Raw genomic sequence first — 56,556 nt, forward strand, 5'->3', positions numbered from 1 at the left:
CCCAGTGATCAACCGTTTTGCCTGACGACCATAGCGGTCTGGAACCACCTGATCCCATCCCGAACTCAGAAGTGAAACAGACCAGCGCCGATGGTAGTGTGGCGTTGCCCATGTGAGAGTAGGTCATCGTCAGGCTCCTAATATAAACAAGCCCCGACAGCAATAGCTGCCGGGGCTTTTTTGTTTTGGATCGAGGCCCTGCTGTGCACTACAACGGCCCCCATGTGACAAGGCGTGCCACGCACGCCGCAGGCCTGAGCAATGTAGGTCATCGTCAGGCTCCTAATACAAAACCCCAGTACCGCAAGGTGCTGGGGTTTTTTATTAGCTGCGAGACAGTGGTGGCCGAAGGCACGGAGTCAGCCAAGGCACTTTTAGATAGAGCTTCTTGAGCAGTCGCATGCCCTCATCGTGATCTGCGCTGTCTCTTCGCCCCAGAGTTTCGGGTAGGCCCGGGAAACCCGGGGACACAAAGCGTTACGCGCCATTTGCTATCGTATACTATATAGTTTGGGAGGAGTCTTGATTAAGATTCTGGCCACTTTTTATCCTGAAGGGCATGCTGTCAATGCCATGCAGTCCGAAGAAAGGTCCTGGCGGTATCGACTGTGAAGCAGGCGGTATTAGTGCCGGCCTGTCAGAGAAAACTCTCAGGCTGCTGCTCGAGGCCATGGAAATTACCGCAGACGGGATTGGCATCTTTGACCCGGACGACCGTCTCATCTTCTCCAACAGCGCCAACGCCGCATTATTTGGCTTAACGCCGCAGCAGGCCCAGGGTAAAACCTTTGAAGAGCTGGTGCGCCACTGCTATCGAGAGCATGTCGGGATAAATATTGAAACTGACGACATTGAACAGTGGCTGGCCATGGCCCACCAAAAGCGCCGTCGCCATCGCTACCGTTCCTTTCAAACAGATATGTTGGATGGACGCTGGGTGCAGCTTACCGAGCAGCTTACCGAAGGCGGCGAGATGTTCACTTTCTTTACAGATATCACCGAGCAGAAACGTATAGAGCGCAAGTTGGAGAGACTCACAGCCAAGCTGAGCACGCAGGCCAATACCGATGATCTCACCGGCATTAATAACCGCCGCAACTTTCTGCGCCTTGCCCAGCAGGAAGTGAGCCGCTGTCGCCGCGCAGGCAGGGACTGTGCCCTGTTGGTGATCGATGTGGACTTTTTCAAGCTGGTAAATGATGAGTATGGTCATCAGGTCGGCGATTGTGTGCTGTGTAACATCACTGCGGCTCTCAGCAAGGAATTGCGGGAATACGACGTATTGGGCCGGTTGGGTGGGGAGGAATTTGCGGCCCTGATTCCGGAAAATGGTACAGTGCAGGCGCTTGAGGTGGCCGAGCGGTTGCGAAAAGCCGTGGTTTCCATCGATCATGGTGAAGTTTGCGACGGGCTCCGGCCGACAATCTCGGTAGGGCTTGCGGTCAGCGAGGGCGCCGGGATCGCCTTGGACTGGTTGATTTCCCGGGCGGACCAGGCCCTCTACCGGGCCAAGAATGCCGGGCGTAACTGCTGCGTCCTCTGGAGCGATGCAGGCAACTGACCTGAACAGAGTGATATACTCCCGTTAATTCCTATTCTTTGGTGTTCCTGACAGAGGGGCTTATGTCTGCAACTGAGCATTTGGTTATCTTCGATACAACGCTCCGTGATGGTGAGCAAAGCCCCGGCGCCACCATGAACAAGGCGGAGAAGCTCCGTATTGCCAAAGCGCTGGAAAGGCTTCGCGTTGACGTTATAGAGGCGGGTTTTGCCATTGCCAGTCAGGGTGATTTCGAGGCGGTGAAATCAATCGCCGAGTCGATAAAAGACTCAACGGTCTGTAGCCTTGCCCGGGCGCTTGATAATGACATCGACCGTGCCGCCGAGGCGATCAGACCGGCCGAGCGTGGCCGTATTCATACCTTCATTGCCACCTCTCCAATCCACATGAAGCACAAGCTCCAGATGCAGCCAGACGATGTTGTCGGGCAGGCTGTGCGGGCAGTAAAGAGAGCCCGTAGCCACGTGGACGATGTGGAGTTTTCCTGCGAAGACGCCGGCCGTTCCGAGCTTGATTTTCTGTGTCGTATCATTGAGGCGGCGATAGACGCCGGAGCCCGCACCATTAACATCCCGGATACCGTGGGCTATGCGATTCCCGAACAGTTTGGCGAAACCATTCGTCAGCTCCTGAATCGCATTCCCAATGCCGATAAGGCGATTTTCTCGGTGCATTGTCACAACGATCTCGGCCTTGCCGTGGCCAACTCGCTGGCCGCTGTTTCCCAGGGAGCTCGCCAGGTAGAATGCACCATAAATGGTTTGGGTGAGCGTGCCGGTAACGCTGCTTTGGAAGAGGTTGTGATGGCCGTTCGTACCCGTCAGGATCTGTTCCATATCGATACCCGAATCGAGGCACAACATATTGTCCCGGCTTCGCGCCTGGTCTCGACCATCACCGGTTTCCCCGTTCAGCCCAACAAGGCCATTGTCGGCGCCAATGCCTTTGCCCATGAGTCCGGCATTCATCAGGATGGTGTTCTCAAGCATCGTGAGACCTATGAAATCATGCGTGCCCAGGATGTGGGCTGGCACACCAACAGTCTGGTATTGGGTAAGCATTCCGGCCGAAATGCCTTCCGCACGCGGTTACTTGAGCTGGGTATCCAGTTCGAAACCGAGACAGAGCTGAATGAGGCGTTCACGCGGTTCAAGGCTCTGGCGGACCTGAAACACGAGATTTTCGATGAAGATCTGCAGGCGATCGCCAGTGATACCCGCCAGAAGGAGGAAGATGGCCGTTACGGTCTGGTCTGTATGCAGGTCTGTTCGGAAACCGGCGTGGTTCCCAAGGCAAATCTCACACTGACGATGGATGGCAAAGAGCACAAGGTGGAAGCCGAAGGCAGCGGCCCTGTAGATGCCACGTTCAAGGCCATTGAGTCCCTGGTGGACTCCGGATGCAACCTCCAGCTTTATTCCGTCAACAATATCACCAGTGGTACCGACGCCCAGGGCGAGGTAACGGTGCGTCTTGAGCGGGGCGGTCGGATCGTTAACGGCGTTGGGGCCGATACCGATATCATCATCGCTTCTGCAAAGGCCTACATTGAAGCCCTTAATCTGATCAGCAAAGGCGGCATTCGGCAACATCCACAGGTAGCGGATGTCTGAAGTTTTACAACTGCTTGGAAACCACAGGCGAGCTCAATGATTAGGTCAGAAGCAGAGCGCCAGTTCTATCTGGGAGCGGCAGGCATCCGTGTATGGTATGCCCGCCAGCCACTGCCTGGTGCGGCGCCGAGTCCGGAATTTGAATTCCCGGAAGAGGCAGCTGTTGCGGAGGTTCCGCTGGAAATTTCCGAGCCTGCCTCTCGCCCGTGCGGGGTTTCCGGAAAAACGGCCCGGTCAGTGCCGTCGGTCAGGAACCGCAATCAGGGTGCCGCACGAATTGCCGATCTGCAGGCGTTGATGGAGGGCGGTACCGGGGCTTTGGAGAAGCCTGCGTCTGAGTCTCCGGAACAGGAATCTCCGGTGGGTGCGGACCAGAATTCGCCGCAACCAGAGCCTGCAGGTGAGGTTGTCGCAGGAGTTCCGGAGAACCCGGTCAGAAATATAAGCCTGATGCTCCTGGCCGGCGATAATGTTGCCCTCATAGCAGCCATATCGGCCGAAGCCAGTACCCGGCTCCAGGAAACCCTGGCGCTGAACATTCTCAAGAGTCTGGGCGAACAGGGGGGGCGGGTTTTGGGCCACGTGCGCTGGCCCGTGTTCAATAATCTTCTGGTTCCCGGAAATTCTACCGGTGACCTTGTTGAGGTGATGCGCAATGTCCTGTCCGGGCTGGATCACCAGAAAGTTGTTGTGCTGGGAACCGAGGCCGAGACCGGAAAAGATTGGCTGGCAGAAGCCCTGGGGCGCGATATAACGGTTAATTTCCAGCACTCTCTCGCTGAACTTGCCGGCGATCCCGCTATGAAGCGTTCGCTCTGGCATCAGCTCAAGGCTATGGCAGGCCGCTGATGCCCTGTCCGGAGCCTTACCAGTGCGTGATGGAGGCAGACCTTCTGTTTCGGCCGCTGGTGCCAGAGGACATCACCGCGGTATTGGATATTGAGCTGCAGGGTTATTCTTATCCGTGGAGCGAAGCGGTATTCCTCGACTGTTTCAAGGACAGTTATCGCTTCTGGGCAGCCTGTCAGGGCGAATCGCTTGTGGGATACGCGGTTGTCACCTACGTGGTCGGCGAGGCGCACCTCCTGAATATTTGCATGCACCCCCGAGTTCGTGGCAAGGGAGTCGGCCGACAGCTTCTGAGGCATGTGCTCGCTGCCGCGTCCCATGAAGGCATGTCACAGCTTTTACTGGAAGTGCGAGCCAGCAACAAAGCTGCCATAGCGCTCTATGAAGATGAGGGTTTCAGGGAAATAGGGCGTCGCCCCGGGTACTACCCTTCAGCCAATGGCCGGGAGGATGCCCGGGTGATGGTTCTTGGCCTCGGCCAGTGACCGGCATTGCTTGTGTTCGCGTAACAGCTGGTTAGGCCCTATAATAGCGGCCTTTTCCAGAACATCAGATTCAGGTTGCTCTCCGACTATGTCTAACCTTTCCCAGGAAGTGGCCAAGCGCCGCACCTTCGCGATTATCTCGCACCCGGACGCCGGTAAAACCACCATTACCGAGAAGGTCCTGTTATTCGGCCAGGCGATTCAGAAGGCCGGTACCGTCAAAGGAAAGAAGTCCGGCCAGCATGCCAAGTCGGACTGGATGGAAATGGAGAAAGAGCGTGGTATTTCCGTGACCACATCGGTCATGCAGTTTCCCTATGGTGGCAAGCTGGTGAACCTGCTGGATACGCCGGGTCATGAGGATTTTTCCGAAGATACGTATCGTACCCTGACGGCGGTCGATTCCTGCCTGATGGTGATCGACAGTGCCAAGGGCGTTGAGGAACGGACCATCAAGCTGATGGAAGTCACGCGTTTGCGTGACACCCCCATTATTACCTTCATGAACAAGCTGGACCGGGATACCCGGGATCCGGTGGAGTTGATGGACGAAGTTGAGGATATTCTGAAAATTGCCTGCGCGCCAATTACCTGGCCGATCGGAATGGGCAAGAGCTTCAAGGGCGTTTACCACCTGCTCCGGGATGAGGTGATTCTTTATCAATCCGGTCAGGGCCACACCATTCAGGAAAAACGGGTTATCGCAGGGCTGGATAACCCGGAGCTGGAACAGGCGGTTGGGGCATACGCCGAAGACTTGCGGGATGAAATCGAGCTGGTCAAGGGCGCTTCCCATCAATTTGATCAGGAAGCCTTTCTCGCAGGTGAGCTGACACCGGTATTCTTTGGTACCGCTTTGGGCAACTTCGGCGTCGACCACATGCTGGACGGTTTGGTGGAGTGGGCGCCGGAGCCGCAGCCCCGGGAAACCGACCAGAGGCTGGTGCAGCCGGCCGAAGACGGGTTTTCGGGATTTGTGTTCAAGATCCAGGCAAACATGGATCCCCAGCACCGAGACCGTGTGGCGTTCCTCCGCATCGTATCCGGTAACTACAGTCAGGGTATGAAGGCCCGTCATGTGCGCATCGGCAAAGAGGTGCGTTTTTCCGACGCACTGACTTTTATGGCCGGTGATCGGGAACACGCCGAAGAGGCCTTTGCGGGCGACATTATTGGCCTGCACAATCACGGCACCATTCAGCTGGGTGATACGTTCACCGCCGGCGAAGACATGAAATTTACCGGGATTCCGAATTTCGCTCCGGAACTGTTCCGCCGTATCCGACTCAAGGATCCGCTCAAGGCCAAGCAGCTCCAGAAGGGCCTGATACAGCTGTCCGAGGAGGGCGCCGTTCAGGTCTTCAGGCCGCTCCGTAACAACGATCTTATTGTGGGTGCGGTAGGTGTGTTGCAGTTTGATGTGGTGGTCAGTCGTCTGAAAAGCGAATACAAGGTCGAGGCCGTCTATGAGCCGATTAATGTGGCCACTGCCCGCTGGGTGACCTGCAATGACGAGCGAAAACTCGATGAGTTCCAGCGCAAGAACAACGACAACCTGGCGCTCGATGGCAGCGACCGGCTGGCCTATATTGCCCCGACCATGGTAAACCTGAATCTGGCCCAAGAACGGTACCCCGACATACAGTTCCACAAGACCCGGGAGCACTGAAGGCGCCTGGGCGGAGGTGACTTTGCAACTGATCGACGCCCACTGCCATTTCGATTTTCCACAGTTTGACGGCCGTCGCGAGACGGAGCTTGAGCGGGCTCGCTCCCGCGGTGTCAGTCGTTTGGTCATACCTGGTGTGCGCCGACCGGACTGGGGCAGGGTTCGGCGAACAGCGCTGGCCCATGAGGGTCTGTTTTACTGTCTGGGGATTCACCCGTGGTTTGTGGATGAGCATTCCGGGCAAGACCTCGTTGCGCTTGAGCAGTTGCTGGCGAGTAAGCCCGAGCGTTGTGTCGCAATCGGCGAGTGCGGGCTGGACCGGCTCAGGGGAAGCCTTGAGGCTCAATGGCCCTGGTTTGAGGCTCAGGTGAGTCTGGCGTCCGAACTGAATATGCCGCTGGTTATTCACTCGGTTAAAACCCATGATGAGGTGCACGGCCTGCTCAATCGCAGGCAGTGGAGTGGTCGGGCCTTGATTCACGGTTTTTCCGGAAGCTTTCAGCAGGCGGAAAAGCTGGTCGATCTGGGCTGTTTCATAGGGGTTGGCGGAGTGATTACCCATCCCCGGGCGCGCAAGACCCGCGATGCCATTGCAAGGCTGCCAACTGAATCCCTGGTGCTCGAGACAGACGCACCGGATATGGCACCTGAAGGCGTCCGGCCGGGGCGGAATTCTCCGGTCTATCTGCCGCAAATTCTGGACATTCTGGCAGAAATCCGGGGGGTGGAACCGGAAGCGCTGGCGCTGGCGCTAAAGGGTAATGTGTCGAGATTATACGGGTGGCCCGCTGCCGGTATAGGGGAATAACGAAACAGCGCGAGACAGGGTTGGATTTCCCGGGTGGTTCGAGTATACTTCGCGCCCTGGCTTTTCAAGGCGATGTCACTATCTCAGCCCCGAATAGTGTCACTGCCGACCAACTAACAGGTATAGAGACCCCTCCGGATGCAAAGCATTTACCGGTGGTGGTTTTTAACGTTTCTTATATAGCGTTCAAGGCGGAATCAATGAAGACTCTGAGTGCGAAACCAGAAACAGTAAAGCGTGACTGGTACGTTGTAGACGCAGCCGGCAAGACGCTGGGTCGTCTGTCAACCGAAATCGCCCGTCGTCTGCGGGGCAAGCATAAGCCTGAGTACACCCCCCATGTAGACACTGGCGATTACATTGTTGTGATCAATGCGGGCCAGGTGCGGGTGACTGGCAACAAGGCATTTGACAAGATGTACTATAGTCACACCGGCTTTCCGGGTGGAATCAAGTCCATCAACTTCGAGAAGCTGGTCGACAAGGCGCCCGAGCAAATTATTCAGAAGTCTGTCAAAGGCATGCTTCCGAAGGGTCCGCTCGGCCGCGCCATGTTCAAGAAGCTGAAAATCTATGCCGGCGCTGAGCATCCTCACGCAGCCCAGCAGCCCAAAGAACTCGACATTTAACGGAAGGCGGATATGTCTGTAGCACAAAATTACGGTACTGGTCGCCGCAAGACATCCACGGCTCGAGTCTTTATCAAGCCGGGAAGCGGTAATATTTCCATCAATGGTCGCTCTATCGAAGATTTCTTCGGTCGTGAGACTCTGCGCATGATCGTTCGTCAGCCGCTTGTGGTTGCTGAATCTACCGATCGTTTCGATCTCAACATCACCGTTAAGGGTGGTGGTATCAGTGGCCAGGCTGGCGCGATTCGCCACGGCCTAACCCGGGCACTGATGGATTATGATGAAACTCTGCGCCCAGCTCTGCGCAAAGCGGGTTATGTTACCCGTGACGCCCGTGAAGTTGAGCGTAAGAAAGTGGGTCTGCGCAAGGCGCGTAAGCGTCCTCAGTACTCCAAGCGTTAATATTGCTGGAGCAGATCCTGAAAAACCCGGCCCCTTCGGTCGGGTTTTTTTATGTTCGGATGATTTGCCAGCAAATTGATCTGGAGCAGGGATAAGGCGCCAGTCGTGGCTTTCCGACTTGTAAGCCCCTGGTAATTTCATTACCATTTGTTCGCTTATATTTTTGGGTTGTGAAGTCCTTTTAGATGCACATTGCCGGCGGAATTGCCGGCTGTGACATCGCCTGATGGGAGAAAACCATAATGAGTAATGGCGACGTAAGCCAAGGCCGGCGCCGGTTTCTGATCGGTGCTACGTCTGTGGTGGGTGGTGTCGGCGTCGTCGGTGCGGCCGTTCCTTTCGTGGCATCCTGGAATCCCAGTGCCAAAGCGGAAGCAGCAGGTGCACCGGTAACCGTCAATGTCAATAAGGTTGAACCGGGTCAGCAGATTACCGTCGAGTGGCGGGGTAAGCCGGTCTGGGTTATCCGCCGAACAGAGGAAATGCTTACAAATATCAAAAAGCAGACCGACCGGCTGCGGGATCCGAATTCGGAAGAGCCCCAGCAGCCTGAGTATATCACGGATGGCACTTTCCGCTCCCTGAAGCCGGAAATTGCCGTGATGGTTGCTATCTGCACTCATCTCGGTTGTGTTCCAGCGTATCGTCCGGAAATCGCGCCGGCCGATCTGGGCGAGAAATGGCTGGGTGGCCTGTTCTGCCCCTGCCACGGGTCCCGCTACGACATGGCGGGCCGGGTTTACCTGTCGCAGCCTGCCCCCCTTAACCTCGAGATTCCGCCTTATCGCTTCGACGATGACGCGACCGTCACGATTGGTCTTGATCCGGAGGCAGCGTAATGCAAAAGCTGATTAGTTGGGTAGACGAGCGTCTGCCAATTGTTGACGCCTGGAACAAACACCTTGCCAAGTATTACGCGCCGAAAAACTTTAATGCGTGGTACTTCTTTGGTTCCCTGGCCATGTTGGTGCTGGTCAACCAGTTGGTTACCGGTATCTGGCTGACCATGAGCTACAACCCGACCTCGGAAGGTGCGTTCGCCTCCGTCGAGTACATCATGCGGGATGTTGAGTGGGGGTGGCTGCTTCGCTATCTGCACTCCACCGGTGCGTCCGCGTTCTTCATTGTGGTGTATCTCCACATGTTCCGGGGCCTGATGTATGGCTCATACCAAAAGCCCCGTGAATTGATCTGGCTGTTTGGCATGCTGATCTATTTGGCGCTGATGGCTGAGGCTTTCATGGGTTATCTGCTGCCCTGGGGGCAGATGTCCTACTGGGGCGCTCAGGTTATCGTTAACCTGTTCGGCGCGATTCCGGTGATCGGTGACGACCTGTCCCTGTGGGTTCGCGGAGATTACCTGATTTCCGGCATAACGCTTAACCGCTTCTTTGCACTGCACGTGGTTGCCTTGCCGATCGTACTGCTGGCTCTTGTGGTGCTGCATATACTGGCGCTGCACGAAGTCGGATCGAATAACCCCGACGGTATCGAAATCAAGAAGAACAAGGACGAGAACGGCATTCCTAAAGACGGCATTCCGTTTCACCCTTACTATTCGGTCCATGACCTGCTCGGCGTGGCGGTCTTCTTCTTCATCTTCTTTGTCGTAGTCTTCTATTTTCCGGAAGTGGGTGGCCTGTTCCTGGAGAAGCCAAACTTTGAGCCCGCCAATCCGCTCAAGACTCCTGCGCATATCGCTCCTGTGTGGTACTTCACGCCGTTCTACGCCATGCTGCGTGCGGTCACCATGGAGTTGTTCGGTTTGCCGGCGAAGTTCTGGGGTGTGGTTGTGATGGGTGGCGCCATTGCGATTCTGTTTGTCCTGCCGTGGCTTGACAGGAGCCCGGTTCGCTCCATCCGTTACAAGGGCTGGCTGAGCAAGATTGCGCTTGCGGCTTTTGCAGTGAGCTTCGTTGTGCTCGGCTACCTTGGGCTGGTGCCGGCGACCGAGGGGCGCACGATGGTCGCCCAGATTCTGACGGCGGTATACTTCCTCTATTTCATTCTGATGCCGTTCTACACGCGCATTGAGAAAACCAAGCCAGTTCCAGAGAGGGTGACAGGATAATGAGAAAGCTGATCTTTGGTCTTTTCATCGCATTCCTGCCGGCCTTGGGGCTGGCAGCCGGAGGTGCTGCGTCTCTCGACGCGTTTGAGTCAGATCACTCTGATAAGGCGTCTCTGCAGCGTGGTGTAGCTACATTCACCAACTACTGCATGGGGTGTCATTCCATGGAATACGCCCGCTACAAGCGAGTGGCCGACGATCTGGAGATCCCGGCTGAGCTTTATGAGGCGAATCTGATCTTCACTGGCGCCAAAATCGGTGAGCTGATGAAAAACTCCATGAACAAGGACATGGCCGCCGACTGGTTTGGTGCGCCGCCGCCTGACCTGACCCTGGAAACCCGTCTGCGTGGTGAAGCCTGGGTCTATTCCTACCTGCGTGGTTTCTATAAGGACGAGACGCGTCCGTTCGGCGTAAATAATGTCGTGTTCCCCTTGGTGGGTATGCCACATGCGCTGGTTGGGCTTCAGGGGCTTTGCGCTGTAGAGCCGCACATCGGTGTTGAGGCCAGTGTCGAGCCGCTTAGTGGCAGCATCAATAACGCCGATGTCTGTCCTGAGTACGCGATTGAGGGCAGCATGACAGGCGCCGAGTTTGACCAGGCCATGTACGACCTGACCAACTTCATGTCCTACATGGCCGATCCGGTCAAGCTGGAGCGTGAGCGCCTGGGGATTTTTGTCCTGATCTTTGTCGCCATCTTCTTTGTGTTCGCTTACCTGCTCAATCGTGAGTACTGGAAGGACGTACACTGAGAAATAGGGTATAATCCCGTCCCCTGAGTTCCAGCGGGCAATAACCGGCCCGCTGGATTTTTGCGTTTTTTCAGGATCATTTCGGTTTGTTTACTCGTGAGGTAGTTCTATGGGCGTTGTGACCAAGCGGTCATCAATGACGTTTTTCTCGGATCCGGCCAGTCATTACAGTCACAGGGTGCGTATTGTTCTGGCAGAGAAGGGTGTTACCGTTGATATCGTTAATGTGGACCCGGACAATCCGCCGGCCGAACTGGCCGATCTGAACCCATACAACGCCCTGCCGACGCTGGTGGATCGTGATCTGGTGCTTTATGAGCCCAATATCATGATGGAGTACCTCGACGAGCGTTTTCCTCACCCGCCGTTATTGCCGGTTTATCCGGTCGCCCGAGCCAACAGCCGGCTGATGATCCATCGTATCCAGAAAGACTGGTGTGGTCTGGTTGACCGGATTCTGGCCCAGCCAAACGCCAAAGCTTCCGAGACGGCGCGTAAAGAGCTGCGGGAAAGCCTGCTGGCAACGGCACCGCTGTTCGGTGAAATGCCTTTCTTTCTGTCCGAAGAGTTCACTATTGTGGATTGCTGCATTGCGCCGATTCTATGGCGTCTCCCGACACTAGGTATCGACCTCGACGAAAAACAGGCCAAGCCGCTGCAGAAATACATGGACAGCATTTTCAGCCGGGAGGGTTTCAAAGCAAGCCTGTCTGATCTGGAAGAAGACATTCGCAGCTGATTTGGAAACGTTCCGCTGGCCGGAGCAGGAGAGTGGCAGTGGCTGAGAGCAAAAACACCATGACGTCCAGCCGTCCGTACCTGGTACGTGCTTTCAATGAGTGGATTCTGGACAATGACTGTACGCCCTACATTGTGGTGGATGCAGGCATTCAGGGTGTGCAGGTGCCGACCGAGCATGTGGCAAACGGGCAGATTGTTCTGAATATAAGCCCGGGCGCCGTTCGTGGCCTGGTCATCGGTAATGGTGCGCTGGAGTTCAGTGCCCGCTTCGGCGGTGTGCCCATGCAGGTGTTCATACCTCTGCAGGCGGTTATGGCGGTCTACGCGAAGGAGAATGGTGAAGGCATGGTGTTCGGCAGTGAGCCGGGCTCACCGGATCCTGATGGCACTACCCGCGAGCGCGACGGAGACCAGTCTCCTTCCGGGCAGGAGGATCGGCCCTCAGGAAGGCCGACGCTCAAGGTCGTTAAGTAGCCGTTTTTCCCGTTCCAGAAAGCCAGCGCAAGCTGGCTTTTTTATCCTCCGAAAAGCTTGCCGTCGATCAGCCCGCACAGCGCATTAATGATTAACAGTAGCAGGGGTGTTGCCTCGGTTGGGCTCAGGTTGTTGAGCGCGATCTCGTGGTCTTCGGGATGCATGAGGGAGGTAATGTCGGACTTCTCCCTGGCGCTGAGAACAACAACGCTCATTTCCCGGTCGTGGGCGGCCTGGATGGCCTGAATGAGGTTGGCTTTGTGGCCATCGTCAACGATCACAAAAAGCAGGTCTCCGGGCTTGCCGATTGCTCTGACCTGCCGCGAGAAGGTGTCGTTGAACCGGTTGTCCCGACAGATAGCTGAGTAGGTAGTAGCGTCTGCCCCGAGGTTGATGGCCGGTAGCGCGGGCCTGTCCTGTTCAAATCTGTTCAGGAGTGAGGTGCAGAAGTACTGGGCCAGTATATTGGCGTTACCATTGGCGCAGGTGATGATTTTTCCGTCCTGGAGCAGGGTGGCTACGAAGGCGTCTGCAACATCCTCAATGGCGGGGCCTGCGGTGCTTGCCGCCTGAGCCGTGTGCTCCATGTGGCTTGCGAACCACTGATTGATCTGGTGTTCCGTATCGGTCATCGTCAGTATCACCATCCTGCCAGAATTGCATTCCTGATCCATTGTACCCGGTATTTTTTGACGGTACCCGGGCTGATCGCAACCACGTCAATTCGTGAGACGCTATTCCAGAGCCCATGCCTGTGCAGATAAAACGAAACCGCCTTTATCAGTCGCTTCTGTTTTGGGTAATTGATGGAGCTTGCGGGGTCGACGAGGCTGCCGGGCCCCCGGTACCGGACTTCAAAGAAGACCAGCGTTTCGCCATCCCGGCCGATCAGATCTATCTCACCGCCGCGATTATAAACGTTACGTTCAACAATCCGGACACCGCGACTGGCAAGGTAGCGAGCCGCAACGCCTTCGAAGTGATTTCCCTGGGCTTTTGTGCCATCCATGGCGATTGAATTGTTCCTTAATTCTGTCTGGTGACCGGCATTGCCACATTTCGGGAAGAGGTGTCGGAGACTCCGGGCGTGAGCTTCGGCAGAAGTTCCGGCGTTCCGTTCCGGAATTGTGCCCATAGCTGTTCCCGGTGGATGCTGCCGTACGGTGTCATGGTCAGGACGCCGGTCTGCCCCGCAATCGAGGCGCTGTCGACCTGCCTGAGCAGTGGTAGCCGTTTGCTAAGGTGCCAGGCGTCTGCGCCCATGGCAAACAGTCGGCCTTGCTGGCCTCGGGTGCCTGACATGATCTCCGTGGCCCCTGCGCGAAGTTCGCTATCGTCCCCGAGAACCCAGGGAATATCGGTGAAAATAACCCCGTTCAGGTCACGGTCCCGGGAAGGCGATGGGGTGCCTTCGTAGATGATGGAGGGCGAATAAACGGGCAGGTCGCCCCCGAAATAGAAGGCAAACAGCGGCTTGAACTGGCGCGCGACCGTGGCCTCTGCCACCATGACGATGGCGTCCGCATCCTGACGACGGCGGGGCTCGAATTCAACGTTTATACCAATGGTGCGTTCGACCTGGATGGCCCGGTCACGGGATACGGTAATGCCAAGCAGGTCGGCTGTCACGGCCCTGAGATTGTCTTCCCTGAAGAAGCGTTCGATATCCAGGGCAACACCATCAGAGGCGGCGATCCGCTGCAGGAGCGCTTGTTCCACGCGGTCGCCCCACTCGCCTTGGGGAATAAGTACCAACACCTGACGCAGCCCTTCGGCCAACAGTCTGTCGGCTATCTGGCGCGCTTCATCTTCGGCTGACAGGCCAAACTGGTAGAGGCCGTCCGGTGCCTGGGTGCCGGATGGCAGGTAATTCAGTCCCAGAGCCGGTATCGGAAGAGTGTTCATGGAACCAAGTCCGGCGAGGGCCTCTTTCTCAAGAGGGCCGACCACCAGATCAATGTCCTGTTCTGAAAGCTCGCGATACAGTTCGCTGAACGGTGTTGCGGAGGTGTCAAAGATCCGGATATCGGTTTTACTGCGATTAGCGGAGTCGTCCAGGTAGTAGGCGGCAAGAAAACCGTCCCGAATCGCTTTCCCTGCTGTTGCCAGCGGGCCTTTAAGGGGCAGCGCCAGAGCGATTTTCTCGGGTCGGCTGTCGGCAAGTGTCGCGATCAGCCGCAGGTCGGACGGCAGCACCTGCGCGGCGGGATGGCCCGGCCAGTTGTTCTGCCAGCCGCGTATGATCCGACCCTGTTCATCGATGCCGATATCGGGTGCTCGTACAATCCTTGCCAGCTCCAGCCAGCCTTGGGCCTCATAGCCGATTGCATCCGCTGAGGCGGAATCCAGCTGGCCATCAGGTACTTGCTCCAGAAATGACCAGACCCGGTCATGAATTTGCTGTGCATCGGCAGTATTGTCGGTCTGGGCCAGCAATATGAGGGTCATGGCCGCGGACAACGGGTTTTCTGCAAGTGCGAAGGTGTCGGCTTGCAGATTTGCTGCCCGCGCCATCAGGTCTGCCGGGTAGTCGATGAAATCCGAAGGTGACATCCCACTGGCAAGTTCTTTTGCCCAGGATTTATCGGCAAGCGCCGTTGCGCTTGCCATGGACAGGAGCAGTTTCTGGTTTTCAAGTGCCGGTGCAGCTTGCGCCAGCCGCTCACTTTGGAGTAGCGTTCGGGCTGCCGCGTGGTCGCCCTGATCCTGGAACCGGCTGGCAATTCTGAGCAGGTAGGCCTGGGCCGTCTCGAGGTTGTCTTCCCTGCTGGCCATTTCAAGGGCCTGATCGGCAGTTTGCGCAATGTGCGAATCAAGATTGACGCTGGCACAACCGGCGGAAAAAAGGGCGGCGGCAAGAACGCTGGCCAGGGCTCGTTTATGGATGCGGGTCTCTATCATGGCAAGCTCGATATACTCCGGATTATTGGGCTTGTGGCGCCAGACTAACGGTGGCAAGTTTAACAGCTCCGGGCTGAATTCACATGACGTAACTGTCACGGTCCGGGGGTTCCCATCAATGAGGCAGGCACTTTGAAAAATGTGGTCAGTGATTTCCCCTCTGGGGTGAGCCGGGAAGGTGCTTCAGGCGGAACGCTTTTTATTGTTGCTACGCCGATTGGTAATCTGGACGATATGTCTCCGCGCGCAACCAGGGTCCTGGCCGGTGTTGATGTGGTAGCCGCTGAGGATACAAGGCACAGTGGCCGGCTGCTGAATCATCTGGGCATTCAGAAGCGGCTGGTTGCGCTGCACGATCACAACGAAAAAGACCGTGCTGCCAGCTTGCTGGCGGAACTTGAAGCGGGGCGGGATGTGGCCCTGATTTCCGATGCCGGCACTCCGCTGATCTCCGATCCGGGCTATGTTCTGGTCCGTGAGGCCAGAGCCGCCGGATTCGTGGTCAGTCCCATTCCGGGTGCCTGTGCTCTGGTGACCGCGTTGAGTGCCGCCGGGTTGCCCACAGACCGGTTCCTGTTTGTGGGATTTCTTCCCGCAAAGCGTTCCGGCCGCCGCGCGAGTCTTGAGTCTCTCTCCAGTGAAGTTGCGACCCTCGTCTTTTACGAATCGCCCCACCGGATCCTCGAATCCGTGCGGGATATCGCCGAGGTTCTGGGGCCTGACCGGGAGATGGTGCTGGGCCGGGAAATCACCAAGACTTTCGAGACCTTCTATTCAGGCGCGGTGCACGAGGTTCTGGCCGAGCTGGAGCAGGACCCCCATGGCACCCGTGGTGAGTTTGTGGTGATGATCCGTGGTGCCGAACCTCGCGCTGACGATAGCGATGCGGCGACTCTGGATGTTGATCGGGTGCTGAAGGTGCTGCTGGCGGAATTGCCGGTAAAGAAGGTGGCGAAGATGGCCGCCGAATTGACCGGGCTTTCAAGGAACGAGCTTTATCGGCGGGCGCTGGCGCTGAAAGATGGTTGAGTGCCCGTGGCAGTTTCTCTTGCAAGGCTGTAGGCGCAGGAGTATTGTCACGGCCGAGCTCGCCAGACAGTCGCCGCCGGTTTCACCGGGGGAGGAAAGTCCGGGCTCCACAGGGCAAGGTGCCAGGTAACGCCTGGGCGGCGCGAGCCGACGGAAAGTGCAACAGAAAGCAGACCGCCTAAGCGCCTTCGGGCGACGGTAAGGGTGAAACGGTGCGGTAAGAGCGCACCGCGTGGCTGGCAACAGTCCACGGCGATGGTAAACCCCACCTGGAGCAAGACCAAATAGGAATCCAATGGCGTGGCCCGCGCTGGATTCGGGTAGGTTGCTTGAGGCCTGTGGTGACGCAGGCCCTAGATGAATGACTGTCCAAGACAGAACCCGGCTTATCGGCGAGCTCACTTTTTTATTCCCTTCATGTGAAGTCTGTCATTCTCAACAGATGTCTTTTATAGCCAAAAAATCTTAAACCTCACTTGTCTTCTTTAGATCTTTTTGCAGGTGTTTGATTTTACTTCTTTTCTTTTTCGTAATCTCACCATTTCATTGAATCCGGCTCTGTAACCTCTTGTCATAAAAGGAACTTTCCCGCGTGTGGCGCTGTTTGCGGCGCTTGCATTGTGTATTGCGTGTTTCTATAGTGTGCGGAAGTGGGAAAAAGTGGTTTCTAGTGGTTTTTTGTGGATTTCAGGCACCCAGAGACAGTGTGAATGAGTAATTTTCTCGGCAGTCATGCCATCAATATGGATGCGAAGGGTCGCCTGGCGATCCCTGCCAAGGTGCGCGAACAGCTCGCGCAGGCCTGTGGTGGGCGCATTGTATTGACGGCGAATGCCGACGAAGAGCGGTGTCTGCTGGTCTATCCCGAGCCCGAATGGGAAGTTCTGAGGCCCAAGATTGAGGCCCTTCCCAATATGAATAAGGCGGCCCGCCGACTGCAGCGTCTGATCCTGGGTAACGCGGCGCCCATGGAGCTGGACTCAGCCGGGCGCATCCTGATTCCCCCGACCCTGAGAAGCTACGCCCATCTGGAGAAAAAGCTGATGCTGATCGGGCAGGGCAAAAAGTTCGAGTTGTGGAGCGAAGAGCGCTGGTTTGCCTGGCTGGATGAGTCCTCCGATGACGATGACATGCCGCCCGAGATGGAGGCGCTGTCGCTATGACCTCCGATCGCAGGCAGGAAGCCGGAGCGTCTTATTCGCATCGCTCGGTGCTCCTGGATTCGGCGGTCGACTATCTGGTCAACGACCCCGACGGATACTACGTGGATGGCACCTTTGGGCGGGGTGGCCACAGCCGTCTGATTCTTGGGCGTCTGGGTGAGGCGGGCCAGCTGCTGGGTATTGATAAGGACCCCGAAGCAATCAGGGCGGCCCGGGGACTCGAAGCGAAGGACGGCCGCTTCCACTGTTTTCACGGCTCTTTTGCCGAGCTGGACACAGCCGTCACCGGGCAGGGCTGGAAATCGGTGAACGGTGTGTTGCTGGATCTTGGTGTCTCGTCACCCCAGCTTGATGACGCGTCCCGTGGTTTCAGTTTCATGCGCGATGGCCCATTGGATATGCGGATGGATACCGGGCAATCACCGACTGCCGCGCAATGGCTGGCAACGGCAGAAGAAGCTGAAATCGCAGACGTGATCTGGCGGTATGGGGAGGAACGCTTCTCCCGCCGTATTGCCCGGCTCCTGGTTCAGCGTCGGCAGGAAGTGCCTGTTGAGACGACTCGCCAACTGGCGGAACTGGTCAGCGAGGCGGTGCCCAAAAAAGAGAAGCACAAGCACCCGGCCACGCGGACCTTCCAGGCGATCCGGATTTTTATCAACCGGGAGCTGGAAGATCTCGAAATTGGCCTCCGGGCGGCGGTCGATCGGCTGGCAACGGGTGGCCGGCTGGTGGTCATCAGCTTTCATTCGCTGGAAGACCGGCTGGTTAAACGATTTATGCGGGACCTGGCCCGCGGGCCCCAGATGCCCAAAGGTGTACCGGTGACCGCAGACCAGGAAGCGTCGGACTTCCGACTTGTTGGCAAGGCCAATAAGGCCGGTGCTGACGAAGTAAGCGACAATGTACGCGCCCGCAGCGCAGTCATGCGGGTGCTGGAACGCACTGATATCAGAAAAAACTCGCAGGGGAGCGTGTAGTCATGGGCGCGGTAGCCATTGAAGAGCCGGTTAAAACGGCAAAGTTGAACAAGCAGAAAGTCCGGGATGGCGTGGCAACGGCTGTTCGTATTTCACGGCAGGTTTTTGATGCCACACGGCAGGGCAAGGTCCTGGTGTCTCTTGCTCTGGTGGTGGTGCTGGTTGCTTCCTCCATTGGTGTTGTCGTGAGCGCTCATGAGAACCGTGGGCTTTTCAATACCTTGTCGCAGCTTCAGGCGGAGCGGGATCGGTACCAAAGTGAATGGAGTCAGCTTCTGCTTGAACAAAGCGCCCTGAGCGCTCATGGCCGGGTGGAGAATCTGGCGGCAGAGCGTTTCAATATGGTGGTGCCGGGGCGTCAGGACATTGTACTGGTACCTCTGATGTCTCCGGTTGCCAGTCAGTAACCAACGATAACAACATTCAGGGTGATCGACGTGTCCGATCAGGGGAAGCAGACAACATGGGGGCAGCGTTTGGCGTCCGGGCTGGCAGCCTGGCGCTTTGGCTCCGTGCTGGGCGTCTTTCTCCTGGTTGTCGGGGTGCTGGGCTGGCGTCTGGTCGACCTGCATGTGGTCGACAACGAATTTCTGCGCAAGCAGGGGGATGTCCGGACCATGCGGGTTGAGGCCATCGACGCCCACCGAGGTGTTGTTACCGATCGATATGGTGAACCTCTGGCGGTCAGTACGCCGGTGCAGACCATCTGGGCCAACCCCTCCGAGACCGATCCCGCTGAGCCGCGTCTGACCAATCTTGCCCGGCTGCTCGACATCAGTGAAGCCTCCCTGCGTGAGCGGCTGAAGGAGTATTCCGGTCGTGAGTTCATCTACCTGCGCCGCAAGGTTCAGCCTGATCTCGCCAGACAGGCCCTGGCTCTGGATATTCAGGGTGTTTATGCGCGCCAGGAATACCGTCGTTACTACCCCGCAGGCGAAGTGACGGCTCACGTGGTCGGTTTTACGAATATCGACGAGCGTGGCCAGGAGGGTATCGAGCTGGCCTACAATCAATGGTTGTCCGGCGAATCCGGCCGCAAGCGGGTTCTCAAGGATAACCGGGGCAGGATTATCAAGGACCTGACGCTGATCAGGGACGCCCGCCCCGGTCGTGATCTCGCGCTCAGTATTGATCTGCGTCTTCAGTACCTGGCTTACCGTGAGCTAAAAGCCGTGGTAACCGCCCACAATGCCCGCGGCGGCACACTGGTCATGCTGGATGTCGATTCCGGTGAGGTTCTGGCAATGGTGAACCAGGGGTCTTACAACCCCAACGACCGCAGCCAGCTGGCAGCGGAAAACCTCAGAAACAAGGCCATCACTGATCTGTTTGAGCCCGGTTCAACCATGAAGCCGATCACCATGGCGGCAGCGCTGGAATCTGGTAAATATTCAGTCAATAGCACCATTGATACCAACCCGGGTTACCGGCGTTTTGGCCGTTTTACCATCCGCGATCATCGCAACTATGGCCTGCTGGGTGTGACTGACATTATTGTCAAATCCAGCAATGTGGGAATCAGCAAGATCGCTACCGATCTCGGCGGTGATGTTATCCGGGATCTGTATGCGCGAATGGGGCTCGGCCAGCCAACCGGGATCGGCTTTCCCGGGGAAGCCGTCGGTGTGCTGCCAGCGCCATCGAAGTGGCGGCCGGTGGAAGAGGCGACCCTGTCCTATGGTTACGGTATGAGCGTGAATGCTCTTCAGCTGGCACAGGCCTATATGGTGATTGCCAATGGTGGTGTGCATTACCCCCTGAGCCTTGTGAAGCGCGATGAAGAGCCCGAAGGCTATCGGGTGTTGTCCGAGCAGGTCAGTTATGAGGTCCGCAATATGCTCCGGCAGGTGGTTTCCCGTGGTACGGGAAAGCGGGCCCAGCCGGGATTCTATTCTGCCGGGGGCAAGACCGGAACGGTTCACCTGGTTGGCGATCAGGGCTATGAAGACAGTCAGTACAAAGCCATCTTTGCAGGTATCGCACCTATTGATAATCCGAGACTGGTTACGGTTGTGGCCGTTGATGCGCCGCAGTCCGGTGAATATTACGGCGGGGAAGTGGCAGCGCCGGTGTTCGCCAGGGTGATGAGTGACGCACTGCGACTACTGAATGTGAAGCCTGAACTGGACGTTGGGGAGGCAAAAACTGTTTCTCCAGCGCCCGGGGAGCGAGGGTAAGCCTATGTGCATCACATCTCTCAGCACTTTGTTGCAAGGAGTCATGGTGGTTCCGTCGGTCTTCGACGTAACTATCCATGGTCTGAAGACCGACAGCCGGGAGGTGGCCTCCGGCGACGCGTTTATTGCGCTGTCGGGGACCAGTACGCCCGCTGATTTTTATGTCGATGCGGCGATTAAAGCGGGTGCTACGGCTATCCTTCTGGAATCCGATCGGGCCGCCGAATGCTCGGAACGACATGGGGCCCTGGTGGTCCCGGTGGTCGGTCTTCGTGGTTTGGTCGGGAGGATTGCCGATCGGTTTTTCGAACATCCGTCGCAACGCCTGCGCCTGATTGGTGTCACCGGAACCAACGGCAAGACGTCGGTTTGCCAGTACGTTGCCCAGCTCCTTAAAGAGACGGGAACACCCTGCGGTGTCCTCGGCACCCTCGGTTATGGCATGCCCGGTGCACTGCATCCGGCGACCCATACCACGCCAGACGCGGTTCAGGTGAACCGGGTTCTGTCACGGATCCTGAAACAGAACGGTCGCGCAGCTGTCATGGAAGTCTCCTCCCATGCCCTGGACCAGGGGCGAATCGACAACCTCACCATGACCTGCGCCGTGTTTACCAACCTGACCCGGGATCATCTGGATTACCACGGGTCGATGGCGGCATACGGCGAGGCGAAGGCCTGCTTGTTTGAGCGTGAGGAGTTGCACTTCTCTGTCATCAACTTTGACGACCCTTTCGGCCGGCAGCTATTTGATCAGCTGGCGGGCAAATGTGATCGCGTCCGCTACAGTCTGCACGAAGCCCAGACAGAACTCTGGTTGCGCGAATTCCGGCCAACCGATGAGGGCTTTGAGGCGGAAGTGGATGGTGAGTGGGGCCGGTTTGCTATTTCCGTTCCCCTGATGGGCAGTTTCAATGCCAGTAATGTGCTGGCGGCCATGGCCACAGTCCTGACCCTCGGCGTTCCGGTCGAGCGGGTGCAGCAGGCCACTGCCCGCCTGACACCGCCGCCGGGAAGGCTTGAAAGGTTTGGTGGTGCCAGCGGCGTCAGGGTGGTGGTTGACTACGCCCACACACCGGATGCCCTTGCCAATGCCCTTGCGGCGCTGCGCCCCCATGTTGCCGGAGACCTGATTTGTGTGTTCGGATGCGGCGGCGACCGCGATGCTGGCAAGCGTCCGGAAATGGCGCGGGAGGCTGAAAAGCTGGCGGACCGCGTTGTGGTGACCGATGACAATCCGCGCAGCGAAGACCCCGCTGTCATTGTCCGCGACATTGTTGCCGGGTTTACGGATACGGAGAAGGTTGCGGTCATTCATGACAGGGCTGAGGCAATCCAGACGGCTATCCGCACGGCAACCCCGGATGACCTGGTGCTTATCGCCGGAAAAGGCCATGAGGCCTATCAGGAAATCGCCGGCCAGAAGTACCCCTTCAGCGATGCCGAGCACGTTCGTCACATCTTGAAGCTGAACGGGGGTGTGGCATGATGCGCGCCTTTTCACTGGCCGAGGCCCGAAGCTGGCTGGGTGCCGAGTGCGAGTCTGATGATCTGTCGTCAGTGGTGTTTGGTGGAGTCTCAACCGATACCCGCACTCTTGAACAGGGGCAGCTGTTCGTTGCTCTCCGGGGCGAGAATTTTGATGGCCACCGTTTTTTGCGGCAGGCCCGCGAGCAAGGAGCCGCTGCTCTGGTTGTCGATGTGCCGGACAGCACCGTGTCGTTACCCCAGCTCGTGGTAGCCGACACGCTCATGGCCCTGGCGCAGTTGGCGGCCGGGAATCGCGGAGAGAGTGAAGCCAGAATCCTCGCCATCACCGGCAGCAGTGGCAAGACGACCGTCAAGGAAATGTGTGCCGCGATTCTGTCGCAGATGGGACCAACACTGTCGACCCGGGGCAACCTGAACAACCACATCGGTGTGCCGCTGACGCTGTTCGGTCTCTCGCCGGAGCACCGTTTTGGCGTTATTGAGCTGGGAGCCAGTGGGCTGGGCGAAATCGCCCATACGGTTGCATTGGCAAAGCCCGGGGTTGCCATTCTGACCAACGCGGGTCAGGCCCATTTAGAGGGCTTTGGCAGCTACGACAATATTGTGCTGGCCAAAGGCGAAATTATCGATGGGGTTGATGCCGAGGGCCTGGTGGTGCTGAACCGGGATGATCCGGCCTTCAGCCAATGGCAGCAACGTGCGGGTGGTCGCCGGGTTGTCGGTGTCAGCCGGCTGGATGCGGCAGCGGACTACCACGCCGTGATTGAGAGTCATGACGACGGCACCAGAGCCATTCAGGTGCACGGCCCGGACAACTGGCGCTGCCGGGTTTCGCTGGCGCTTGAGGGTGATCACAACATCACCAACATGTTGCTGGCCATTGCCGCAACCCGGGAGCTGGGTGCCGACGACCGGGCCATTATCAGTGGGCTGGGGCAGGTTGCGCCGGTTAAGGGGCGGCTACAGGTGTTGAACCTGTCGCCGGAACTGACGTTGATTGATGACAGTTACAACGCCAACCCGGCTTCGATGAAAGCTGCTTTGGGTGTTCTGGGTCAGCGGGCAGGGCAGAAGATTGCAGTCCTGGGCGCGATGGCAGAGCTTGGCCCGGACGCACGGGCGCTACACCAGGACGTGGGAGAGTGCGCCAGGGAGCATGGCATTGACCGAATGATCACTGTGGGGCCTGGCTGTGAGGGGTACGCCGATGGGTTTGGTGAGGGCACAGAGCCGTGTCTGACCCATGACCAGGCAGTCGAATCTGTTGTCAGGGCAAAAAACACACCGTTGACAGTGTTGGTCAAGGGTTCTCGTAGTTCCGCCATGGATCGCGTGGTGGAGGGAATTAAAGAAAAGGTGAATAACTCATGCTGCTCTGGCTGACAGAGGTCCTGTCACAATATTTTTCGGCACTGACGGTGTTTCAGTACCTGACCCTGCGCGGAATTCTGGGAACACTCACGGCCCTGCTCATTTCACTGATCATCGGCCCGGTTATGATCCGTAAGCTGAGCCAGTACCAGATTGGCCAGGCGGTGCGGGACGACGGCCCGCAAACCCATCTCAGCAAGGCCGGTACGCCCACCATGGGTGGTGCGCTGATTCTGGTCGCCATCGGTGTCAGCACCCTGCTTTGGGCGGATCTGGGAAATCGTTATGTCTGGGTCACCATTCTGGTGACTCTTCTGTTTGGTGCCATCGGCTGGGTCGACGACTATCGCAAAGTGGTCGAGCGAAACCCGCGCGGCTTGCCGGCCCGCTGGAAGTACTTCTGGCAGTCGTTGATCGGTGCCACTGCGGCGATTGTGCTCTATTTCAGTTCTGCCTTGCCCCAGGAAACCTCCCTGTATGTGCCGTTCGTCAAGCAGGTTTCCCTGACCCTCGGGCCGGTGCTCTTCATCCTGTTGAGCTACTTCGTCATTGTCGGTAGCAGCAACGCTGTCAACCTTACAGACGGGCTGGATGGCCTTGCCATCATGCCCACGGTCATGGTGGCCGGCGCGCTTGGCATTTTTGCGTACCTGTCCGGCCATGCCCAGTTCGCCAATTATCTTCTGATTCCGCACCTGCCCGGAACCGGTGAACTCATTGTGTTCTGTGGTTCCCTGGTGGGCGCTGGCCTGGGATTTCTGTGGTTCAACACCTACCCGGCCCAGGTCTTCATGGGGGATGTTGGCGCGCTCGCCCTCGGTGCGGCTCTCGGGGTGGTTGCGGTTATTGTCCGGCAGGAAATTGTGCTCTTCATTATGGGTGGTGTCTTCGTTATGGAGACAATCTCAGTGATCCTGCAGGTTGCCTCGTTCCGTCTGACCGGGCGCAGAATCTTCCGCATGGCCCCCCTGCATCATCACTTTGAATTGAAAGGCTGGCCAGAGCCCCGGGTTATTGTCCGGTTCTGGGTCATCACAGTCGTTCTGGTCCTGATTGGCATTGCCAGTCTGAAACTGAGATAGGAAAACGCTGCTGCTATGAGTGTCATTGTTTCGGATCGCCGCACACTGGTCGTAGGGCTCGGTAAAACCGGGCTCTCCTGCGTGCGCTATCTGTCTGAACAAGGGCGGGACATAGCGGTTGCAGACACCCGCACGGCGCCTCCCGGTCTGGATGAGCTCAGAGCAGGCTGGCCGGATACTCCGGTGCATCTCGGGCCTTTCGACCGCGACCTGTTTGCAGGTTTCAACGAATTGGTGGTGAGCCCGGGCATCAGTATTGCGGAGCCAGCGATCGCGGGTGCTGCGAAGCAGGGCGCACGCATCCGGGGCGACATTGACCTGTTCGCCGAGGCGGCGGATGCCCCCATCGTTGCAATCACCGGCTCCAACGGCAAAACCACGGTGACCACCCTGTTGGGTGAAATGGCCAGAGCGGCCGGTCGCAAGGTGGCCGTGGGGGGCAATATCGGTACTCCGGCCCTGAACCTGTTAAACCAGGGCGCAGACCTGTACGTGCTCGAGTTGTCCAGTTTCCAGCTGGAGACCACGGAAGAGCTGAACGCCCTTGCGGCCACGGTACTGAACGTCAGTGACGATCACATGGACCGCTACCCGGACAGGATGGCCTATTTCCAGGCCAAACAGCGGATTTACCGGGGCTGCAGGAATGCCATTGTCAATCTGGACGATGCCCTCAGTACACCGATGGCGCGGGACAACCTCAGGTTCCTGTGTTTTGGTTTTCACAGGGTAAACCCGGAAACCTTTAGTACCCGGGATGACGACCAGGGCACCTGGATTACTTTTGGTTTCGACAACCTGATCCTCGCCAGTGAACTCAGGCTGCTCGGGCGCCACAATATCAGCAATGTCATGGCGGCCCTGGCACTGGGACACGCTACGGGACTGCCGATGGACGTGATGCTGAAGGTGGCCCGGGAGTTTCCGGGCCTGCCGCACAGGTGCGAATTTGTTCGCCGGTTTAACAGCGTGGATTTCATAAACGATTCCAAGGGCACGAATGTCGGTGCAACGGTGGCGGCCATCGAGAGCCTGGCTCCAGAGAATGGCAAGGTTGTGCTGATTGCCGGCGGTGATGGAAAGGGCGCCGATTTCACCGCGCTGGAGGCACCCATTGCCCTGCACTGCCGGGCGGTGGTGCTGATCGGTCGCGATGCCCCGGCCATTGCTGATGTTCTTGGCAGTGGTGTTCCGGTTTATCAGTCGGAGAGTCTGGCAGACGCGGTCTCCAGGTCTGCGGAACTGGCGTACCCGGGGGACCGGGTGTTGCTGTCCCCGGCCTGTGCCAGCTTTGATATGTTCCGCGATTACCTGGACCGTGGTGATCAGTTCCGTTCACTGGTGGAGGGCCTGTGATGAACGCAGATCTTTCATTGCCAGACCGGAACCAGTGGCTTGGAGAAATCCAGCCGCTGGCCATGCTGGTGATCAGTTCCGTGGCGCTGATGGTCGTAGGGGTTGTGATGATTTCGTCAGCATCCATGGATATGGCCGCTGAAACCCTGGGTAACAGCTATCACTACGTGATTCGCCAACTGATGTTTGCCGGCCTTGGTTTTCTTGCGGCACTGGTGGCCGTCAATGTGCCTGTGGCCTGGTGGGAACGCAGTGGCTGGTTGCTTCTGGGTATCGGTCTTCTGGTGCTCGTTCTGGTCCTTACACCCCTCGGACGAACCGTGAACGGCTCGACCCGATGGATTCCTTTTGGCCTGTTTAATGTCCAGGTATCGGAAGTGGCCAAGCTATGCCTGATAGCGTACCTGGCCGGCTACGTTGTCCGGCGCCGTGAGGAGTTGCTCAATACCTGGGCCGGCTTCCTGAAACCCTTGGTGGTTCTGGGGCTCGCATCGGTTCTTCTGGTTATTCAGCCAGACTTTGGTGCCACGGTGGTGCTGGTCACGGCCGCGGCGGGAATGATCTTCCTGAGCGGTGTGCGGCTGAGTCGGTTTGTGCCGTTGATCGGCACGTTGGTGGTGTTGGGTGCCATTCTCATCGTCACCCAGCCGTACCGCCTGAAGCGGGTCGTCAGTTATCTCGACCCCTGGAAAGACCAGTTCGACAGCGGCTACCAGCTGACCCAGTCGCTGATTGCCTTTGGTCGTGGAGACTGGGGCGGTGTCGGCCTGGGCAATTCCATCCAGAAGCTGTTTTACCTGCCAGAGGCTCATACCGATTTCATCTTCGCGATTATTGCCGAGGAGTTCGGGCTCCTGGGTTCGCTGCTTGTGCTCAGTCTGTTCACACTGCTGGTGATTACCGGCTTCGTGATCGCCCGCCGGGCCGAGAATGCGGGCATGCCTTTTGCCGCCTGCTTTGCTTACGGCCTGACTTTGCTGGTTGGCCTGCAGGCCGGTATCAACATGGCGGTCAGTACCGGTCTGCTGCCCACCAAGGGACTGACCCTGCCGCTGGTCAGCTATGGCGGCTCCAGCCTGATAATCACCTGCGTCAGCATCGGCATTCTGGCCAGGGTTGAAATGGAGCGTCTCGATCAGGAAAAGCTGGCCCGTGAAAAGGCCGGTCCGAAAAAGCGGGGGGGTGCGGTTTATGACTGACCAGCGCCGCTTTCTGATGATGGCTGGCGGTACCGGTGGGCATGTTTTCCCGGCTCTGGCCACGGCACGTGCCCTTGAAGCCCGCGGTCACCAGGTCTACTGGCTTGGCGCCAGCGGCGGTATGGAGCAGAGGCTGATCGGTGAGACCGATATTCCGCTTTCGCTGATTCATATTTCCGGTTTGCGGGGTAAGGGCAGACTTGCGCTGGTGCTCGCACCGTTCCGCCTGATGCGGGCTCTCGGTGAGGCATTCACCGTCCTGCGCCAGATTCGTCCGGATTGTGTGGTCGGCATGGGCGGTTTTGTCACCGGGCCCGGTGGTGTGGCCGCCTGGCTGACCCGGACCCCGCTGGTGATACACGAACAGAATGCCATTGCGGGAATGACCAACCGGATTCTGGTGAGGTTTGCGGAAACCGTGCTCGAAGCCTTCCCCGGAAGCTTTGGACCGAAAGTCGTCACCCGGTGCACCGGCAATCCGGTCCGGGAGGATCTGGCGACGTTACCCGCACCAGAGCAGCGGTTGGCGGGCCGGGAGGGTCCTCTCAGGTTGCTGGTGATTGGCGGCAGTCTTGGTGCCCAGGTGTTCAACCAGCAGTTGCCGGAGGCACTGGCCCTGCTGCCAGAAACACAACGACCGGTTGTTCGCCACCAGTGTGGTGAACGCCATGCTGAGGTTGCCCGGGCGGCTTATGAAAAACACGGGGTTGAGGCGAGCGTCGAACCGTTTATCAAGGACATGGCAGATGCCTACCAATGGGCCGATCTGGTTCTGTGCCGCTCCGGCGCGCTGACCGTCTCCGAGCTCTGTGCCGCGGGCATCGGCGCTGTGTTGGTGCCGTTTCCCCATGCAGTGGACGATCACCAGACCAAAAACGGTGAGCAAATGGTGGCCGAGAAGGCCGCCATATTGATCCCGCAATCAAAGATGACCCCGGTCGTACTGGCAGAAACCCTGGGTGATTTATCCCGGGACCGCAGCCGGGTAACCGATATGGCGAAGGCTGCCAGAACATTGGCCCGCCCTGATGCAACGGAGAGAGTCGTGAATTACTGTCTGGAGGCCGCTAATGGCTGATGCAAACAATCCGCCCCTGGTCTATCAGGTGCCTGAAATGCGCCGGATCCGCCACATCCATTTCGTGGGTATTGGTGGTGCCGGTATGAGTGGCATAGCCGAGGTGCTCAAAAACCAGGGGTATGACGTCTCCGGCTCGGATCTGAAAGAAGGCCCGGTTACCGGTCGCCTGAAAGCCATGGGCGTCGAGGTTCAGATCGGTCATAGGGAAGAAAACAGTGCCAGCGCAGATGTCGTGGTGGTTTCGTCTGCTGTGGCTTCTGACAATCCGGAAGTCACAGCCGCCCGCAACCGGCGTGTTCCTATTGTGCCCAGGGCCGAAATGCTGGCTGAGATCATGCGTTACCGGCACGGGATCGCTGTGGCTGGTACCCATGGTAAAACCACCACAACCAGTCTGATCGCATCGGTTCTGGGTGAGGCCGGGCTGGATCCGACTTTCGTGATCGGCGGCAAGCTGAACAGTGCCGGCACCAATGCCCAGCTCGGTGGGTCCCGCTATCTGGTGGCGGAGGCTGACGAAAGCGATGCGTCGTTCCTGCATCTGACGCCGGTCATTTCGGTGGTTACCAACATCGAAGCGGACCACATGGATACCTATGGCGGCGATGTTGAAAAGCTGAAGCAGACCTTCGTCGATTTCCTTCATAACCTGCCGTTTTATGGCGTGGCGGTGATGTGCGTAGACGACGCTTATGTCCAGGAAATCATTCCCCGGATATCGAGGGCGATCATTACCTATGGCATCGACAACCCGGAGGCGGATTACCGGGCCGAGAACATCACCTCCGATGGCTTGCGGACCCACTTTGTGGTGAAGCGCCCGGCCGGCCGGAGCGATCTGACGGTGGAACTGAAAATGCCCGGTCGTCACAACGTGGCGAACGCGCTGGCGGCGATTGCCGTGGCGACCGATGAAGGTGTCGCGGATGAGGCGATTGGCCGTGGTCTGGCCGGATTTGCCGGTGTCGGACGCCGGTTCCAGGTGTACGGCGACTACAAGACGCCCAAAGGCACAATCACCCTGGTGGATGATTATGGTCACCACCCCACTGAGGTTGAGGCGGTTATCCGTGCCGCCCACGATGCCTGGCCGGATCGACGTCTGGTGATGGTGTACCAGCCGCACCGATATAGCAGGACCCGTGATCTTTACGAAGATTTCGTCCGCGTGTTGTCGGAGGTGGACAGTTTGCTGCTGATGGATGTCTATTCTGCCGGCGAGCCTGCGATCCCGGGGGCTGATGGCCGCGCCCTGTGCCGCAGCATTCGCCAGAGAGGGCAGGTAGAGCCGGTGTTCGTTGAGGATAACCGGGAGATTGAATCCCTGCTGGCCAATGTGCTGCAGGATGGCGACCTGTTGATAACCCAGGGCGCCGGGGATATTGGTGGAGTGGCTTCGCGGTTGGCGGCCGCGGGAGTGATCACAGGTGAGTGAGATGCATCATGCGGAACCACAGGCCTATCAGGCCGACCCCGACCTCGTGCGGGCTCTCGGACGCGTGGCCGTTTTTATGGGCGGTGATTCCGCAGAGCGGGAGGTATCCCTGAAAAGCGGAAAGGCGGTTCTGGCGGCACTGGTGTCGGCCGGCGTGGATGCCTACGCAGTGGATGTCCGGGGCTGCCTGTTGAGAACCGTGGACAGCCCGGAGTTTGACCGGGTGTTCATTGCCCTGCATGGCCGTGGCGGTGAGGACGGTACGCTTCAGGCCATCCTGTCTCAGGCGGGTATTCCCTACACCGGTAGCGAAATGCTGGCCTCGGCCCTGGCCATGGACAAGTTGAGAACCAAGTACGTGTTCGAGGGCTGCGGTCTGCCGACTCCGAAATTCCGGACCATGTCCGATGTTGCCCAGGCCGACCAGATCATTGGCGAATTGCGGGCTCCGTTGAGTGTGAAGCCTTCCCGGGAAGGTTCCAGCATCGGTATCCGTAAGGTTTACACCGCAGCCGAGCTGGCCGAAGCCTACGAAGCGGCTGCGGCGCTGGACAGTCTGGTATTGGTGGAAGAGTGGATTGAAGGGCCGGAGTTTACTGTCAGTCTGCTGCAGGACCAGGCGCTTCCGGCGATCGGGCTGAGCACGGACCACGTGTTCTACGACTACGACGCCAAGTACCTGGCGGACGACACCCGCTACCGGATTCCCTGCGGTCTGGCACCTGAGGATGAAGTGCGGCTTCAGCACCTGGCACTGGATGCGTTCCGGGTTGTCGGCTGCCGGACCTGGGGCCGGGTTGACATCATGCAGGACAGCGACGGCAAGTTCTGGCTGCTGGAAGTCAATACCGTGCCGGGAATGACTGATCACAGTCTCGTACCTATGGCGGCCAAGGCGGCGGGCATCAGCTTTGAAGAGCTGGTGGTAAGGATTCTCAGGGACACACTGGAGGTCGCCGATGCTTGAGACACTGCTGATCCGGAGCCGGGCTACACCGTCCGAGCCCCCGCGGCGCCGGGGGGCAACCTCCCTCGGGACTGAGCGGGACCGGTTTGGCGTGTTGAGAGGTGTTCTGGCAGCGGTGCCCTGGCTTCAGGTGGGTATGGGCGCGGTGATTGTTCTGCTTGCCGCTCTGGTGCCCTGGGGAACCGGCAAGGTATTGGGCGCCATGGATCAGCAGATCCTGGCGGTGGATGTGAAAGGGGATTTTATCGGCGATAGCCGGATTGCAATCGAGCGTGCGGCCGGCAACTGGATTGGCAAGAGCTATTTCGCCACGGATCTGTCCGACATCAAGGCCAGCCTGGAGCGTCGGCCCTGGGTTGAATCCGCTGCCGTGCAGCGGGTCTGGCCAGATCGCCTGGTGATTGATATCCGGGAAAAGAAGCCGTTGGCCTACTGGACCGACGGGCGCCTGGTAAGCCGGACCGGTGAACTGTTTGCGCCATCCAACCCGGAAGTGGCGGGCAGGTTACCCCGGCTGGCGGGACCGGATGAACGGGTGCGTGATGTGATCGACATGGCGCGGACCATGAGCGAAAAGCTGGTTGCCCGGGGACTGGGTTTTGCGGGTTTGTCCCTGGAACATCGGGGCGCCTGGACCCTGCAGCTGGCCAACGGCATCGAAGTGGTGCTTGGTCGGGATCAGGTGAAACAGCGATTTGAACGGTTTATCACGGTTTATGAAAACCGGCTGGCGGCACGGTCGGACGAAGTCAGTCGGGTGGATGCCCGTTACACCAATGGTGTGGCGGTCAAGTGGAAGGCTGCTGTGGCAGCTTCCGGCCCAAAATCATAGCAACGGTTAATACAGACCTACGGTTTGGTGGAACACATGTCATCGGTTGAAACGGAAAACATGATTGTCGGCCTCGACATCGGAACTTCGAAAGTGGTTGCGATTGTCGGCAAGCGCAAGATGGACGGCACCATCGAAGTGGTGGGCATTGGCTCGCATCCTTCCAGGGGTCTCAAGCGCGGGGTGGTGGTAAACATTGAAACCACTGTCCAGGCGATTCAGCGCGCCGTGGAAGAGGCAGAGTTGATGGCAGGGTGTCGCATTCATTCGGTATACGCAGGTATCGCCGGTAGCCACATCAAGAGCCTGAACTCCCACGGGATTGTTGCCATCCGTGACCGGGAAGTCACCCAGGCCGATATCGACCGGGTAATTGATGCCGCCCAGGCGGTTGCGATTCCGGCAGATCAGAAGATCCTGCACATTCTGCCCCAGGAATTTGTGATTGACAGTCAGGAAGGCATCAAGGAGCCGATGGGCATGTCCGGTGTGCGGCTGGAGGCGAAGGTTCATCTGGTGACCTGCGCGGTTAACGCCGCCCAGAATATCGAGAAATGCGTGAAGCGCTGTGGCCTTGAGGTGGATGACATCATCCTGGAGCAGCTGGCGTCCAGTCACGCCATTCTCACCGAAGATGAAAAGGAACTGGGCGTCTGTGTGGTGGACATCGGTGGCGGAACCACCGACATCGCCGTGTTCACCGGTGGTGCGATTCGTCATACCGCGGTGATCCCGATCGCCGGCGATCAGGTGACCAACGATATCGCCATGGCACTGCGGACACCGACCCAGAATGCCGAAGAAATCAAGATCAAGTATGCCTGCGCGCTGACCCAACTGGCCGGCGCCGATGAAACCATCAAGGTGCCCAGCGTCGGGGATCGCGCTCCGCGGGATCTCTCGCGGCAGGCTCTGGCCGAGGTCGTGGAGCCCCGTTACGAGGAGCTGTTCACACTGGTGCAGTCCGAATTGCGCCGGTCCGGGTTCGAGGACCTGATTCCGGCGGGCATCGTGATTACCGGCGGTTCTTCCACCATGGAAGGCGTGGTGGAGCTGGCCGAAGAGATCTTCCACATGCCGGTAAGGCTGGCCTGTCCGCAGGCAGTCTCCGGCATGACGGAAGTGGTCAACAATCCGATCTACGCCACCGGCGTGGGGTTGTTGATTCATGGTTTCCGCCAGATGGATCTGGGGCGGACGCCGGTGCTCAAGGGTGAAGATGCACCCTCGCTGTTTGAGCGCATGAAAGCCTGGTTCACCGGTCATTTCTGACGGCGCCGGGTGGCAGTACACGAAGGTATCTCGAAAACACAATCTCGAACAAACAGTCCGGAACAGGGCTGAAAACAGCACGAAGGAGTAGGGGAAATGTTTGAACTCGTCGATAATGTCCAGCAGAACGCTGTCATTAAAGTCGTCGGTGTTGGCGGAGGTGGCGGCAATGCCGTGCGCCACATGCTCAACAGCGACATCGAAGGTGTCGAATTTATCTGCGCCAATACCGATGCGCAGGCGCTGACCGACATGGACGCTCGCCAGATCATCCAGTTGGGGGGCAACATCACCAAAGGTCTGGGTGCCGGCGCCAATCCTGAGGTGGGCCGTCAATCCGCCCTGGAAGACAGGGATCGCATTGCCGAGGCGATCAAGGGCGCTGATATGGTGTTCATCACCGCTGGCATGGGCGGTGGTACCGGCACCGGTGCAGCGCCGATTGTGGCGGAAGTGGCCCGTGAACTTGGCATCCTTACCGTTGCCGTGGTTACCAAGCCATTCCTGTTCGAGGGTGGCAAGCGCATGAGCGTTGCCGAATCCGGCCTGAAGGAGCTTGAGGAGAGCGTCGACTCCCTGATCACCATCCCCAACGAAAAGCTGCTGGCGGTGATGGGCAAGAAAACCAGCCTGTTGGATGCGTTTGCCGCGGCAAATGATGTGCTGCTGGGCGCTGTTCAGGGGATCGCGGATCTGATCACCCGCAACGGTATGATCAACGTTGACTTTGCCGACGTAAAAACGGTCATGTCCGAAATGGGTATGGCAATGATGGGTACGGCCCGGGCCACCGGCGAAAACCGCGCACGGGAAGCTGCCGAAGCGGCCATCCGCAGCCCGCTGCTGGAAGACATCAACCTGCAGGGCGCCAAGGGTATCCTGGTAAACATTACCGCCGGTATGGACCTGAATCTGGGCGAATTCTCCGAGGTTGGCGACATCGTGCGTGAGTTTGCTTCTGACTCGGCTACTGTCGTAGTGGGTACCGTCATTGATCCGGAAATGACCGACGAACTGAAAGTGACCGTCGTTGCGACCGGGCTTGGCGGCGACCGCGAGAAGCCGGCCAAGGTTGTGGACAATACCCGCACCCTGGATGGGAAAACCGATTACAACCAGTTGGACCGCCCCGCCGTTCTGCGCCGTCGGGCCGTTTCCCATGGAAATGTGGCCATTGACCAGAGCAAAGAGAGCGCGGAACAGGGCGTTGACTATCTCGATATTCCCGCATTCCTTCGCCGGCAGGCGGACTGATAGTCTGTTGGAATTGTGATCCGGTTCCGGTCTGCGTGCGAAAAAAACGGAACCTCGAAGCCGGTAAATACGTGCGCTGAGTGCCTTGGGCCGGCGCCCGATGAACGTTTGGCGGGGACTGATTGGTTAAATGGTATTCAGTCTTATTTTCTGGTATTCTCCGGGCAGAATTTTGCCTAGAATATCGCCTTTTTGTGACGGAATTATGTACCGATGATCAAACAACGGACACTCAAAAACACCATCCGTGCCACCGGTGTTGGCTTGCACTCGGGTGAGAAAGTATATCTGACCCTGAAGCCTGCCCCGGTGGATTCAGGCATCATCTTCCGCCGTTCTGATCTGGACCCGATGGTCGAGATCCGTGCCTGTGCGGAAAATGTGGGTGAGACCATGCTGTCCACGACGCTGGTAAAAGACGGTGTCCGTGTGGCGACTGTCGAGCATCTGCTCTCCGCCATGGCTGGTCTCGGTATTGATAACTGCTTTGTGGAGCTCAGTGCTGCAGAAGTGCCGATCATGGACGGCTCTGCCGGTCCCTTCGTGTTTCTGCTGCAATCTGCCGGTATTGCCGAGCAGGAGGCTGCCAAGCGCTTTATCCGCATCAAGCGTGAAGTGACCATTGAAGAGGGCGACAAGAAAGCTACCTTCCTGCCGTTCGAAGGCTTCAAGGTAAGTTTCGGGATCGATTTCGATCACCCGGTCTTCAAGGGTCGTGCCCAGACTGCCACGGTCGACTTCTCGAGCACGTCCTTCGTGAAGGAAGTCAGCCGCGCACGGACCTTTGGTTTCATGCGCGACATCGAGAAGCTGCGTGCCATGAACCTGGCGCTCGGTGGCAGCGTGGATAACGCCATTGTGGTTGACGACTACAAGATTCTGAACGAAGACGGTCTTCGCTATGATGACGAGTTCGTCAAGCACAAGGTGCTGGACGCAATTGGCGACCTGTACCTGCTGGGCAACAGCCTGATTGGTGAGTTCCGCGGCGTAAAGTCCGGTCACGATCTGAACAACAAGTTGCTGCGTAAGCTCCGGGCTGAGGAAGATGCATGGGAAGTGGTTACGTTTGACGACGAAGCCACTGCGCCGATTTCCTACATGAAGCCCGCGCTGGCAGCCCAGGCTTAAAGCAGGACGCTTTAATCCCGGACGTGGCTTGCGAGTTTTTCGAGAACCTCGCGTAGTGCTTTATCCTTCGTGTGCCCGGCCTCCTCTTTGAGGAGCCGGGCATTTTCCTTACTTAAGGGTGCCTTTTTAAACGCGGGCTTCTCCCGGAACCTTGGCGGCGCGACTTTAACCTTCAGTTTCCAGACAAACCGGAACAGCTCGTTCTCTCGCAGTTTTTCCATGATTTCGTGCTGGCGGAAGCGAATCTGGCTGGCCTTGCCGGCGGTCTCCGCAGAAAGAACCAGTTCACCTTCCTTGCAGCTTATAAAGCGTGTGCCCTTGACCAGGTCTCCCGGAACGGCGGCCAGAACATGCTCCTCGGCCTGACGGTGAAGTTCCGCCCGTGCCACAAGATCCTTGAGTACCGGGGTCTTGCCGAGCTTGTCGAAGGTCATTTTTTGCTCACTTTTTCGTTTCATGGGCGCGTTTTTACTCGACGGCTCTGATTACGATTGGTTACACTTCGGCACGGTTTATGCGTAGTGCCTGTATTACACTCGTTTTACATTGTGGTAAATGAGTATGTCTACCGGGCGCTGCAATTTTTTCAGTATGTAGCTGTTGCCAGAGGATGGCAGGCCCACTCGGAATTTTTCCGGGGCGCAACGCTACAGGATGCGGTTGCGGCTCAACGATGAAACCAGAAGATGATATGAATATTATTCTTGTTGGCAAACACCACGGAAAGTCCCGTGTGTTGGCGATCAACGGTACTCTTGCCGTCGGCCTGCTCTTTTCGGTGCTCTCAATGCTCGTGGTCGCCGGCTGGGCCGGCTATGAGGTGGCCGTCCAGCGAGCTGAGGCGAGAGAACCTAGTAACTCGGAGCTGGTGGCAGGCTGGCAGCAAAGGTTGGCACAACAGAAGGCGGAGCTGGCTGGAATCGAGGAAAATGTCCAGCAGCAGGTGGACGCGCTGACACTTCGCCTGGGTGAAATTCAGGGGCGCCTGTTGCGACTGGATGCCCTGGGGCAACGGTTCGTGGAGTCCGGCCTGGTCGCGAGCGACGAATTCGATTTCGATCAGCCGGCTGCGGTAGGTGGTCCGGAAGATGGGGTGTCCGGCGATTCTTTCTCTGCGCCCGAGCTCACTCGCATGATCGAGGAAATGGAGCGGCGGATTGAAGACCGGGAGCAGCAGCTGCGTCTGCTGGATCAGGTGGCTTCCCGGCAGAAGCTCGAAGATGAGCTCTACCTTGAGGGCCGACCTATCACGTGGGGCTGGCTGTCCTCACGCTATGGTTACCGCTCTGATCCTTTCACCGGCAAACGTACATGGCATGCCGGGGTTGATCTTGCCGGCAAGGACGGCAGCAACATTATTTCGGTTGCCGGTGGCGTCGTGACCTATGCCGGCGAGCGCTACGGCTATGGCAATCTGGTTGAAATTGACCATGGCGACGGTCTTGTTTCCCGGTACGCTCACTGCAAAACCGTCAAGGTTCAGGTGGGTGATGTTGTTCAGAAAGGCCAGGTTGTGGCTCTGATGGGCAGTACCGGGCGCTCCACTGGCCCGCATGTCCATTTTGAAGTACTCCGGAACGGAAAGTCAGAGAATCCGGAAACTTACATCAAACGTGCGAGCCGTTAGTCATTTCCTGGCTCGCCGTTAGCTTTTGATTCTCCTCCGCCATTCGGTGGTCAGCCAGGTTTATATCCCGGAATCCGGTGTTTCGCCGCAGCCTTATTTTGCTCGTGTGCACCCTGTCTTTTGTCCTGTTACAAAATAAGGTTAGAATGCCGGCTTCCTCCGTTTAATCAAAGAAGCAGTGGTCTATGTTCACAAAGCTTGCAACCAAGATGTTCGGCAGTAAAAACGCCAGAGAAATCAAGAGAATGCGCAAACCGGTCTTGCGTATCAATGAGCTTGAAGAGCAATATGGCAATCTGTCTGACTCCGAGTTGCAAGGCAAGACAGCGGAGTTCCGCCGGCGGATCGATGAAGGCGAATCCCTGGATGCCCTGTTGCCGGAAGCGTTTGCGACGGTAAGGGAGGCTGGCCGCCGGGTTATGGGCATGCGTCATTACGACGTTCAGCTGATCGGTGCGATCACCCTGCACGAAGGCCGAATCGCGGAAATGAAAACCGGTGAAGGCAAGACCCTGGTTGCGACCGCTTCGGTCTATCTTAATGCGCTGTCTGGTAAGGGTGTGCATGTCGTTACAGTGAACGATTACCTGGCCCGTCGTGATGCCGACTGGATGGGTAAGATCTATCGCTTTCTCGGAATGCAGGTAGGGGTAGTGGCTTCCGGTCAGCCGCCTGAAGAGAAGCGGGCTGCCTACCAGGCGGACATAACCTACGGCACCAATAACGAATTCGGCTTCGACTATCTGCGCGACAATATGGCTTTCAGCACCGAAGACAAGGTTCAGAGAGGGCTGAACTACGCCATCGTGGACGAAGTGGATTCGATTCTTATCGATGAGGCCCGTACACCGCTGATCATTTCCGGTGCCGCTGAGGACAGCTCGAAGCTTTACCTGGCTATTAACGAGCTGATTCCCAGTCTCGAAGAAGGAGAGGTCAGCGAGGAGGAAGGTGAGCCTAGTGGCGATTTCACGATTGACGAAAAGTCCCGCCAGGTTGAGCTTACCGAATCCGGTCACGAGAAGGTTGAGGAGTTGTTACTGAGTCGCGGCCTGCTGAAAGAGGGTGAGAGCCTTTATTCCGCTGCCAATCTCAGCCTGCTGCATCATGTTCACTCGGCGCTGCGTGCCCATCGCCTGTTCCAGAAAGATGTGGATTACATTGTCCAGGGTGACCAGGTGGTCATCGTAGATGAGCATACCGGCCGCACCATGCCGGGCCGCCGCTGGAGTGAAGGCCTGCATCAGGCGGTTGAGGCAAAAGAAGGTGTCAGGATCCAGGCTGAGAGCCAGACTCTGGCGTCTACCACTTTCCAGAACTATTTCCGGCTTTACGACAAACTGGCGGGCATGACCGGTACGGCCGATACCGAAGCGTTCGAATTCCGCCAGATATACGGCCTGGATGTGGTGGTCATTCCGCCCAATAAACCCATCCAGCGGATTGATTACAACGATCTGGTGTATCTCACCCAGGAAGAAAAGTTCCACGCGATTATCGACGAGATCAAGGATGTCACCGCCGAGGGCCGCCCGATTCTGGTGGGCACGGCGTCCATCGAAGCGTCCGAACTGCTTTCAATGCTGCTCAAGAAGGCGCAGATCGAGCACAAGATTCTGAACGCCAAGCAGCATGAATCCGAAGCCCACATCATTGCTCAGGCGGGGCGTCCGGGCGCCGTTACCATCGCCACCAACATGGCTGGTCGTGGCACGGACATCGTGCTGGGCGGTAATTGGGAACACGAAGTGACTGCCATGGACAACCCTTCCGAAGAAGAGGTTGCCCGGATCAAGGCGGAGTGGACGGAGCGCCATAACCAGGTTCTTGAAGCCGGCGGCCTGCACATCGTCGGTACCGAGCGTCACGAGTCCCGCCGGATTGATAACCAGCTGCGAGGCCGTGCCGGTCGTCAGGGCGATCCCGGTTCTTCCCGCTTCTTCCTGTCCCTGGAAGACAACCTCATGCGTATCTTCGCGCCTGACCGGGTCAAAAGCCTGATGCAGGCCATGGGCATGAAAAAGGGTGAGGCCATTGAGCACCGGATGGTCACCAACGCCATCGAGAAGTCCCAGCGCAAGGTGGAAGGGCGCAACTTCGACATGCGTAAGACGCTGCTGGAATACGATGACGTCGCAAACGACCAGCGTACGGTTATCTACGAGCAGCGCAACGAAGTCATGTCCTCCGACGACATCTCGGACATGGTCAGGACCATCCGGGAAGACGTGGTAGACTCGCTGATCAGCGAATACATCCCGCCCCAGAGCATGCCGGAGCAATGGGATGTGGCGGGGCTGGAATCCCAGCTTCAGTCCGAGATGGCGATCGATCTGCCGGTTCAGAAGTGGCTGGAAGAAGACAGCAAACTGTACGAAGAGAACCTGCGTCAGAAAATTCTGGACGAGATCGTCGCTGCGTATGAAGCCAAGGAAGAGATTGCCGGCTCCGAGGCCATGCGCAAGTTCGAGAAGCAGGTCTTCCTGCAGGTGCTCGATACCCTGTGGAAGGAACATCTTTCCAACATGGACCACCTGCGCCGCGGTATCCATTTACGGGGCTACGCCCAGAAGAACCCCAAGCAGGAATACAAGCGCGAGGCGTTCAACCTGTTTGAAGCCATGCTCGATACCATGAAGCGGGATGTGACCCGTGTGCTCTGCCATGTGCGCGTTCAGAGCCGGGAAGAAATGGAAGAAGTAGAGCGCCGTCGCAAACAGGAGCTGGAGCAGGAATTGGCCCGCGCCCGCCTGCGCCATGATGAGACCAGTGCCACCGCACAGAGCCAGGGTGAGGGCGACGCGGAAGATGCCCGGCAGTCGACGCCCGACACCTTCGTGCGTCAGGAGCGCAAGATAGGTCGAAATGAGCCCTGCCCCTGCGGGTCCGGTAAGAAATACAAGCAGTGTCATGGCAAGGTCAGCTGATTCAGTAAGCTGATCGGGAATCCGGAACCCGCAATCTGCCAGCAAGAACTGGCGGGCTGCGGGTTTTTTCGTTTTGAGTTGGCCGTATGGTCCCCCGTGCAGGTTTAGATATTAAGGAGTAACAGAATGGCGGTAGGTCCGGGAACCTTACCTGAGTTTTATCCGGTGGCCGGAGTCCGGCTTGGCATTGCCAGTGCCGGTATCAAGAAGCCGGGGCGAAAGGATGTGGTTCTGTTTGAGCTGGCCCCGGAAAGCCGGGTTGCCGGGATCTTCACCAGGAATCAGTTCTGTGCCGCACCCGTCACGCTGAGCCGCAGGCACCTGACAGAGGCATCGCCCCGGTACCTGCTGATCAATACCGGTAATGCCAATGCTGGCACGGGGGCGCGGGGCATGCAGGATGCGAAGGCCTGTTGCCAGGCTCTGGCAGCTCAGGCCGGCGTCAGTGAGGCCGAGATCCTGCCTTTTTCCACGGGGGTCATTGGTGAGCCGCTGCCGGTTCAGAAGATTGTCGGTGCGCTTCCCGAAGCCCTGGCGACTGCAGCTGAAGACCGCTGGGCCGAAGCTGCCAGCGGTATTATGACGACCGACACCCGACCCAAGGGCGCGTCCTGCCAGGTGGAGCTGGATGGCTACACTGTGTCCATTTCCGGGATCAGCAAGGGAGCAGGCATGATTCGCCCCAATATGGCAACGATGCTTGGCTTTATTGCCACCGATGCCCGAATTGCGCCGGAGCTTCTGCAGACTCTCGCCTCCGAACTGGGAGAGATGTCCTTCAACCGCATTACCATCGATGGCGACACCTCCACCAACGACGCCTGCATGCTGATTGCCAGTGGCCAGTGCGGTGGCCCGGAAATTACCGGATCCAGCCCATCGCTGGCGAAGCTCAGGGAGGCCCTTGAGACTGTGTATCTGGAGCTGGCACATGCCATCGTCCGTGACGGCGAAGGTGCTACCAAATTCGTCACAATTGACGTCATTGGGGCGGCCAGTCAGCAGGAAGCGCTGGGTGTGGCCTATACCGTTGCCCATTCCCCGCTGGTGAAAACCGCCCTGTTTGCCTCAGACCCTAACTGGGGGCGGATTCTGGCGGCGGTGGGGCGCGCTGGTGTTGAAGGGCTGGATCTTAATGCCCTGGAAATTTACCTCGGGGATGTCTGTCTGGTGCGCAATGGCGGTCGGGCAGAGGATTACTCGGAAGCCCGGGGCCAGGCGGTGATGGACCGGGAAGAGATCACCATTGCCATTGATCTCAAGCGAGGTGAAGTGCGGGAAACCGTCTGGACCTGCGACTTCTCCCACGATTATGTCACGATCAACGCCGAGTACCGTACCTGAACATGACATCAGCGAAACCCCTGGTGAAAGAAATCCATGTCGCCGTGGCGGTTATTGTCCGCAATGGCCAGGTGCTCATTGCCCGCCGGCCAGACCATGTGCATCAGGGGGGCTTGCTTGAGTTCCCTGGTGGCAAGGTGGAGCCGGGTGAAAGTGTTCAGGCGGCACTGGTGCGCGAGATTGCCGAGGAAACCGGCCTCAGAGTGCCTGAGGCCTCTCTGGAGCCGGTCATTGGTATTCGCCATGACTATGGTGATAAGCAAGTTTTCCTCGATGTGTGGGCGACCAGAGCCGCTGAAGGCGAACCTGAGGGCCGTGAGGGCCAGCCAGTAGAATGGCTTGGCCCCGATCGGCTTCGGGATCAGGATTTCCCGGCTGCCAACCGGCCTATTATCCGGGCATTGCGGTTGCCCCGGCAGTTGGCGATTACCGGAACAGCCGCCAGTGCTGATCAGGCCATCGAGCGTCTTCGGTCAGGATTGGCTGATGTCCCGCAGTCGCTGGTGGTGCTCCGTGCTCCGGCCATGACCGGGCCGGATTATCGTCAGCTTGCGGCAGCGGCGGTGCCGGTGTGTGAAGCGGCCAGCACCGGTCTGATCGTGCACGGCGCCCCCGGGTTCTTTGATGGCACGCCTGGTGCCCGTGGTCTGCATCTGCCATGGCGTGAAGCGATCAAACAAGTGGAGAGGCCGGTTCCGGCGGATGCGTGGCTGGGTGTTTCCTGCCATGATGCGATGGAGATTGACCATGCTGTCGCCATTGGCGCGGACTACGTCACGCTCGGGCCTGTCAAGCCAACCCGAAGCCATCCAGGACAGCTGGCCATGGGCTGGGAAGCGTTCGGAGCCCTGGTCTCCGGGGCGCCGCTTCCCGTTTATGGGCTGGGAGGGCTCGGCCTTGCGGACCTGTCCGAGGCCCGGCAACGGGGTGGTCAGGGGATCGCCGGTATCCGCTTCTGGTGGCCGGAAAACTGACCATTATCAGCGGCGGCCATTGTGATCTCTGTTATGCTGTCAGCCCCCGTATTTTTTATTATCTGGCACAACCGGTTCCGGGAGATTCTGTGAGTAAACTGACGCATCTTGACGACAAGGGCGAAGCCCGAATGGTGGATGTGACCGACAAGGCCGCCACCGAACGGGAGGCTCGCGCCGAAGCAACCATTCGAATGGCGCCGGAGACCCTGAACATGATTGTGGATGGGGAGCACCCCAAGGGGGATGTCCTGGCCGTGGCCCGTATTGCCGGGATCATGGCTGCAAAGAAAACTCACGATCTGATTCCCCTGTGTCACGCCCTCAATCTTACCTCGGTCAAGGTAGAGCTGACGCCTGGTGAAGATGGTGCTTCGGTACACATTCTTACCCGCTGCAAGCTGTCCGGCCAGACCGGTGTCGAGATGGAAGCGCTGACCGCCGCAAGCGTTGCAGCATTGACTCTTTACGACATGTGCAAGGCTGTCGACCGGGGCATGGAAATCGCTTCTGTCCGCCTGCTGGAGAAGAAAGGTGGCCGGAGTGGTCACTGGGTGGCCGACAAGTCCTGGTCTGGCCAGTCGTCGAACTCGTAAGTGTTCGCTGCTGAGCACATGCCAGAGGCGCTGCAGTGCAGGGACTACGCCAAGCAGGCGGGCCCGTGATAGAATGCGCGGCCCCAATGACTGAACCACGAGGAACCACTGTGGCTGTTCGTTACATCCAGACCTGCCGGTTGCCGACCCCGTTCGGGGTGTTTGATATGCATGGCTTCGAAGAACCGGACACCGGAAAGGAGCATGTTGCCCTGACCCTGGGCGAACTGGACAGTGACGAACCCATGCTTGCCCGCACTCACTCCGAGTGTCTTACCGGTGATGCCCTCTACAGCATGCGTTGCGACTGTGGCTACCAGCTTGAGGAGGCTCTGCGCAATATTGCCCGTGAAGGTCGCGGAATCCTGATGTATCTGCGCCAGGAGGGCCGGGGGATCGGGCTTTTGAACAAGATCCGTGCCTATCACCTGCAGGATCAGGGCGCGGATACGGTGGAGGCCAATGAGCGCCTGGGGTTCGCCGCCGATCTGCGTGATTACAGCATGTGCAAGGACATGCTGGAGCATCTGGGCATCACAAGCCTGCGCCTGATGACCAACAATCCACGCAAGGTGAAGGCTCTTTCGTCTTACGGTATCGTTATTGCTGAACGGGTGCCTCTGCACGTTGGCCGTAACCCTCACAACGAGCATTACCTCAACACCAAGCAGAGCAAGCTTGGGCACTGGTTGGAAACACACCAGGACGACGACCCCGAGGCGTGAACCGGAACCAAAAAGCCCGCGACAGTCGGCGGGCTTTTTGCGTTTCAGGAGCCAGGGTTTGTTTATTTGACGACTTTCAGATTCTGGTGCCGAAGGGTTTCCATTCGCGCGGCAATTGATGCTTCGATGCCTCCCGCATCCAGGCCACAATCCGTCAGCAGCTCCCCATGCTTGCCGTGGTCCATGAACGTGTCCGGCAGCCCAAGCTGGAGCACGGGCATGGATACCTGACGGCTGTTCAGGAATTCGGTGACCGCGCTGCCGGCACCACCGGCAACGGCGTTCTCTTCCAGAGTCACCAGCAGCTGGTGCTGCTCTGCAAGCTCAAGCACCAGTTCTTCATCAAGGGGTTTCACGAATCGCATATCCGCCACCGTCGCTCCCAGTACTTCGGCCGCTTCCAGTGCCGGTGCCAGCAGGGTACCGAAGTTGAGGATGGCGAGCCCCTTGCCTGCGCGCACTCTCCGGCCCTTACCGATCTCCAGTGGCGTAAGCTCCTGCTGGATCTCTGCCCCAGGCCCGGTTCCCCTCGGGTATCGAACCGAAGCAGGGCCCTCGTATAACATGCCGGTCTGCAGCATCTGACGGGTTTCGTTCTCATCGGACGGTGTCATGACCACCATATTCGGTATGCAGCGCAGGTAGCTGATATCGAAGGCCCCGGCGTGTGTGGGGCCGTCCTCGCCCACCAGGCCGGCGCGATCGATGGCAAGCAGCACATCCAGATTCTGGATGGCGACATCATGGATCAACTGGTCGTAGGCACGCTGCAGGAAGGTGGAGTAGATGGCAACCACCGGCTTTGCGCCATCACAGGCCAGGCCGGCTGCGAGGGTGACGGCGTGCTGTTCGGCAATCGCAACATCGAAATAGCGATCCGGGAACCGCTGTGAAAAGGCCAGCAGGTCGGAGCCTTCGCACATGGCAGGCGTTATGCCAACCACTCGCTCATCCTGCTCAGCGGAGTCACACAGCCACTGGCCAAAGACATTGGCGTACTTGGGCTTCGCGGGCTTTGGTTTCACCGGCTCGGGCTTGCTCGGCGGCACCGGCTCGATCTTGTTGATGGCGTGATAACCTATCGGGTCCGCCTCTGCCGGAGCAAAACCTTTGCCTTTGGTCGTCACCACATGCAGAAACTGCGGGCCTTCCAGCTCGCGGATGTTCTCGAGGGTCTCGACCAGCAGGGGCAGGTCATGGCCATCAATGGGGCCGATGTAGTTGAATCCCAGCTCCTCAAACAGGGTGCCCGGGGCAATCATGCCCTTGAAATGCTCTTCCGTCTTTTTCGCGAGGGCCATCAGGTGCGGGGCGCCCTGAAGGACTTTCTTGCTGCTGTCGCGAACCTGGTTGTAGGTGGGGCTGGACAGCAGCTTGGCAAAGTAGTTGGACAGCCCCCCGACGTTGCGGGAAATCGACATGTCATTGTCGTTCAGTATCACCAGCATGTCGGCGTGCAGGTGGCCGGCATGGTTCAGGGCCTCGAAGGCCATGCCAGCGGTCATGGCGCCGTCGCCAATGACTGCGATACTTTTACGGCCGGTGCGTTGCAGGCGAGCGGCAATGGCCATGCCAAGCGCGGCACTGATGGACGTGCTGGAGTGGCCCACGCCGAAGGTGTCGTATTCGCTTTCGGCCCTTTTCGGAAAGCCGGCAAGTCCGTCTTTGCGCCGGATGCTGGCCATGGCGTCACGCCGGCCGGTCAGAATTTTATGGGGGTAGGCCTGGTGGCCAACATCCCAGACCAGGCGGTCGATCGGAGTATTGAAAACATAGTGAAGGGCTACGGTAAGCTCGAGCACACCAAGACCGGCCCCGAAATGGCCGCCGGTCTGGCCCACTGACCACAACAGAAACGCCCTGAGTTCCCGGGCCAGCTGGGGCAGCTGTTCCGGGGCCAGCTCGCGCAACTGGGCCGGTGCATCAGTCCGGTCCAGCAGCGGAGTGTTGGGCCGCTGTGACGGGATTTCCTTGAAAATATAAGTGTCCTGCATCTGCTCGGGTCTTTTCCGGTACGTTCAGTAACTGACGGGCATTATAAGGGAACAGGGGACGCTGTTTCACACAAACCGGGCCAGTTGTTACGAAAATATTTACGGTCAGTGTGCGCCTTCGGGGCGCCGGGGTTCAATGGGTTCTTGCCACCACGTAATCGGCCATTGCCCGCAGCGGGTCCGCTTCGGGGCCGAACGCCCGAAGGCTTTGGTGGGCGTCCTCAAGCAAGGCCGCCAGATGCTCCCGGGCACCGGCCACTCCGAGCAGGGCGGGGTAGGTGGGTTTGGCCCGGGCGGCGTCAGAGCCCTGGGGTTTGCCAATAACCCGGGTGTCCCCTTCGATGTCCAGCAGGTCGTCCTGGACCTGGAAAGCCAGACCAAGGGCCTTGGCATAGCGGGTCAGCGACGCCAGTGCCTGCTCGCTGACCGAAGGCGCAGTGATGGCGCCAATCCGGACGCTGGCTTCGATCAGTGCCCCGGTTTTGTGCCGGTGCATGGTCTCCAGTTGGGCCAGAGTCAGGGTTTTACCAACGGATTCAAGATCGATCGCCTGGCCGCCGACCATACCCCTGTGGCCGCTGGCGCCCGCCAGTTCCCGCACCATGGCCAGGCGCGCGGACTCGGAGAGCCCGGGGGCCTCTGCCAGCCAGCCAAACGCCAGCGCCTGGAGGGCATCCCCGGCCAGAATGGCAGTCGCTTCATCAAAGGCGATGTGGGTGGTGGGGCGCCCGCGCCGGAGCTCGTCGTTATCCATGGCGGGGAGGTCATCATGGATCAGTGAATAGGCGTGGATCAGTTCCACGGCACAGGCGGGAATCAGGGCCTGGTCACCGGGCTGGCCCAGAGCCTTTGCCGCGGCCAGGCACAGGGCGGGCCGGATTCGTTTGCCGCCGCCCAGTACGCTGTAACGCATGGCTTCGTGCAGCCGACCGGATGCGGACTTCTGTTCCAGGCAGCGGTCGAGTGCCGCGTCAACGCGGGCCCTGCAGGTTTCGAGAAAGTCCGCTGCGAGTTGGTTCGGTCCGGACATCAGTCAGCATCATCCGGAGAGAAGGGGTGGGTTTCAAGGCTGCCGTCGCTGTTCTGAACCAGCTGCTCGACGCGCTGCTCCGCGCTCTTAAGGGCCTGCTGGCATTCACGGGTCAGTCTGACGCCGCGCTCGAACGCCGTCAGGGATTGCTCAAGGGACAGCTCTCCCTGCTCCAGATCGCGAACCAGCTTTTCCAGTTCATCAAGGGATTTTTCGAAATCGGCTATGGATGTGGCGCCTTGTTCACCGGCCATCAGGGGCCCTCCGATCAGGTGTCAGAATTTTGCGGAGTATACCAGAGCTTGCTTGCTATCGCTGCCAGTGGAAGTGACGGCGTTCACCGGTTTCGGCATCAGGCCCCCAGCTCTGTTCGGTCACATGGATGTCACCGGTGCCGGAGACACTGACCACAGTAGTCGCCCGGGTGCCGTAGTCTGAGCCGGCGATAAAGGGGGACGAGAGGAAGCGTTCGGTATCAATCCCCACCCCGGTGTCGGGTAATAGCCGGTCCGGGGCCGGCGTGGTGTCCTGAAGCAGCGCAACCAACACGCCGTGCAGTTTGCCGGCATCGTTACCGGCGGCGGCGGCGGCATCGCCAACGGCCTGGCGCAGCCGGACCAGCTTGGGCCAGGGAGTCTGCAGAAGATGGTTGCTCAGGCCGTAAACGCCCCGGTGGATGTGCCGGCCGGGATGAGCGTCCCGGTTGCTGAAATACCAGCCGTCCCGGGGCGTCAGGTGAACGAGGTTGAAGCCGGAAAAATGATCGGCATTACGATGCAGGTAGCCTTCAAGGTGCCGCCTGGAATCGTTGAGCGCCCGCAGGGGAAGTTCGCCCCGGCTGATACGGCCGGTTTCCGGTGTACCTTCGCGTACGTTGGTGACAGCGCTGACGTCCCCTTCGGCAGAGACCGCAAGCCAGGTTCCGCCGGACTGAAGATCCCGGCCGGCGAGCACCCGGGTGCCTGTGTCGGTTGTCCACCAGTCCATGGCGGCCGTGGGGCGACGAAAGAATTCATCCCGGTTGGCCGCGACAACCAGCGGAAAATGAGGGTTCTGGCCAAGGGCAAAGGCAATCAGGCACATGGTGGAGAACGGGCTCCCGGAGTTAATGAAGTTGACTCTTGCGCTGTGTATCATACCAGCCTTGGTTTTCCCGGGTGCGTGACAAACTATGACGCTGATCTTCGAAATAGCATCGTATCTGGCCCTCGGCGCCCTCGCAGGCACCGTTGCTGGCCTGTTTGGTATCGGCGGTGGGCTGATTATCGTGCCGGTGCTTATTTTCAGTTTCGGTCTCCGGGGGATCAGCCCGGAGATTGTTCCTCACTTGGCGGTGGGTACGTCGCTGGCAACCATCGTGTTCACGTCGGCCAGTTCCATCCGTTCCCACCACCGGCATGGCGCTGTGCGCTGGGATCTGTTCCGGCCCATGACCATGGGGATTATTGCCGGAGCCCTGATCGGTGCCTGGACAGCGTCGTTGATGAGTGGCCCGGCCCTTGAACTGGTTATTGGCGTTTTTGTCATCCTCGTTGGCCTCAAGATGTTTTTTCAGGTGGACCCCAAACCTGGCCGGGATGTTCCGGGTATCGCGGGGTTGGGGGTTGCCGGCGGAGGCATCGGCTGGGCCTCGGCCATCTTCGGGATTGGCGGGGGCACGCTCACCGTACCCTACCTGAGCTGGAGCAATGTACGCATGCAACAGGCTGTGGGTACATCGGCCGCTTGCGGCCTGCCGATTGCCATCGCCGGTGCACTTGGCAACATCTGGACCGGCTGGCAGAATCCAGCTCTGCCGGAACTGAGTGTCGGTTTCATCTATCTGCCTGCGCTGACCGGTATTATCCTCACCAGCGTTTTCTTTGCCCGGATAGGTGCCAACCTGGCCCATCGGCTGAACCCCCGGGTTCTCAAGCGTATTTTTTCCATCATGCTTTTGCTGGTGGGTCTCCGTTTTCTCCTGAGCTGAGAGGTTAATCGATGCTGCAACATCCCCAGATTGATCCGGTGGCCATTGCCATTGGCCCCCTCAAGATCCACTGGTACGGCCTGACCTATCTGGTGGGCTTTGTCGCCGGCTGGTGGCTTGGCAAGATCCGCACACGCAAACCCTGGTCTCCCATCAACGAAGAACAGATGGGCGATCTGCTGTTCTACCTGGCGCTGGGGGTCATTCTCGGGGGCCGTGTGGGTTATGTGCTGTTCTACAATTTTGATGCCTTTCTGGCAGATCCGCTCTGGCTTCTGCGGGTCTGGGAAGGCGGTATGTCCTTCCACGGTGGCTTGCTGGGCGTGATATTCGCCATGTGGTGGTACGGGCGCAAAGTGGAGTGTGGTTTCTGGCGCATGGCCGATTTCGTTGCACCGCTGGTGCCGGTAGGGCTTGGCGCCGGCCGGATTGGTAACTTCATTAACGGGGAGTTGTGGGGCAAACCCACGGACGTTGCCTGGGGCATGGTGTTCCGTACCGCGCCGGATTCCCTGGCCCGTCATCCCTCCCAGCTCTACCAGTTTGCCCTGGAAGGCGTCGCCCTGTTCGTCATCCTGTGGTGGTTCTCCTCCAGGCAAAGGCCCAGAATGGCCGTCTCCGGCCTGTTCCTGATCGGCTACGGCGTGTTCCGCTTTATGGTGGAATTCGTGCGCCAGCCGGACCCGCAGCTGGGCTACCTGGCCTTTGACTGGCTCACCATGGGGCAGGTACTTTCCTTCCCGATGATTGTTGTGGGTGCAGCCCTGATGTTTATTGCCTACCGGAAACAAGCCGAATGAAAGCCTACCTCGACCTGATGCAAGACGTTGTCGATAACGGATTCGACAAGGGTGACCGTACCGGCGTTGGTACCCGCTCGGTATTCGGCCGCCAGATCCGGTTCAACCTGCAGGATGGCTTTCCTCTGGTAACCACCAAGAAAGTCCATCTGCGCAGCATCATCTACGAACTGCTCTGGTTCCTCCGCGGCTCCACCGACAACACCTGGCTGAAAGAACGCAAGGTATCCATCTGGAATGAATGGGCACTGGCGAATGGAGACCTCGGCCCCATCTACGGCAAACAGTGGCGCAGCTGGCAGTGCCCGAACGGGGAGGTGGTGGACCAGATCAGCGAGGTCATCGGGCAGATCCGCACCAAGCCCAATTCCCGCCGCCTGATCGTCTCCGCCTGGAACCCGGCGCAACTGCCGGACGAATCCATCGGCCCCCAGGACAACGTCCGCCAGGGCCGCATGGCGCTGGCTCCCTGCCACTGCCTGTTCCAGTTCTACGTGGCCGACGGCAGGCTCTCCTGCCAGCTCTACCAGCGTAGCGCGGACCTGTTCCTGGGTGTACCGTTCAATATCGCCTCCTATGCGTTGTTGACCCACATGATCGCCCAGCAGTGTGATCTGGAAGTGGGTGAGTTTGTCCACACATTCGGCGACTGCCACTTGTATCAGAACCACCTGACTGACGACATTGTCTTCGAGCAACTGACGAGAGAGCCCCGGGCGTTGCCGAACCTCGTTATCAAGCGCAGGCCGGCGAGTATATTCGAGTACGAGCTGGAGGATTTTGAGTTTGAGGGCTATGACCCGTATCCCGGGATTAAGGCTCCTATTGCTATTTGACCCTTTGTCTACGGCCTGGTCCGATAGGTTTGGGGGCGGCAGGGGAGCGGGATGGGGCTTTCCGAAAAACGCTGTGAATACGTCCGTGTACGCTTGGCTCCGCACATTTTCGGAAAGCCCCATCCCGCTCCCCTGCATTCAAGCTGAAGGAGATAGAATCTCCCGAATCCGCGAACGAGTTGGAATTCCGGTTGTTACAAAGGCACTTGAAGTGCTGTTGAAAAGGCCTTTGGGGCAGCTGCATCATGGCTTGAATCGCAGCAGGGCGGGCACATCCCTCCAAAAATGTGCGGAGCCATGGATGGCGGAGCCCAAGCCGCGCATGGATGCCTTGAGGCGTTTTTTGGAGGGATGTGCCCGCCCTGCTGCAGCCCGCGAACTATGAGATTCAGAGTTACACGTTAGTCAAAGGGAGAGCAAAGGTGAGAAAAGCCCTGATAGTAGCCATGTCCCGAAACCGGGTCATAGGCCGGAACAACAATCTGCCTTGGTACCTGCCGGGCGATCTGCGGTACTTCAAGCAGGCCACCATGGGCAAGCCTATCATCATGGGACGGAAAACCTGGGACTCCATTGGCCGGCCGTTGCCGGGGCGGATGAACGTGGTTATTTCACGGAACGATGCCTGGGAAGCGCCAGCGGGAACCGTGGCGGCAAAGTCGCTGCAAGAGGCGTTGGTGAAAGCCGAGGCTCAGGTTGAGCTGGAAGGCGGAGATGAAGTGATGATTATCGGTGGCGGGCAGATCTATGCCGAGGCGCTGCCGATGGTTGATCGCATGTACATCACCCAGGTGCACGCTGAGGTGGAAGGGGATGCATTTTTTCCGGAAGTAAACTGGGATGAGTGGGAGGAAATCGGACGGGAGGATTTCTCCGCGTCCGATAACAACCCTTACGACTATAGCTTCGTAGTCTATCAGCGCTTGGCGTCGGCATGACGGGGCGGGCGCTTGCCTGCGGGCTTGCCGCCTTTGCCAGGGGGCTTACCCTTCGGGCCGGGACCGCCACGGCCCTTGGGGCCTTTCTTGAAGCCGGGCTTGTATCCGGGCTTGCCACCCGGGCGACCACCCTGGCGGTCTCGACGCGGCGGCGCGTTGGCTGAAATCTCCGGCAAGGCCTCCGGTTGCTCCAGCGGAAGCGAGCCCGGCTGGGAGGCTTCCAGCCAGCAGGCCAGGGCGCCGGCCACCATCGCCGTGTCCATGTCATTGCGCTCGGCAATCTCATCCAGCAGCGCCATCGCTTTCGCCAGTTTGCCATCCTCGGAAAAACCCAACAGCTGCGTTTCGAACTGCTGCTCGCGCATTTTTTTCAGCTCAACCGGCGAAGGCAGTTGATAGGCTTGCATGGGTGAGTTGGTGGCACGCTCCAGGGTGCGCAGCCAGCTGCGTTCCCGGGGTGTGACCAGCAGGATTGCCTTGCCTTCCCGTCCGGCGCGGCCGGTACGGCCGGTGCGGTGGATGTAGGCTTCGGTATCGTAGGGTACATCGTAGTTGATCACGTGGGTGATCCTGGGCACATCCAGACCGCGGGCGGCCACGTCCGTGGCGACGATGATGTCCTTCTTGCCGCGTTTCAGGTCTTCAACGGTCTGCTCCCGCTGGCGCTGGTTCAGATCGCCATTCAGCGGTGCAACCGCGTGGCCGCGGGCAGAGAGTTTTTCGGCCAGCAAGGTGGTTTCCGCCTTGGTGCGCACGAAGATGATGGAGGCGTCGAACGGCTCCACTTCAAGAATCCGGGTCAGGGCATCCAGCTTGCGCTCGGCGTATACCGGCAGAACAAACTGGGAGATACGCTCAACCGTGCGGGTTTCGCTCTCGATGCGGACCTCGACGGCGTCGCTCAGATAGGTCTTGGCAACTTTCTTGATCTGCGGCGGCATGGTCGCCGAGAACAGGGCGCGCTGACAGTTTTCCGGCGTTTTCGCCAGAATTGCCTCTACGTCATCAATAAAGCCCATGCGCAGCATTTCGTCTGCTTCATCCAGAACCAGTGCTTTCAGACTATCCAGCTTCAGGGTGCCCTTACGCAGGTGGTCCAGCATGCGGCCCGGCGTACCCACGATAACCTGGGCGCCACGGCGAAGGCCTTTGATCTGGGGATAGAAATCCTGTCCGCCATAAATCGGCAGAACATGGAAATTACGGAACTTGCTGGCGTAGGTAGTAAACGCTTCGGCCACCTGGATGGCCAGTTCGCGCGTCGGCGCCAGCACCAGAATCTGGGGGTCGGTTACAGAGGCGTCAATCCGGCTCAGCAGAGGCAGTGCAAAGGCCGCGGTTTTACCGGTACCTGTCTGGGCGACACCCAGCAGATGCTTGCCGGCAAGCAGCGCAGGGATGGCCTGGGCCTGGATCGGTGACGGGGTTTCATAGCCAACGGCGGATACAGCTTCAAGTACGGCTGGATCAAGCCCCAGTTCGGCAAAAGACAATTCAGACATTGATTCACTCGGAATTCGGGAGGTAGAGCATTGCCGGGCAATGCATGATGTGCGGGTATTATAGCGGTTTTCTTGCTGCTTTAATACGCCAAACCCTGCCGGGCCTGTAGGTAGTTGCCGGTGAGTGTCCCGTTGCTTTGCCGGCCCGTTGTCCCGAGCCGGCAGACCGTGACGGTCTTCGGTTGGGAGAAAGGGTGGCTCAGGCCGCCATTTCCGATCTCAGGGCGTCGATGATGATGCGCGCGAAATCTTCCGGCGAGTCTTCCTGGAGGAAGTGCCCGCCACGCAGGGTGATGTGGGGCTGGCCGTGGGCCCCGGGAATCCGGCGCTGCATGTACCGGTCGCCGCCGCGGGTGATCGGGTCGCCGCTACTGAAGCAGGTGATGAACGGTTTCTTCCATTTTTCCAGAACCTGCCAGGCGGCTTTGTTGGCTTCGCTGTCCGGAGCCCCCGGTTCGGTTGGTACCAGCTTGGGGAAAGCTCGTGCTCCAGCTTTGAAATCCGCGGACGGGAATGGCGCCTCATAGGCGGCAAGTTCCGCTTTGCTCAGGGTGCGTTCAGTGCCCAGTTGAACAATCCGCCCGACCGGGAACCAGGGGCTGTGGGTGGCAAACGTCTTCCAGACCGAGAACACAGCAGGCATCCGGGTTTCTCCCGTCGGCAACATGCCATTACCGACAATGATGCGGCTGAATCGCTGCGGATGTTCGGCAGCCAGTCGCAAACCCAGCAGTGACCCCCAGTTCTGGCACACCAGGGTTATATTCGTAAGGCTCAGGCTCTCCAGCCAGTTGGCCAGCCAGGTCAGGTGACGGCTATAGCTGTAATCCTCAACCGAGTCCGGCTTGTCGGATTTTCCGAAGCCAATCAGGTCTGGCGCCAGCACCCGGTGGCCGGCGCCTGCCACCAGCGGAATCATGTGCCGGTAGAGGTAAGACCAGGATGGCTCGCCATGCAGCATCAGTACCGGAGAGGCATTGCGTGGCCCATCGTCAACATAGTGCATCCGGAGACCGGGCTCTACGTCGACATAGTGTGGAGCAAAAGGGTAGTCCGGAAGACCTGCGAAGCGGGCTTCATCGGTTCTCAGAATACGCATGCCATCGACTGTCCTGACTGATTGGTTGCGTGATTGCCGGGAGCCATCTGGCGATCAGACCTCCCTAATACAATCGTCGAGTGTCAGGATAAATCAGATGGAAATTTTGTGTGTTTGAGTTGCGTAACAGAGCGTTGCCGGTTTGAATCAGGAGGCGATGCCCGGCATCTGGCCAGGTATGGCAGTTCAAGGTCCTGTTGCCGGATTTGTACGGCTCATTTGTCCGGATCGACCAGTGGTTTGCGGTTGGAGCGCTTGTCTTCCCAGTCGAGCTCCTTGGGGTTGTACCAGCCGATGGCGTCCAGCACTCTCTCCCGTGTCTGCGGTGACAATGTAGGCCAGAGTTCCTGGAAGCCCTCAAGACCCAGTTCCCGCTGTTTCAGTTGCTTGCTCTGCAGGCGATTGATAATGCGGGGCAGTTGCAGAGCCTCGCCCAACTGCCCGGGCACCATCACGTCCTGGCCCATCACCTTGCGTCGGTGAGTCCGTGCGGCCAGTACCTTGCGCAACTGCGTGGCAGCTTCCAGGGCGGTTTCTGTGGTGAAGGTTTCCGGTTCCAACAACATGACCTGTTAACTGGTTGATCAATAACCGTCCACTATAACCCGAAGATGACTACAGTGGCCACGCCAGCATGGTAGGCTAGAAGTGCTTGCCATCATTCAGGACGATTTCCGGGGAACCGCCAGTACTATGTACGCAAAACTTGAAACACGGACTTTTCTTGCCTTGTTGGTGGGGGTCTCTCTGGCTTTCGTGTTTCTCATGAAACCCTTTTTCGGCCCTATATTCTGGGCCGTTGCGATTGCCCTGATTTTCCATCCGGTGCAGCAGTTGCTGGTCCGTAAGCTGGGAAACCGGCCCAATCTGAATGCGTTGATTACGCTCTTCATCTGCATGTTTATCGTAGTGATTCCCGTTCTGGTTCTGGTGACATCGCTGGTTGCCGAGGGCGTGGCGCTTTACCAGCAGATCCAGAGTGGAGACATACGACCCGGGGAGTACATAGACCGCGTCAATCAGTCTTTCCCGGCTATTCAGGCATTCCTCGCGCAGTTTGATATCAGTTTTGCCGAATTGAGAGATAGGGCAGTGAGTATTTTCGTGGGAGGCAGCCAGTTCCTCGGCAAGCAGGCCTTGGGGCTCGGCCAGAATACCTTCCAGTTTTTCCTGGGGCTGGCGTTGATGGTTTATCTGGCGTTCTTCCTGCTGCGGGACGGCAGTGCGCTGGTGGAACTGATCATTAGAGCGCTGCCACTCGGGGATGAGCGGGAGCGGTTGTTGTTTGCCAAATTCGCGGAAGTCACCCGCGCTACCGTCAAGGGTAACTTGCTGATTGCCATCATCCAGGGAGCCCTGGGGGGGCTGATTTTCTGGATTCTGGGTATCGGCGGGGCGTTGCTCTGGGGTGTGGTAATGGCGATTGTATCGCTTCTGCCAGCGGTGGGCGCCGCGCTGGTCTGGGTGCCGGCGGCCATCTATCTGGCGGCGGTCGGGGATGTGATCGAGGCGGCGGTACTGACGGCATTTGGCGTGGTGGTTATCGGCCTGGCTGACAACCTGCTTCGCCCGGTCCTCGTTGGGCGAGACACCAAACTGCCTGACTACATCGTGTTGCTATCGACCCTCGGTGGCATCGTGATGTTTGGCATTAACGGCTTTGTGATGGGGCCACTGGTGGCGGCACTGTTCATGGCGTTCTGGGGAATCTTCATACGTGAGTTCAGTGAGGAGGCACAGGTCGCGGAACCGGTGGCCGAAGAAGCTGTTGAACCGGAGCGGAGCGAAGAAACGGGGCCGGATGTCGGGTAGGGCGACATGCGACAAAAGTATGGTAGTCTCTGAAATGTTTGCCCCAGCCTGTGGAGATAGGCACCACATAACAAGAAAGAAACGGGTATCGATGAGATATCAGGAGTTAAGCAGGTGAGCACCATGAGAAACGCAACTACCCGACTGGGACGCCTGGCCGCTGCGGCCGTTATGGCGGTTACACTGGGCTTTGCCCCCGCAGCCTTCGCGGACGAGACCGTTGCACTCAAGAACGCACTTTACGGCGCAGGGTATGAGATCAACAATGTCAGTCCGCAAATGGATGACACAACCCGGGCTGCACTGACTAAATTCCAGAAGGACAACGGGCTTCAGGCCAGCGGAGTTCTGGACGAGCCAACGAAAAAAGCCTTGGGCATGATGTCGGTAAAGGTTGCGTCCTCGGCACCCGCACAGTCAGCAGGCGGTTCCGCCGCCACAACGCAGGAAGCGGCACCTTCCTCCACTTCGACGGCGGAACCGGAGCAGGAGGGCGCCATCGAAGAAAAGGACGATGGCGGCTGGTCTCTCTGGTAAGTCTGGTTCGCGCATAAAAAAAGCCCGCCGGATGGTCTTCCGCGGGCTTTTTGTTGTCCGGCTATCCAGTCTCTCAGTCGAGTTTGCTGAGGTCCCGGACGGCGCCCTTGTCGGCACTCGTTGCCAGCAGTGCGTAGGCCTTCAGGGCCGCTGACACTTTCCTGTCCCGCGGCAGTTCCGGCTTCCACCCTTTTGCATCCCGGGCTTCCCGGCGACGGTCCAGTTCGTGCTGGTCCAGCTCGACGTTGATGGTCCGGTTCGGGATGTCGATCCGGATGACGTCGCCGTTCTGAATCAGCCCGATCGCACCACCGGCAGCAGCCTCGGGCGAGGCGTGGCCAATGGAAAGGCCGGAGGTGCCGCCAGAGAAACGCCCGTCGGTCAGCAGCGCGCACTCCTTGCCCAGCCCCCTGGATTTCAGATAACTGGTCGGGTAGAGCATTTCCTGCATCCCAGGGCCGCCACGGGGACCCTCATAGCGGATGATTACCACCTCGCCGGGCTTGACGTCATCCGCCAGAATGCCGGCAACCGCCGAATCCTGACTTTCGAATACCCTGGCCTTGCCTTCGAAAACATAGATGCTTTCGTCCACGCCCGCGGTTTTGACCACGCAACCGTCCAGAGCGATATTGCCGAAAAGCACCGCGAGCCCGCCCTCTGAACTGTAGGCGTTCTCAACCGATCGAATACAACCGGATTCCCGGTCGCCGTCCAGGCTTGGCCAGCGGGTGTTCTGGGAAAAAGCGGTCTGGGTCGGAATGCCGGCCGGCCCGGCCTTGTAGAATTCCACCACTTCCGGCGTCGGGGAGCGCATGATGTCCCAGGTCTGGAGGGCTTCCTTCATAGTCTTGCTGTGCACGGTAGGCAGGTCGGTATTGATCAGCCCTCCGCGCTCCAGTTCGCCGAGAATGCCCATGATGCCGCCGGCGCGGTGAACGTCTTCCATATGATACTTGGGTGAGTTCGGCGCCACCTTGCAGAGCTGGGGAACCCGGCGCGAAAGCTGGTCGATTTCGTTCAGGGTGAACGGAACACCACCTTCCTGGGCGGCTGCCAGCAGGT

General features: G+C 58.6%; 54 protein-coding genes, 1 rRNA gene and 1 other RNA gene (1 of these 56 only partly in view). 44 read left to right on the forward strand and 12 right to left on the reverse strand.

All coding sequences use genetic code 11. The features are described from left to right. Positions 1-20 precede the first annotated feature (20 nt). The 14 genes from rrf (at position 21) to AC13C0_RS15020 (ending at position 12,060) form a co-directional block, all read left to right on the forward strand. Positions 21-135, forward strand: a 5S ribosomal RNA gene (gene rrf, locus AC13C0_RS14955). 433 nt (positions 136-568) lie between these two features. Then, positions 569-1,561 (forward strand): GGDEF domain-containing protein, encoded by a 993-nt coding sequence (locus AC13C0_RS14960; RefSeq protein ID WP_162893764.1) that lies wholly within the window; start codon positions 569-571, stop codon positions 1,559-1,561. Between the two features lie 62 nt (positions 1,562-1,623). Then, positions 1,624-3,174 carry a 2-isopropylmalate synthase gene (locus AC13C0_RS14965; RefSeq protein ID WP_117619603.1) on the forward strand — a complete coding sequence of 517 codons (1,551 nt, stop codon included), beginning with the start codon at positions 1,624-1,626 and terminating at the stop codon, positions 3,172-3,174. Positions 3,175-3,210: 36 nt separating this feature from the next. Next, positions 3,211-4,023, forward strand: coding sequence for a 2-isopropylmalate synthase (locus AC13C0_RS14970; protein WP_117619604.1), 813 nt, complete (start codon positions 3,211-3,213; stop codon positions 4,021-4,023). Continuing rightward, positions 4,023-4,508, forward strand: coding sequence for a ribosomal protein S18-alanine N-acetyltransferase (rimI, locus tag AC13C0_RS14975; RefSeq protein WP_117619605.1), 486 nt, complete (start codon positions 4,023-4,025; stop codon positions 4,506-4,508). Before AC13C0_RS14970 ends, rimI begins: the two co-directional genes overlap by 1 nt. A gap of 88 nt (positions 4,509-4,596) precedes the next feature. Next, positions 4,597-6,177 (forward strand): peptide chain release factor 3, encoded by a 1,581-nt coding sequence (gene prfC, locus AC13C0_RS14980; RefSeq protein WP_341581396.1) that lies wholly within the window; start codon positions 4,597-4,599, stop codon positions 6,175-6,177. Positions 6,178-6,199: 22 nt separating this feature from the next. Next, positions 6,200-6,985 carry a TatD family hydrolase gene (locus AC13C0_RS14985; RefSeq protein WP_117619607.1) on the forward strand — a complete coding sequence of 262 codons (786 nt, stop codon included), beginning with the start codon at positions 6,200-6,202 and terminating at the stop codon, positions 6,983-6,985. Positions 6,986-7,185: 200 nt separating this feature from the next. Continuing rightward, positions 7,186-7,614 carry a 50S ribosomal protein L13 gene (gene rplM, locus AC13C0_RS14990; protein WP_341581397.1) on the forward strand — a complete coding sequence of 143 codons (429 nt, stop codon included), beginning with the start codon at positions 7,186-7,188 and terminating at the stop codon, positions 7,612-7,614. A 12-nt stretch (positions 7,615-7,626) separates the two neighbouring features. Beyond that, entirely contained in the window at positions 7,627-8,019 is a 393-nt protein-coding gene (gene rpsI / locus AC13C0_RS14995) for a 30S ribosomal protein S9 (RefSeq protein ID WP_117619609.1), read from the forward strand. A 242-nt stretch (positions 8,020-8,261) separates the two neighbouring features. Further along, the gene (gene petA / locus AC13C0_RS15000; protein WP_341581398.1) at positions 8,262-8,858 is read left to right on the forward strand and encodes a ubiquinol-cytochrome c reductase iron-sulfur subunit; all 597 of its coding nucleotides are present in this window, start codon (positions 8,262-8,264) and stop codon (positions 8,856-8,858) included. Further along, entirely contained in the window at positions 8,858-10,090 is a 1,233-nt protein-coding gene (locus AC13C0_RS15005) for a cytochrome b (protein ID WP_341581399.1), read from the forward strand. Before petA ends, AC13C0_RS15005 begins: the two co-directional genes overlap by 1 nt. Further along, positions 10,090-10,845 carry a cytochrome c1 gene (locus AC13C0_RS15010; RefSeq protein ID WP_117619612.1) on the forward strand — a complete coding sequence of 252 codons (756 nt, stop codon included), beginning with the start codon at positions 10,090-10,092 and terminating at the stop codon, positions 10,843-10,845. The genes AC13C0_RS15005 and AC13C0_RS15010 overlap by 1 nt, the downstream gene beginning before the upstream one ends. Before the next feature lie 109 nt (positions 10,846-10,954). Beyond that, positions 10,955-11,584, forward strand: coding sequence for a glutathione S-transferase N-terminal domain-containing protein (locus tag AC13C0_RS15015; protein WP_117619613.1), 630 nt, complete (start codon positions 10,955-10,957; stop codon positions 11,582-11,584). 59 nt (positions 11,585-11,643) lie between these two features. After that, positions 11,644-12,060 (forward strand): ClpXP protease specificity-enhancing factor, encoded by a 417-nt coding sequence (locus tag AC13C0_RS15020; protein ID WP_227539560.1) that lies wholly within the window; start codon positions 11,644-11,646, stop codon positions 12,058-12,060. Positions 12,061-12,101: 41 nt separating this feature from the next. Here the strand turns inward: AC13C0_RS15020 and AC13C0_RS15025 are convergent, their stop codons facing one another. From AC13C0_RS15025 to AC13C0_RS15035, 3 genes are read right to left on the reverse strand one after another with little or no spacing between them, the layout of a single operon-like run. Beyond that, positions 12,102-12,692, reverse strand: coding sequence for a D-sedoheptulose-7-phosphate isomerase (locus AC13C0_RS15025; RefSeq protein ID WP_117620441.1), 591 nt, complete (start codon positions 12,690-12,692; stop codon positions 12,102-12,104). Between the two features lie 8 nt (positions 12,693-12,700). Beyond that, positions 12,701-13,069: a YraN family protein gene (locus tag AC13C0_RS15030; protein ID WP_117619615.1), complete on the reverse strand. Its 369-nt coding sequence runs from the start codon at positions 13,067-13,069 to the stop codon at positions 12,701-12,703. 17 nt (positions 13,070-13,086) lie between these two features. Continuing rightward, positions 13,087-15,018, reverse strand: a complete 1,932-nt coding sequence (locus tag AC13C0_RS15035) for a penicillin-binding protein activator (protein WP_341581400.1) — start codon at positions 15,016-15,018, stop codon at positions 13,087-13,089. Positions 15,019-15,093: 75 nt separating this feature from the next. On the opposite strand from AC13C0_RS15035, the gene rsmI reads away from it, so the two are divergent. The 18 genes from rsmI (at position 15,094) to lpxC (ending at position 34,781) form a co-directional block, all read left to right on the forward strand. Beyond that, positions 15,094-15,990, forward strand: coding sequence for a 16S rRNA (cytidine(1402)-2'-O)-methyltransferase (gene rsmI / locus AC13C0_RS15040; protein WP_117619617.1), 897 nt, complete (start codon positions 15,094-15,096; stop codon positions 15,988-15,990). 54 nt (positions 15,991-16,044) lie between these two features. Next, an RNA gene (gene rnpB, locus AC13C0_RS15045) (RNase P RNA component class A) lies at positions 16,045-16,395 on the forward strand. Between the two features lie 305 nt (positions 16,396-16,700). Further along, on the forward strand, positions 16,701-17,153 hold the full coding sequence (gene mraZ, locus AC13C0_RS15050) for a division/cell wall cluster transcriptional repressor MraZ (protein ID WP_117619618.1): 453 nt from the start codon (positions 16,701-16,703) through the stop codon (positions 17,151-17,153). Next, positions 17,150-18,133, forward strand: a complete 984-nt coding sequence (rsmH, locus tag AC13C0_RS15055) for a 16S rRNA (cytosine(1402)-N(4))-methyltransferase RsmH (protein ID WP_117619619.1) — start codon at positions 17,150-17,152, stop codon at positions 18,131-18,133. The genes mraZ and rsmH overlap by 4 nt, the downstream gene beginning before the upstream one ends. A 2-nt stretch (positions 18,134-18,135) precedes the next feature. After that, entirely contained in the window at positions 18,136-18,540 is a 405-nt protein-coding gene (ftsL, locus tag AC13C0_RS15060) for a cell division protein FtsL (protein ID WP_117619620.1), read from the forward strand. Between the two features lie 30 nt (positions 18,541-18,570). Beyond that, positions 18,571-20,310 carry a peptidoglycan D,D-transpeptidase FtsI family protein gene (locus tag AC13C0_RS15065; protein WP_341581401.1) on the forward strand — a complete coding sequence of 580 codons (1,740 nt, stop codon included), beginning with the start codon at positions 18,571-18,573 and terminating at the stop codon, positions 20,308-20,310. Between the two features lie 4 nt (positions 20,311-20,314). After that, entirely contained in the window at positions 20,315-21,799 is a 1,485-nt protein-coding gene (locus tag AC13C0_RS15070) for a UDP-N-acetylmuramoyl-L-alanyl-D-glutamate--2,6-diaminopimelate ligase (RefSeq protein WP_341581402.1), read from the forward strand. After that, entirely contained in the window at positions 21,796-23,184 is a 1,389-nt protein-coding gene (locus AC13C0_RS15075) for a UDP-N-acetylmuramoyl-tripeptide--D-alanyl-D-alanine ligase (RefSeq protein WP_117619623.1), read from the forward strand. Before AC13C0_RS15070 ends, AC13C0_RS15075 begins: the two co-directional genes overlap by 4 nt. Beyond that, on the forward strand, positions 23,169-24,254 hold the full coding sequence (gene mraY, locus AC13C0_RS15080; protein WP_117619624.1) for a phospho-N-acetylmuramoyl-pentapeptide-transferase: 1,086 nt from the start codon (positions 23,169-23,171) through the stop codon (positions 24,252-24,254). Before AC13C0_RS15075 ends, mraY begins: the two co-directional genes overlap by 16 nt. A gap of 15 nt (positions 24,255-24,269) precedes the next feature. Next, positions 24,270-25,610, forward strand: coding sequence for a UDP-N-acetylmuramoyl-L-alanine--D-glutamate ligase (murD, locus tag AC13C0_RS15085; protein ID WP_117619625.1), 1,341 nt, complete (start codon positions 24,270-24,272; stop codon positions 25,608-25,610). After that, the gene (ftsW, locus tag AC13C0_RS15090) at positions 25,610-26,809 is read left to right on the forward strand and encodes a putative lipid II flippase FtsW (protein WP_117619626.1); all 1,200 of its coding nucleotides are present in this window, start codon (positions 25,610-25,612) and stop codon (positions 26,807-26,809) included. Before murD ends, ftsW begins: the two co-directional genes overlap by 1 nt. Next, positions 26,802-27,887 (forward strand): undecaprenyldiphospho-muramoylpentapeptide beta-N-acetylglucosaminyltransferase, encoded by a 1,086-nt coding sequence (murG, locus tag AC13C0_RS15095; protein ID WP_117619627.1) that lies wholly within the window; start codon positions 26,802-26,804, stop codon positions 27,885-27,887. Before ftsW ends, murG begins: the two co-directional genes overlap by 8 nt. Beyond that, on the forward strand, positions 27,880-29,325 hold the full coding sequence (gene murC / locus AC13C0_RS15100; RefSeq protein ID WP_117619628.1) for a UDP-N-acetylmuramate--L-alanine ligase: 1,446 nt from the start codon (positions 27,880-27,882) through the stop codon (positions 29,323-29,325). The genes murG and murC overlap by 8 nt, the downstream gene beginning before the upstream one ends. Before the next feature lies 1 nt (position 29,326). Beyond that, a complete protein-coding gene (locus AC13C0_RS15105) occupies positions 29,327-30,292 on the forward strand; it encodes a D-alanine--D-alanine ligase (RefSeq protein ID WP_205422351.1) in 966 nt (321 codons plus the stop codon). Next, the gene (locus AC13C0_RS15110) at positions 30,285-31,124 is read left to right on the forward strand and encodes a cell division protein FtsQ/DivIB (RefSeq protein ID WP_117619630.1); all 840 of its coding nucleotides are present in this window, start codon (positions 30,285-30,287) and stop codon (positions 31,122-31,124) included. The genes AC13C0_RS15105 and AC13C0_RS15110 overlap by 8 nt, the downstream gene beginning before the upstream one ends. Before the next feature lie 36 nt (positions 31,125-31,160). Further along, positions 31,161-32,396, forward strand: coding sequence for a cell division protein FtsA (ftsA, locus tag AC13C0_RS15115; RefSeq protein ID WP_099619447.1), 1,236 nt, complete (start codon positions 31,161-31,163; stop codon positions 32,394-32,396). A gap of 96 nt (positions 32,397-32,492) precedes the next feature. Continuing rightward, a complete protein-coding gene (gene ftsZ / locus AC13C0_RS15120; RefSeq protein WP_117619631.1) occupies positions 32,493-33,650 on the forward strand; it encodes a cell division protein FtsZ in 1,158 nt (385 codons plus the stop codon). A 213-nt stretch (positions 33,651-33,863) separates the two neighbouring features. Then, positions 33,864-34,781, forward strand: coding sequence for a UDP-3-O-acyl-N-acetylglucosamine deacetylase (gene lpxC / locus AC13C0_RS15125; RefSeq protein ID WP_099619445.1), 918 nt, complete (start codon positions 33,864-33,866; stop codon positions 34,779-34,781). Between the two features lie 11 nt (positions 34,782-34,792). Here lpxC and AC13C0_RS15130 read toward each other — a convergent pair whose 3' ends face one another. After that, a complete protein-coding gene (locus AC13C0_RS15130) occupies positions 34,793-35,239 on the reverse strand; it encodes a DciA family protein (protein WP_117619632.1) in 447 nt (148 codons plus the stop codon). A 215-nt stretch (positions 35,240-35,454) separates the two neighbouring features. On the opposite strand from AC13C0_RS15130, the gene AC13C0_RS15135 reads away from it, so the two are divergent. The 6 genes from AC13C0_RS15135 to ribA all read left to right on the forward strand — a co-directional run bounded on the left by AC13C0_RS15135 (position 35,455) and on the right by ribA (position 42,974). Continuing rightward, positions 35,455-36,408 (forward strand): M23 family metallopeptidase, encoded by a 954-nt coding sequence (locus tag AC13C0_RS15135; RefSeq protein ID WP_117619633.1) that lies wholly within the window; start codon positions 35,455-35,457, stop codon positions 36,406-36,408. A gap of 185 nt (positions 36,409-36,593) precedes the next feature. After that, complete coding sequence (gene secA / locus AC13C0_RS15140; protein ID WP_117619634.1) at positions 36,594-39,335, forward strand: preprotein translocase subunit SecA; 2,742 nt, start codon at positions 36,594-36,596, stop codon at positions 39,333-39,335. Positions 39,336-39,461: 126 nt separating this feature from the next. Then, the gene (argJ, locus tag AC13C0_RS15145) at positions 39,462-40,679 is read left to right on the forward strand and encodes a bifunctional glutamate N-acetyltransferase/amino-acid acetyltransferase ArgJ (RefSeq protein ID WP_117619635.1); all 1,218 of its coding nucleotides are present in this window, start codon (positions 39,462-39,464) and stop codon (positions 40,677-40,679) included. Between the two features lie 2 nt (positions 40,680-40,681). Continuing rightward, complete coding sequence (locus tag AC13C0_RS15150; protein WP_117619636.1) at positions 40,682-41,653, forward strand: Nudix family hydrolase; 972 nt, start codon at positions 40,682-40,684, stop codon at positions 41,651-41,653. An 89-nt stretch (positions 41,654-41,742) separates the two neighbouring features. Beyond that, on the forward strand, positions 41,743-42,249 hold the full coding sequence (gene moaC, locus AC13C0_RS15155) for a cyclic pyranopterin monophosphate synthase MoaC (protein ID WP_117620442.1): 507 nt from the start codon (positions 41,743-41,745) through the stop codon (positions 42,247-42,249). 110 nt (positions 42,250-42,359) lie between these two features. Continuing rightward, complete coding sequence (ribA, locus tag AC13C0_RS15160; protein WP_117619637.1) at positions 42,360-42,974, forward strand: GTP cyclohydrolase II; 615 nt, start codon at positions 42,360-42,362, stop codon at positions 42,972-42,974. A 62-nt stretch (positions 42,975-43,036) separates the two neighbouring features. Here ribA and dxs read toward each other — a convergent pair whose 3' ends face one another. From dxs to AC13C0_RS15180, 4 genes are all read right to left on the reverse strand, one after another. Next, on the reverse strand, positions 43,037-44,968 hold the full coding sequence (dxs, locus tag AC13C0_RS15165; protein WP_117619638.1) for a 1-deoxy-D-xylulose-5-phosphate synthase: 1,932 nt from the start codon (positions 44,966-44,968) through the stop codon (positions 43,037-43,039). Between the two features lie 133 nt (positions 44,969-45,101). Then, positions 45,102-45,998 carry a polyprenyl synthetase family protein gene (locus AC13C0_RS15170; RefSeq protein WP_117619639.1) on the reverse strand — a complete coding sequence of 299 codons (897 nt, stop codon included), beginning with the start codon at positions 45,996-45,998 and terminating at the stop codon, positions 45,102-45,104. After that, entirely contained in the window at positions 45,998-46,252 is a 255-nt protein-coding gene (locus tag AC13C0_RS15175; RefSeq protein WP_117619640.1) for an exodeoxyribonuclease VII small subunit, read from the reverse strand. The genes AC13C0_RS15170 and AC13C0_RS15175 overlap by 1 nt, the downstream gene beginning before the upstream one ends. Positions 46,253-46,307: 55 nt before the next feature. Continuing rightward, positions 46,308-47,081: an NRDE family protein gene (locus tag AC13C0_RS15180; protein WP_341582826.1), complete on the reverse strand. Its 774-nt coding sequence runs from the start codon at positions 47,079-47,081 to the stop codon at positions 46,308-46,310. Between the two features lie 88 nt (positions 47,082-47,169). Here AC13C0_RS15180 and AC13C0_RS15185 point away from each other — a divergent pair, with 88 nt between their 5' ends. The 4 genes from AC13C0_RS15185 (at position 47,170) to AC13C0_RS15200 (ending at position 50,541) form a co-directional block, all read left to right on the forward strand. Next, positions 47,170-47,967 carry a sulfite exporter TauE/SafE family protein gene (locus AC13C0_RS15185; protein WP_117619642.1) on the forward strand — a complete coding sequence of 266 codons (798 nt, stop codon included), beginning with the start codon at positions 47,170-47,172 and terminating at the stop codon, positions 47,965-47,967. 11 nt (positions 47,968-47,978) lie between these two features. Then, a complete protein-coding gene (gene lgt, locus AC13C0_RS15190) occupies positions 47,979-48,767 on the forward strand; it encodes a prolipoprotein diacylglyceryl transferase (RefSeq protein WP_117619643.1) in 789 nt (262 codons plus the stop codon). Further along, entirely contained in the window at positions 48,764-49,603 is an 840-nt protein-coding gene (locus AC13C0_RS15195) for a thymidylate synthase (RefSeq protein ID WP_341581403.1), read from the forward strand. Before lgt ends, AC13C0_RS15195 begins: the two co-directional genes overlap by 4 nt. 446 nt (positions 49,604-50,049) lie before the next feature. Further along, positions 50,050-50,541, forward strand: coding sequence for a dihydrofolate reductase (locus AC13C0_RS15200; protein WP_376788096.1), 492 nt, complete (start codon positions 50,050-50,052; stop codon positions 50,539-50,541). Here AC13C0_RS15200 and AC13C0_RS15205 read toward each other — a convergent pair. From AC13C0_RS15205 to AC13C0_RS15215, 3 genes are all read right to left on the reverse strand, one after another. Continuing rightward, entirely contained in the window at positions 50,520-52,043 is a 1,524-nt protein-coding gene (locus tag AC13C0_RS15205; protein WP_117619690.1) for a DEAD/DEAH box helicase, read from the reverse strand. The two genes, AC13C0_RS15200 and AC13C0_RS15205, sit on opposite strands and share 22 nt — an antisense overlap. A 199-nt stretch (positions 52,044-52,242) precedes the next feature. Beyond that, positions 52,243-53,142: a haloalkane dehalogenase gene (locus AC13C0_RS15210; protein WP_117619691.1), complete on the reverse strand. Its 900-nt coding sequence runs from the start codon at positions 53,140-53,142 to the stop codon at positions 52,243-52,245. 215 nt (positions 53,143-53,357) lie between these two features. Further along, positions 53,358-53,708 carry a hypothetical protein gene (locus AC13C0_RS15215; protein ID WP_117619692.1) on the reverse strand — a complete coding sequence of 117 codons (351 nt, stop codon included), beginning with the start codon at positions 53,706-53,708 and terminating at the stop codon, positions 53,358-53,360. Between the two features lie 127 nt (positions 53,709-53,835). Between AC13C0_RS15215 and AC13C0_RS15220 the strand changes: the two genes are divergently transcribed. Together AC13C0_RS15220 and AC13C0_RS15225 are read left to right on the forward strand one after the other, a co-directional pair. Then, positions 53,836-54,954 carry an AI-2E family transporter gene (locus AC13C0_RS15220; RefSeq protein ID WP_117620443.1) on the forward strand — a complete coding sequence of 373 codons (1,119 nt, stop codon included), beginning with the start codon at positions 53,836-53,838 and terminating at the stop codon, positions 54,952-54,954. Between the two features lie 123 nt (positions 54,955-55,077). Then, positions 55,078-55,491 (forward strand): peptidoglycan-binding domain-containing protein, encoded by a 414-nt coding sequence (locus tag AC13C0_RS15225; protein ID WP_117620444.1) that lies wholly within the window; start codon positions 55,078-55,080, stop codon positions 55,489-55,491. A 73-nt stretch (positions 55,492-55,564) separates the two neighbouring features. Here AC13C0_RS15225 and ilvD read toward each other — a convergent pair whose 3' ends face one another. Beyond that, on the reverse strand, positions 55,565-56,556 hold the 3' portion of the coding sequence (ilvD, locus tag AC13C0_RS15230) for a dihydroxy-acid dehydratase (protein WP_117619693.1). It continues 844 nt past the right edge of the window; the window shows 992 of its 1,836 coding nt (coding positions 845-1,836); the start codon falls outside the window, past its right edge — the gene reads right to left on this strand; it ends in the stop codon at positions 55,565-55,567.

Source organism: Marinobacter sp. B-21, assembly GCF_056857895.1.

Bases quoted from the DNA above. Each gene is read 5' to 3' on its own strand.
- rimI (WP_117619605.1), top strand. From the start codon at position 4,023: ATGCCCTGTCCGGAGCCTTACCAGTGCGTGATGGAGGCAGACCTTCTG.
- petA (WP_341581398.1), top strand. From the start codon at position 8,262: ATGAGTAATGGCGACGTAAGCCAAGGCCGGCGCCGGTTTCTGATCGGT.
- AC13C0_RS14970 (WP_117619604.1), top strand. From the start codon at position 3,211: ATGATTAGGTCAGAAGCAGAGCGCCAGTTCTATCTGGGAGCGGCAGGC.
- AC13C0_RS15220 (WP_117620443.1), top strand. From the start codon at position 53,836: ATGTACGCAAAACTTGAAACACGGACTTTTCTTGCCTTGTTGGTGGGG.
- ftsA (WP_099619447.1), top strand. From the start codon at position 31,161: ATGTCATCGGTTGAAACGGAAAACATGATTGTCGGCCTCGACATCGGA.
- ftsZ (WP_117619631.1), top strand. From the start codon at position 32,493: ATGTTTGAACTCGTCGATAATGTCCAGCAGAACGCTGTCATTAAAGTC.
- AC13C0_RS15010 (WP_117619612.1), top strand. From the start codon at position 10,090: ATGAGAAAGCTGATCTTTGGTCTTTTCATCGCATTCCTGCCGGCCTTG.
- secA (WP_117619634.1), top strand. From the start codon at position 36,594: ATGTTCACAAAGCTTGCAACCAAGATGTTCGGCAGTAAAAACGCCAGA.
- rsmH (WP_117619619.1), top strand. From the start codon at position 17,150: ATGACCTCCGATCGCAGGCAGGAAGCCGGAGCGTCTTATTCGCATCGC.
- AC13C0_RS15020 (WP_227539560.1), top strand. From the start codon at position 11,644: ATGACGTCCAGCCGTCCGTACCTGGTACGTGCTTTCAATGAGTGGATT.
- AC13C0_RS15105 (WP_205422351.1), top strand. From the start codon at position 29,327: ATGCATCATGCGGAACCACAGGCCTATCAGGCCGACCCCGACCTCGTG.
- dxs (WP_117619638.1), bottom strand. From the start codon at position 44,968: ATGCAGGACACTTATATTTTCAAGGAAATCCCGTCACAGCGGCCCAAC.
- AC13C0_RS15210 (WP_117619691.1), bottom strand. From the start codon at position 53,142: ATGCGTATTCTGAGAACCGATGAAGCCCGCTTCGCAGGTCTTCCGGAC.
- AC13C0_RS15025 (WP_117620441.1), bottom strand. From the start codon at position 12,692: ATGACCGATACGGAACACCAGATCAATCAGTGGTTCGCAAGCCACATG.
- rplM (WP_341581397.1), top strand. From the start codon at position 7,186: ATGAAGACTCTGAGTGCGAAACCAGAAACAGTAAAGCGTGACTGGTAC.
- ftsL (WP_117619620.1), top strand. From the start codon at position 18,136: ATGGGCGCGGTAGCCATTGAAGAGCCGGTTAAAACGGCAAAGTTGAAC.
- AC13C0_RS15015 (WP_117619613.1), top strand. From the start codon at position 10,955: ATGGGCGTTGTGACCAAGCGGTCATCAATGACGTTTTTCTCGGATCCG.
- AC13C0_RS15110 (WP_117619630.1), top strand. From the start codon at position 30,285: ATGCTTGAGACACTGCTGATCCGGAGCCGGGCTACACCGTCCGAGCCC.
- AC13C0_RS15170 (WP_117619639.1), bottom strand. From the start codon at position 45,998: ATGTCCGGACCGAACCAACTCGCAGCGGACTTTCTCGAAACCTGCAGG.
- AC13C0_RS15135 (WP_117619633.1), top strand. From the start codon at position 35,455: ATGAAACCAGAAGATGATATGAATATTATTCTTGTTGGCAAACACCAC.
- AC13C0_RS15030 (WP_117619615.1), bottom strand. From the start codon at position 13,069: ATGGATGGCACAAAAGCCCAGGGAAATCACTTCGAAGGCGTTGCGGCT.
- AC13C0_RS15180 (WP_341582826.1), bottom strand. From the start codon at position 47,081: ATGTGCCTGATTGCCTTTGCCCTTGGCCAGAACCCTCATTTTCCGCTG.
- AC13C0_RS15130 (WP_117619632.1), bottom strand. From the start codon at position 35,239: ATGAAACGAAAAAGTGAGCAAAAAATGACCTTCGACAAGCTCGGCAAG.
- prfC (WP_341581396.1), top strand. From the start codon at position 4,597: ATGTCTAACCTTTCCCAGGAAGTGGCCAAGCGCCGCACCTTCGCGATT.
- mraY (WP_117619624.1), top strand. From the start codon at position 23,169: ATGCTGCTCTGGCTGACAGAGGTCCTGTCACAATATTTTTCGGCACTG.
- AC13C0_RS15005 (WP_341581399.1), top strand. From the start codon at position 8,858: ATGCAAAAGCTGATTAGTTGGGTAGACGAGCGTCTGCCAATTGTTGAC.
- AC13C0_RS14960 (WP_162893764.1), top strand. From the start codon at position 569: ATGCCATGCAGTCCGAAGAAAGGTCCTGGCGGTATCGACTGTGAAGCA.
- murC (WP_117619628.1), top strand. From the start codon at position 27,880: ATGGCTGATGCAAACAATCCGCCCCTGGTCTATCAGGTGCCTGAAATG.
- AC13C0_RS15200 (WP_376788096.1), top strand. From the start codon at position 50,050: ATGTCCCGAAACCGGGTCATAGGCCGGAACAACAATCTGCCTTGGTAC.
- mraZ (WP_117619618.1), top strand. From the start codon at position 16,701: ATGAGTAATTTTCTCGGCAGTCATGCCATCAATATGGATGCGAAGGGT.
- murG (WP_117619627.1), top strand. From the start codon at position 26,802: ATGACTGACCAGCGCCGCTTTCTGATGATGGCTGGCGGTACCGGTGGG.
- AC13C0_RS15075 (WP_117619623.1), top strand. From the start codon at position 21,796: ATGATGCGCGCCTTTTCACTGGCCGAGGCCCGAAGCTGGCTGGGTGCC.
- AC13C0_RS14965 (WP_117619603.1), top strand. From the start codon at position 1,624: ATGTCTGCAACTGAGCATTTGGTTATCTTCGATACAACGCTCCGTGAT.
- rpsI (WP_117619609.1), top strand. From the start codon at position 7,627: ATGTCTGTAGCACAAAATTACGGTACTGGTCGCCGCAAGACATCCACG.
- ftsW (WP_117619626.1), top strand. From the start codon at position 25,610: ATGAACGCAGATCTTTCATTGCCAGACCGGAACCAGTGGCTTGGAGAA.
- AC13C0_RS15150 (WP_117619636.1), top strand. From the start codon at position 40,682: ATGACATCAGCGAAACCCCTGGTGAAAGAAATCCATGTCGCCGTGGCG.
- AC13C0_RS15185 (WP_117619642.1), top strand. From the start codon at position 47,170: ATGACGCTGATCTTCGAAATAGCATCGTATCTGGCCCTCGGCGCCCTC.
- AC13C0_RS15205 (WP_117619690.1), bottom strand. From the start codon at position 52,043: ATGTCTGAATTGTCTTTTGCCGAACTGGGGCTTGATCCAGCCGTACTT.
- murD (WP_117619625.1), top strand. From the start codon at position 24,270: ATGAGTGTCATTGTTTCGGATCGCCGCACACTGGTCGTAGGGCTCGGT.
- AC13C0_RS15225 (WP_117620444.1), top strand. From the start codon at position 55,078: ATGAGAAACGCAACTACCCGACTGGGACGCCTGGCCGCTGCGGCCGTT.
- AC13C0_RS15195 (WP_341581403.1), top strand. From the start codon at position 48,764: ATGAAAGCCTACCTCGACCTGATGCAAGACGTTGTCGATAACGGATTC.
- lgt (WP_117619643.1), top strand. From the start codon at position 47,979: ATGCTGCAACATCCCCAGATTGATCCGGTGGCCATTGCCATTGGCCCC.
- AC13C0_RS15215 (WP_117619692.1), bottom strand. From the start codon at position 53,708: ATGTTGTTGGAACCGGAAACCTTCACCACAGAAACCGCCCTGGAAGCT.
- AC13C0_RS15070 (WP_341581402.1), top strand. From the start codon at position 20,315: ATGTGCATCACATCTCTCAGCACTTTGTTGCAAGGAGTCATGGTGGTT.
- argJ (WP_117619635.1), top strand. From the start codon at position 39,462: ATGGCGGTAGGTCCGGGAACCTTACCTGAGTTTTATCCGGTGGCCGGA.
- lpxC (WP_099619445.1), top strand. From the start codon at position 33,864: ATGATCAAACAACGGACACTCAAAAACACCATCCGTGCCACCGGTGTT.
- AC13C0_RS15175 (WP_117619640.1), bottom strand. From the start codon at position 46,252: ATGGCCGGTGAACAAGGCGCCACATCCATAGCCGATTTCGAAAAATCC.